General features: G+C 64.5%; 36 protein-coding genes and 1 tRNA gene. 18 read left to right on the top strand and 19 right to left on the bottom strand.

Annotation, left to right across the window (positions count from 1 at the left end):
* Positions 1 to 296: 296 nt before the first annotated feature.
* Both GXY33_06030 and GXY33_06025 read left to right on the top strand, forming a co-directional pair.
* Positions 297 to 1,937, top strand: a complete 1,641-nt coding sequence (locus GXY33_06030; GenBank protein ID NLX04682.1) for an exo-alpha-sialidase — start codon at positions 297 to 299, stop codon at positions 1,935 to 1,937.
* 67 nt (positions 1,938 to 2,004) lie between these two features.
* Positions 2,005 to 2,079 (top strand) — tRNA-Pro (locus GXY33_06025).
* Between the two features lie 45 nt (positions 2,080 to 2,124).
* Here the strand turns inward: GXY33_06025 and GXY33_06020 are convergent.
* The gene (locus GXY33_06020) at positions 2,125 to 2,967 is read right to left on the bottom strand and encodes a helix-turn-helix domain-containing protein (GenBank protein ID NLX04681.1); all 843 of its coding nucleotides are present in this window, start codon (positions 2,965 to 2,967) and stop codon (positions 2,125 to 2,127) included.
* A gap of 138 nt (positions 2,968 to 3,105) precedes the next feature.
* On the opposite strand from GXY33_06020, the gene GXY33_06015 reads away from it, so the two are divergent.
* The 3 genes from GXY33_06015 (at position 3,106) to GXY33_06005 (ending at position 9,175) form a co-directional block, all read left to right on the top strand.
* Entirely contained in the window at positions 3,106 to 5,286 is a 2,181-nt protein-coding gene (locus GXY33_06015; GenBank protein NLX04680.1) for a hypothetical protein, read from the top strand.
* Positions 5,287 to 5,292: 6 nt separating this feature from the next.
* Positions 5,293 to 6,198, top strand: coding sequence for a glycyl-radical enzyme activating protein (locus GXY33_06010; protein ID NLX04679.1), 906 nt, complete (start codon positions 5,293 to 5,295; stop codon positions 6,196 to 6,198).
* A gap of 148 nt (positions 6,199 to 6,346) precedes the next feature.
* Positions 6,347 to 9,175 carry an N-6 DNA methylase gene (locus tag GXY33_06005; GenBank protein NLX04678.1) on the top strand — a complete coding sequence of 943 codons (2,829 nt, stop codon included), beginning with the start codon at positions 6,347 to 6,349 and terminating at the stop codon, positions 9,173 to 9,175.
* 3 nt (positions 9,176 to 9,178) lie between these two features.
* Here the strand turns inward: GXY33_06005 and GXY33_06000 are convergent, their stop codons facing one another.
* From GXY33_06000 to GXY33_05970, 7 genes are read right to left on the bottom strand one after another with little or no spacing between them, the layout of a single operon-like run.
* The gene (locus GXY33_06000; protein NLX04677.1) at positions 9,179 to 9,469 is read right to left on the bottom strand and encodes a hypothetical protein; all 291 of its coding nucleotides are present in this window, start codon (positions 9,467 to 9,469) and stop codon (positions 9,179 to 9,181) included.
* Between the two features lie 37 nt (positions 9,470 to 9,506).
* Positions 9,507 to 9,833, bottom strand: a complete 327-nt coding sequence (locus GXY33_05995) for a hypothetical protein (protein NLX04676.1) — start codon at positions 9,831 to 9,833, stop codon at positions 9,507 to 9,509.
* Between the two features lie 26 nt (positions 9,834 to 9,859).
* Entirely contained in the window at positions 9,860 to 10,069 is a 210-nt protein-coding gene (locus GXY33_05990) for a hypothetical protein (GenBank protein ID NLX04675.1), read from the bottom strand.
* 56 nt (positions 10,070 to 10,125) lie between these two features.
* On the bottom strand, positions 10,126 to 10,650 hold the full coding sequence (locus GXY33_05985; GenBank protein ID NLX04674.1) for an HYExAFE family protein: 525 nt from the start codon (positions 10,648 to 10,650) through the stop codon (positions 10,126 to 10,128).
* Between the two features lie 3 nt (positions 10,651 to 10,653).
* The gene (locus GXY33_05980; GenBank protein NLX04673.1) at positions 10,654 to 11,979 is read right to left on the bottom strand and encodes a histidine--tRNA ligase; all 1,326 of its coding nucleotides are present in this window, start codon (positions 11,977 to 11,979) and stop codon (positions 10,654 to 10,656) included.
* A 13-nt stretch (positions 11,980 to 11,992) separates the two neighbouring features.
* Positions 11,993 to 12,739 carry a hypothetical protein gene (locus tag GXY33_05975; protein NLX04672.1) on the bottom strand — a complete coding sequence of 249 codons (747 nt, stop codon included), beginning with the start codon at positions 12,737 to 12,739 and terminating at the stop codon, positions 11,993 to 11,995.
* Positions 12,736 to 13,149, bottom strand: a complete 414-nt coding sequence (locus GXY33_05970; GenBank protein ID NLX04671.1) for a YkgJ family cysteine cluster protein — start codon at positions 13,147 to 13,149, stop codon at positions 12,736 to 12,738. Before GXY33_05970 ends, GXY33_05975 begins: the two co-directional genes overlap by 4 nt.
* Positions 13,150 to 13,307: 158 nt before the next feature.
* Between GXY33_05970 and nth the strand changes: the two genes are divergently transcribed.
* Positions 13,308 to 13,988 (top strand): endonuclease III, encoded by a 681-nt coding sequence (nth, locus tag GXY33_05965; protein ID NLX04670.1) that lies wholly within the window; start codon positions 13,308 to 13,310, stop codon positions 13,986 to 13,988.
* 73 nt (positions 13,989 to 14,061) lie between these two features.
* Here nth and GXY33_05960 read toward each other — a convergent pair whose 3' ends face one another.
* Positions 14,062 to 14,841, bottom strand: coding sequence for a PEP-CTERM sorting domain-containing protein (locus tag GXY33_05960; protein ID NLX04669.1), 780 nt, complete (start codon positions 14,839 to 14,841; stop codon positions 14,062 to 14,064).
* A 287-nt stretch (positions 14,842 to 15,128) separates the two neighbouring features.
* Here GXY33_05960 and GXY33_05955 point away from each other — a divergent pair, with 287 nt between their 5' ends.
* Together GXY33_05955 and GXY33_05950 are read left to right on the top strand one after the other, a co-directional pair.
* A complete protein-coding gene (locus GXY33_05955) occupies positions 15,129 to 15,815 on the top strand; it encodes a class I SAM-dependent methyltransferase (GenBank protein NLX04668.1) in 687 nt (228 codons plus the stop codon).
* Between the two features lie 24 nt (positions 15,816 to 15,839).
* A complete protein-coding gene (locus GXY33_05950) occupies positions 15,840 to 17,090 on the top strand; it encodes a SpoIIE family protein phosphatase (GenBank protein ID NLX04667.1) in 1,251 nt (416 codons plus the stop codon).
* Between the two features lie 7 nt (positions 17,091 to 17,097).
* On the opposite strand, the gene GXY33_05945 is transcribed toward GXY33_05950, so the two are convergent.
* Entirely contained in the window at positions 17,098 to 18,945 is a 1,848-nt protein-coding gene (locus GXY33_05945) for a glycosyltransferase family 39 protein (GenBank protein NLX04666.1), read from the bottom strand.
* 19 nt (positions 18,946 to 18,964) lie between these two features.
* Positions 18,965 to 19,798 (bottom strand): ABC transporter substrate-binding protein, encoded by an 834-nt coding sequence (locus GXY33_05940; GenBank protein ID NLX04665.1) that lies wholly within the window; start codon positions 19,796 to 19,798, stop codon positions 18,965 to 18,967.
* A gap of 77 nt (positions 19,799 to 19,875) precedes the next feature.
* Here GXY33_05940 and GXY33_05935 point away from each other — a divergent pair, with 77 nt between their 5' ends.
* Positions 19,876 to 20,958 (top strand): DUF4432 family protein, encoded by a 1,083-nt coding sequence (locus GXY33_05935; protein NLX04664.1) that lies wholly within the window; start codon positions 19,876 to 19,878, stop codon positions 20,956 to 20,958.
* An 81-nt stretch (positions 20,959 to 21,039) separates the two neighbouring features.
* Here the strand turns inward: GXY33_05935 and GXY33_05930 are convergent, their stop codons facing one another.
* Positions 21,040 to 21,828: a TerC family protein gene (locus GXY33_05930; GenBank protein ID NLX04663.1), complete on the bottom strand. Its 789-nt coding sequence runs from the start codon at positions 21,826 to 21,828 to the stop codon at positions 21,040 to 21,042.
* A gap of 130 nt (positions 21,829 to 21,958) precedes the next feature.
* On the opposite strand from GXY33_05930, the gene GXY33_05925 reads away from it, so the two are divergent.
* The gene (locus GXY33_05925) at positions 21,959 to 24,688 is read left to right on the top strand and encodes a hypothetical protein (protein NLX04662.1); all 2,730 of its coding nucleotides are present in this window, start codon (positions 21,959 to 21,961) and stop codon (positions 24,686 to 24,688) included.
* A gap of 15 nt (positions 24,689 to 24,703) precedes the next feature.
* Here GXY33_05925 and GXY33_05920 read toward each other — a convergent pair whose 3' ends face one another.
* From GXY33_05920 to GXY33_05910, 3 genes are all read right to left on the bottom strand, one after another.
* A complete protein-coding gene (locus GXY33_05920) occupies positions 24,704 to 26,362 on the bottom strand; it encodes an acyl--CoA ligase (GenBank protein ID NLX04661.1) in 1,659 nt (552 codons plus the stop codon).
* 227 nt (positions 26,363 to 26,589) lie between these two features.
* Positions 26,590 to 27,753 (bottom strand): type II/IV secretion system protein, encoded by a 1,164-nt coding sequence (locus tag GXY33_05915; protein ID NLX04660.1) that lies wholly within the window; start codon positions 27,751 to 27,753, stop codon positions 26,590 to 26,592.
* A gap of 49 nt (positions 27,754 to 27,802) precedes the next feature.
* Complete coding sequence (locus tag GXY33_05910; protein NLX04659.1) at positions 27,803 to 28,198, bottom strand: bifunctional nuclease family protein; 396 nt, start codon at positions 28,196 to 28,198, stop codon at positions 27,803 to 27,805.
* Positions 28,199 to 28,391: 193 nt separating this feature from the next.
* Between GXY33_05910 and GXY33_05905 the strand changes: the two genes are divergently transcribed.
* The 5 genes from GXY33_05905 (at position 28,392) to GXY33_05885 (ending at position 34,017) form a co-directional block, all read left to right on the top strand.
* Positions 28,392 to 29,048, top strand: a complete 657-nt coding sequence (locus GXY33_05905) for a hypothetical protein (protein ID NLX04658.1) — start codon at positions 28,392 to 28,394, stop codon at positions 29,046 to 29,048.
* A gap of 164 nt (positions 29,049 to 29,212) precedes the next feature.
* Complete coding sequence (locus tag GXY33_05900; GenBank protein ID NLX04657.1) at positions 29,213 to 30,367, top strand: 1-deoxy-D-xylulose-5-phosphate reductoisomerase; 1,155 nt, start codon at positions 29,213 to 29,215, stop codon at positions 30,365 to 30,367.
* A complete protein-coding gene (rseP, locus tag GXY33_05895; GenBank protein ID NLX04656.1) occupies positions 30,352 to 32,304 on the top strand; it encodes an RIP metalloprotease RseP in 1,953 nt (650 codons plus the stop codon). Before GXY33_05900 ends, rseP begins: the two co-directional genes overlap by 16 nt.
* A 28-nt stretch (positions 32,305 to 32,332) precedes the next feature.
* Entirely contained in the window at positions 32,333 to 32,977 is a 645-nt protein-coding gene (locus GXY33_05890) for a CDP-alcohol phosphatidyltransferase family protein (GenBank protein NLX04655.1), read from the top strand.
* Between the two features lie 107 nt (positions 32,978 to 33,084).
* Entirely contained in the window at positions 33,085 to 34,017 is a 933-nt protein-coding gene (locus GXY33_05885; GenBank protein ID NLX04654.1) for a hypothetical protein, read from the top strand.
* Here GXY33_05885 and GXY33_05880 read toward each other — a convergent pair.
* Complete coding sequence (locus GXY33_05880; protein NLX04653.1) at positions 34,014 to 34,694, bottom strand: hypothetical protein; 681 nt, start codon at positions 34,692 to 34,694, stop codon at positions 34,014 to 34,016. The two genes, GXY33_05885 and GXY33_05880, sit on opposite strands and share 4 nt — an antisense overlap.
* A gap of 214 nt (positions 34,695 to 34,908) precedes the next feature.
* Between GXY33_05880 and GXY33_05875 the strand changes: the two genes are divergently transcribed.
* Positions 34,909 to 35,835, top strand: coding sequence for an EamA family transporter (locus tag GXY33_05875; protein NLX04652.1), 927 nt, complete (start codon positions 34,909 to 34,911; stop codon positions 35,833 to 35,835).
* A gap of 2 nt (positions 35,836 to 35,837) precedes the next feature.
* Here the strand turns inward: GXY33_05875 and GXY33_05870 are convergent, their stop codons facing one another.
* Together GXY33_05870 and dacB are read right to left on the bottom strand one after the other, a co-directional pair.
* Positions 35,838 to 39,368 carry a hypothetical protein gene (locus tag GXY33_05870; GenBank protein ID NLX04651.1) on the bottom strand — a complete coding sequence of 1,177 codons (3,531 nt, stop codon included), beginning with the start codon at positions 39,366 to 39,368 and terminating at the stop codon, positions 35,838 to 35,840.
* 13 nt (positions 39,369 to 39,381) lie between these two features.
* Entirely contained in the window at positions 39,382 to 40,869 is a 1,488-nt protein-coding gene (gene dacB / locus GXY33_05865) for a D-alanyl-D-alanine carboxypeptidase/D-alanyl-D-alanine-endopeptidase (protein NLX04650.1), read from the bottom strand.
* 89 nt (positions 40,870 to 40,958) lie between these two features.
* On the opposite strand from dacB, the gene amrB reads away from it, so the two are divergent.
* Both amrB and GXY33_05855 read left to right on the top strand, forming a co-directional pair.
* A complete protein-coding gene (gene amrB, locus GXY33_05860) occupies positions 40,959 to 41,846 on the top strand; it encodes an AmmeMemoRadiSam system protein B (GenBank protein NLX04649.1) in 888 nt (295 codons plus the stop codon).
* A gap of 15 nt (positions 41,847 to 41,861) precedes the next feature.
* Complete coding sequence (locus GXY33_05855) at positions 41,862 to 42,614, top strand: ParA family protein (protein ID NLX04648.1); 753 nt, start codon at positions 41,862 to 41,864, stop codon at positions 42,612 to 42,614.
* Between the two features lie 86 nt (positions 42,615 to 42,700).
* Here the strand turns inward: GXY33_05855 and GXY33_05850 are convergent, their stop codons facing one another.
* Positions 42,701 to 43,276, bottom strand: coding sequence for a hypothetical protein (locus GXY33_05850; GenBank protein ID NLX04647.1), 576 nt, complete (start codon positions 43,274 to 43,276; stop codon positions 42,701 to 42,703).
* Positions 43,277 to 43,422: the final 146 nt, after the last annotated feature.

Here is a 43,422-nt window from a genome sequence, read left to right as displayed (position 1 = left end):
TTCGCAAGTCGCTCAGTGCGGCTGCTGCATCCATTATAAGCAAATCCGGGTGTATGGGGCAAGGGCTTATCCTGGGTCAATTCGGCCGGCTGGGGGCGATAACTGCGGCTTTGGCAAGGATTTGTGGCGTTATCGGTCCCCATGGGCGTTCCCGGAGGCCCTTATCCAGTGGGTATTGCCCCGGTCCTTGTCGTGTATTCGCCGTTGGGCTGGCGAAAATGCCCGCGTTTTCTGGACTGACCGGGCCTGCGTCCGGTATTATCCTTCGGACTATGAAAGTTGTTGGAGACAGTCTCGTGGCACAAACCCACATGTTAGGCACTGATCGCCGATACCGAACCACGCTTGCCGGACCGATTGCGGCCGCCGATGATGGGCGGCTATTGTGGTTGGTTTCCGGGCCGGTGTTTCCGCGGCCGGGGATTTTTCATCTTTGCCGGGCCGAGTTGAGAGAGTCCGCCGACGGCGGCCGCACGTGGGACGAGGGGCGCGTGCTGCTTGCCGGCACGCGAGAGTATGCGCAGATTCCTTCCGCCATGCTGAGGTTGCGCAGCGGGCGGATTCTGCTGACGTTTGTCCGCTTCGGCGGGTTCAGTCCCGATCTGGACCCGGCCAAGTCGCTGTGCGAAGGCTGGGCCATGTTTTCCGATGACGGCGGCGGGACGTGGTCGGCGCCTTCACGGCTGCCCGCGCGGGGGCGCTATCAATGTCCGCCGCTTTCGATGACGCAGCTTTCCTCCGGCCGCGTGGTCTATCCGTACGGCCTGATGACCGGGCAGGCTGGCAAGTCGGTGGTCTCGGCCCTGGTTTCCGATGACGAGGGGGCCACGTGGCAGGTCTCGCCATCGGTGCTCGACGTGGGCGGAGCGGGGATGGAAAGCGGAGCGCTGGAGCCAAGCGTCGTCGAACTGCCCGACGGGCGGGTGTGGATGCTGTTGCGGACGCAGCACGGCTGCCAGTGGGAGTCGTTTTCGCACGATGGAGGTCTGTCGTGGAGCGCGCCGCAGCCGTCGTCGGTTCCTTCCGGCAATGCGCCGGCGGTGCTGGTCAAACTCGCCGACGGGCGCATCCTGTTGGCGTGGAACCCGTGCGTCGATTCGGCCTACGCCCGCCATAGCCTGATGCTCGCGGTTTCCGACGACGGCCGAGCGTTCTACGGCGGAGACGAGATCGCCCACACCGACTATCCTCTGACCGCCACCGACGTCTATTGGGGAGTCATGTACCCTTACGTGGCTCAACTGCCAAACGGCGATCTGACGGTGGCATTCAACGAGGGCGATTGGAATTTTCAGCAGGCCCACCTGGTTCGAGTGGACCGGGCGTGGCTCGGCCGGCGCGAGATCGTCGAGGATTTTCGCGACGGACTGACCGCGTGGTGCAGCCTCGGCTCATCGTCTGGCTCGGCTCAGTTGGTCGATCCCGACGACGATCAGGCGGGCGCGGCGTTGCGGGTTGAGGATTCCGGCGCCGGACCGGCCGGTATCGTCCGGGCGTTTCCGCTGCTCACCGAGGGCAAGGTTACGCTGACGCTTTCGGTTCACAAGCCGTCGGGCTATCTGCTGTTTGGCGACGTCTTTCTCTATGCGGGACAGGTCCGATCGGCCCGGCTGCGCGTCCGGTTCGCCGACGGCGGCAGGATCCTGGTTGGTGCGGGCTCGGCGAGTCGGGTCGAGACTTCAGTCGCTGACCACGTTCCGTGGTATGCCCACACGGCTTTTCCCATCGGTTATGAGGTCGAATACCCTCAGCCGTGGCCTCAGGACCGGCGGTTTGACCTGGTCCTCCAGCTCTCCAAAGGTCAGGCCGGGATCACCGTCGATAGCGGGCCTGAAGTCGCCCTGGAACTTGGCTCAACGCTGGGCCTCTGGCACCTGGGATTGGCAGCGGATCAGCACGGTGCGGTGACGCTGCGCCGAGCCCGCTGGACGCCCTGATTTGACGGTGATAATCCGAACCGGGCTCTGGAAATCCAAGTTGCTGATCACTAAAATACAGATGATCCGGGGCGTAGCTCAGTTTGGCTAGAGCGCCTGCTTTGGGAGCAGGAGGCCGGAGGTTCAAATCCTCTCGCCCCGATTAAAGCGGCTCCGGAGACGGAGCCGTTTTCAATAAATGGGCGGCTCAGGGAAGGGTGCGGTCGGGGTCGGCGCGCCAGCGTCTCGGCGGTCTGCCGAAGACACGGCGGAACTCGCGGCTGAGGTGGAACTCGTTGCAGAAGCCGGTCGCCTCCGCGATGTCCGCAAGCGAGGCGTCGCTGCCGGTCAGGAGCCGGGCCGCCCGTTCCAGCCGCAGTTGCTTGAGGTGCTGCATCGGGGACCGTCCCAGGTATTTGCGGAAAAGGGCGTGAAAGTGCGGCACCGAGAGGTGCGCCAGGCGGGCCAGGCGGGTTACCGTCAGCCTCTCAGCCAGATGCTCGCGCATGTGGTTGAAGACCGGCTGCAGGCGATGCCTCCTGAGCCACAGGTCGTCGGCGTCGGTGCGCAAGGGGGCCAGTTCGCAGAGCATCGCCAGGGTTCTGAACGCCAGTTCCTGCTTCCTTGCCAGTTGTACGAACGGGGGACATTCCTGAACACGCGTCAAGGCGCTCATGATGTCCGCAAAGGGTTCGCACTGCTCCGCTGACACCCGTAGCGGCATGTCAAGCAATGACAACAGGTCGACGGCGTCAAAGAGCGTGACGTGGATGTGAAGCCAGCGGGCGCGCATTCGACCGCCTTCCCGCGGGTCGCCGTGATGGACGATCCGCAACGGCTGAAACGCCGGGACCAGGAACGCCTCGCCCTCCGCCAGGGACTCATGCCGGTTAGGGCCGCAGTGGATCTCGTATCGCCCCTGCACCGCTTGGGCCAGGATAGTGTAGGGGCACGTCTTGCAGTGCACGTGCCTGTCCACTCGCACGTCAAAGCTGCCCGTTTCGAAGAAACGCAACGAAATCGCGTCATAGGGGATCCGATCGATGTCCATGGCGTATCATAGGATTGTATATGTTTTCCCGCCTTCAGTCAATGCTTTAATGGATATGGGCAGAGTATGGTATATTCAGGAAGCTTTTCCGGGCCGGGCGCGGGTCTTGCCTGTTCCGGCCCTCAGGAGACGCAGGGAATGAGCGAGTTGGTATCAGGAGCCGAGCGAGCGGCTATGGGTCTGAAAGGTTCCGGCTTTGGCGTGGCAACGCCCTTTCGTGGCCAAGCGAGGCTCAGTCGGGCCACGCGGGAACTGGCGGCGCACTACCTGTCCGGTGCGGTGGGTCGGACGATGGGCGAGGCGACGTTCGGCCTGGGGCCGGAGTTTCTGGCTGGGAATCCGTCGCCGCATCGGCAGGCGGCGGAGGCGGTGCGGTTGATCGCCCTGCATGCCCCGCTGCGCCATTTTCCCGGGGAGAAGCTGGCGGGTGCGGCCACGCTCAGGGAGGCGACATGGCACCGCATACCGCTGACGGAATTCAGTTCGATCAGCCACACCACGCTGGGTTTTGAGAAAGCGCTGCGGATCGGCTATCGCGGCATTCGGGCTGAGATTGACGCGCGTCTGGCGCGAGGCGATCTGGAGGCGGAGGGTCGCGATCTTCTGGAGGCGATGGGTATCTGCCTCGACGCCGCGGGTATCTGGCACGGTCGGTATGTGAAGCTGCTGGAGGAGCGGATCGCGAGCGCGGGCGGCGCGGATCGGTCGAATGACATGGAGGTGCTGGCGGCGCTGCGCCGCGTGCCCGAGGAACCTCCTGCCTCGTTTCGGGAGGGTGTGCAGGCGCTGTGGCTGCTGTGGGACTTTCAGCGGTTGTGCGGCAACTGGAGCGGCATCGGGCGTTTCGACAAGATGCTGGGGCCGCTGCTTCGGGCGGACCTGGAGGCGGGGCGGATCTCGCTCGATGAGGCGCGGGAACTCGTGGCACACTTCTGGATCAAGGGGTGCGAGTGGATCACGGCCGAAGGACGGGGCAGCGGCGACGCGCAGTTCTACCAGAACATCGTGCTGGCCGGCGTGGACGAGGCGGGACGGCCCGTCGCCAACAAGGTGACCGATCTGGTTCTGGACGTGGTGGAGGAGCTTCACATCAGCGATTTTCCGATCGCGGTGCGGATCGATTCGCGGACTCCGTCGCGGTTGCTCAATCGGATCGCCGCGATTCAGCGGCTTGGCGGGGGCATCGTGGCGATCTACAACGACGAGCGGATCATCCCGACCCTGACCGGTTTCGGGTATCCTCTGGCCGAGGCCCGCGACTTCGCCAACGACGGCTGCTGGGAGGTCATCATTCCCGGCAAGACGGCCTTCGGTTATCAGCCGTTCGACGCGCTGCGGTTGCTGCAGGAGACGCTCGGGCTTTCGGTCTCCGCGTCCGAGGGCGAGACGCTGCCTCCGGCGTTTGCGGACTTCGAATCCCTGTACGCCGACTTTCGCGGGCGGCTGGAGGCGGTTTTGGATCGGCTGTTGGACGAGCGTTTCTTCAACGATCAGCCCGCGCCGCTGGCCTCCCTCCTGGTGGAAGGCTGCATCGAGAAGGGGCGCGGCTATCTTGCGGGAGGGCCGAAATACACCGTCTGCTCGCCGCATGCGGGCGGGCTGCCGGACGTGGCCAACAGCCTGCTGGTGATCCGGCGTCTGGTCTACGAGACCGGCGAGTTTACGCTGCCGGAGTTTGTCGCCGTACTGCGTGCAAACTGGGAGGGGCAGGAGGTGCTGCGTCGGCGGATCGGCAGCCGGTTCGACTTCTGGGGCAATGACAGCGTCGAAGCGGATGCCCTCCTGCGGCGGGTCTTTGACGACTACACCGGCTACGTATGGCGTCACCGGGAGCGGCACGGTGTGCTGCGTCCGGCGGGGATCAGCACCTTCGGTCGCGAGGGTTCGGACTACCTTTCGCACCGGACGGCCAGCGCCGCCGGCCACAAGGCGGGCGCGATCCTTTCCGCGAATTTCTCGCCGTCGCCGGGCACGGACCGGCGCGGCCCGACGGCGGTGATCCGTTCGCACTGTTCGGTGGATTTGGGCCGGCTGCCGGGCGGGACCGCGCTGGATCTGAAGATCGCTCCCGACAGCGTCCGCGGCGAAGTCGGCCTGGAGGCCCTGAGCGGCCTGATGCGCAGTTTCGTCACGTTGGGCGGCGTCTTCATGCAGACCGACGTGGTGGATACCGAACTGCTCCGTCGCGCCCAGGAGCATCCTGAGGCGTACCCGAATCTTTCGGTTCGCATTTCCGGCTGGTCGGCCCGCTTCGCCACGTTGACGCGCGAGTGGCAGGAGATGATCATCGCCCGGACGGAGCAGCAGGGCGGAGGCTGATGCTTCATGGCCATCACCGGCACGATCTTCGACATTCAGAGGTTTTCGCTACACGACGGGCCGGGCATCCGGACGACGGTGTTCCTCAAAGGCTGTCCGCTGCGTTGCCTGTGGTGCCACAATCCCGAGTCGCAGAAACGGGAGCGGGAGATTTCCTTCATTCCCGACCGATGCATCGGCTGCGGCTGGTGCTTTGAGGCGTGTCCGGGCGCGGCGCACGTTTTGCGGAACGGGCGGCACGTTCTGCTTCGAGAGTTCTGCGGCGGCTGCGGCGCCTGTGCCGAAGGATGCTACAGCGGCGCGATCGAGGTCATCGGGCGGGAGATGACCGTCGAGGACGTGCTCGCCGACGTGGTCAGGGACAGACCTTTTTACGACGGCGGCGGCGGGGTCACCATCTCCGGCGGCGAGCCCATGATGCAGTTCGAGTTCACCCGGGCCTTGTTGCGGGCCGCCCGTGAGGCCGGCGTGCACACCTGTCTCGACACGTGCGGCTTTGCGCCAACCGGCAGCTTCATGGAACTGCTCGATGGCGTGGACCTCTTCCTTTACGATCTGAAGGATACCGATCCGGAGCGTCATCTTCAGACGACGGGCGGGCCGCTGGAGCCCATCCTGGCCAACCTTGCGGCCATCGACGCGGCCGGTGGGAGGATCATCCTGCGCTGCCCGTTGATTCCCGACGTCAATGACGATGAGGGTCACCTGCGCGGCATCGCCGACGTGGCGAATTCTCTGAAGAACGTGATTGCGGTCGACCTCCACCCGTATCATCCCTTCGGCCGTTCCAAGGTTGCGCGACTTGGCGCCTGTGATCCGTCTGCGGGCATCAACTCCGCCGACGCGAAGGATGTCAGCCGCTGGCTCTCGGTCGTCGAGGCCGCCACGCGTGTACCGGTCCGCGCACTGTGACGCCACCGGGCAAGACCGACATGCATCCTCGATCGCGGCGAGTCTTGCGGGCGGTCGGATCGCATCATATACTGTCGCGGTGATCCCGTCGCGACGGACATTGCGGCAACTGGCCTTGCACGGGCGTGAAACGCTCGTTGAGGCGGTGTTGAGACGCGGCTGCGATTCTCGCGAGGTGGCGGTTGAGACCGCTCTTGATGTCTGGGTACTGTTGATCGCGGCCTCAATGCTGCGCGGGCGGCGATGCGGCGCGGCGGTTGAGGAACTGACCGAGCTGCTCTCGGTCCTACTGGGCCAGCCGTTTTCGGTCGCGGATCAGCTTCTGGCCGCGGACCAGACGGCGGAGTTGTTCGCCCGGATGCAGTCGGAGGCGTATTGGGATGCGTGGTCCGATCCAACGTCCGCCGCTGCGGCGTACCAGTATTTTTCGGAGCCGGATCTGGAGGTGTTTCGGACGGCAGGGGGGGCGAAGGTGCCGCCGGAGCTGATCGGGCGGCGGACGCAGCAGTTCACCGACCGGTGGATCGCCGAGTTCCTGGTCCACAACACGGTCGGCCGATGGTGGCTGGCCATGCATCCGGACAGCCGGCTCGCATCGGCCATGGCGTATCTGGTGGACCAGCCGGCAGGGCGTCAGACGCCTTTGACGTCCGTCGGCGAATTGAAGATCCTCGATCCGGCGTGCGGGACGATGAACTTCGGCCTGGCGGCGTTCGAGCTTCTGGAGGCGATGTACCGCGAGGAACTCGATCGCGCCGGCGCGGATGGCTGGCCTCAGTCTCCATCGGTCCGATCGGAGCGAGAGATTCCCCAAGCCATTCTGCGAAACAACCTGTTCGGCGTGGACGTTGACCGCCGGCCGCTGGTTTTGGCCGCCGTCGGCTTGTACGTGCGAAGCGGCGTGTCCGAGCCGTTTGCCCTCAATCTCACTTTGGCCGACGCCCTTGCCGAACGGCACCCAGCCGGTGACGGCCAATACGACGTGGTGCTGCTGAACCCGCCGTACCTCGATCGCCGCGATTATCCGCCGCCCCTCAAGACGGCTATGAAACGCCGCTTTCCCCGCAGCGGGAGAAATCTCTACACCGCGTTCCTCGAACGCTCGCTGGAACTGGTGCGTCCTGGCGGCCGGCTCGGGGCGATCACGCCGCAGACGTTCATGTTCATCAGCTCGCTCGAGCCGGTCCGCCGGTGGCTGACACAGCACGCCGCCATCGAGACGCTCGTGCACACCGGGCTGAACACCTTCGACGAGGCGGTCGTCGATTGCGCTTTCTACGTGCTTCGACGCAACGACCCAGCCGATCCGCCCGCGGACGGGGCGTGGTTCGTCCGCCTCACGGAATCGGACCAGAACGCCCAGGCCAAGGCGCACTGTCTCGGGCGCATCATCGACGAGCAGCGAAGCGGACGTTCGCATCCGCGGCTTTTCCACGCCCACCAGGCGGCATTCGATCGGATTCCCGGATCGCCGTGGGTCTACTGGGCCGAGGCCGAGTTGCACGACGCCTTCACAAAGTTTCCCGCGCTCGGCGATCATGCCGAGATCCGCCAGGGTCTGGCCACGACCGACAACTTCCGGTTCGTTCGCTACTGGTGGGAGATTCCCGACGATCAGATCGCCTGGAACTGCCGCAACGCCGAGGAGGCGGCACGGTCCGGCAAACGCTGGTTCCCGTACGCCAAAGGGGGCGGTTTCAAGCGGTGGTACTCGCGTCCGGAGTATCTGGTCGATTGGGAAGACGACGGCCGCGCGATCAAGCGGGAGATCCTTCGCCGATATCCGTACCTGCGGGGCAAATGGCAGTGGGTGGCCAAAAATGTCGAGTGGTACTTCCAGCCGGGCCTGAGCTACTCGTACCTGACGTCCAAGACGTTCAGCGCCCGCATCCTGCCCGGCGGCTGTATCTTCGACGTTGCCGGCTCGGCGGTGTTTCCCAAGGATCCCGCCCTCGTCCTGGCCGTGCTGAACTCGACGGCGTGCCGGCGGCTGCTCGAACTGATCAACTCGACCGTCAATTTCCAGATCGGCGACCTGGCCCGGCTGCCGATCCCGCGGCGGGGCACGGACGAACTGGCCGGTCTGGTCGCCCGCGTGGCCGCCATCCAGAAGCTGCGTGAAACGTTCGATGAGACCTCGCTCGATTTCGTCGCGCCGCCGCCGTGGGGCGGCGAGTTGCGAGGGCTGACGGCGATGGCCCGCGAACAGGCTGCACTCGAACACGAGATCGACCGCCAGGTGTGCGGATGTTACGGTCTGGAGGTTACCGAGCCGGATGAAATCGGCGATGGCGTCTTGCCCGGGATGGACCTGCGGCAACTGGCCCATCGGTGGGTTTCCTACGCCTTGGGTGTCGTCTTCGGCCGTTTCGCGCCGGGCCTTGCTGATCGACCGGGCAGCGGCCTCTACCGTCTGGAGGGTTTCGACGTTCCGCCGGTTCTGCGTCTCGATCGAGTCGCACTGGCTGGCCTTGTCGATCGCCACGCAAGACCTCTTGAGCCGTCATGCGATGGTCTGGCATCCGCCATATGCCGCGAAGGCCGCCTCTCGGCTGCCAACGCCATCGAGCGAATCCTGCACGTCCTGACGGCGATCCTGGGCGCATCCGCCGCCGGTGAGGTGGTCAGCGCTCTGACGCCGAAACAGCATCTCAGCGACTATCTTCGCAGCGGGTTCTTCCCAGACCACGTGAAGCTCTACCGAAATCGACCGATCTACTGGGTCGTGAAAGGGGAGGGCACCTCGCCTGACCTGCTGTACTATCATCGCCTGAGCGTGGAACACGGTTCAGAGACCCCTTGGAGATACTTCAACCCGCATGACGGGATTCTGCTGAACATCCTTCCGTTCCAATCGCGGCTGGCGGATGCGTCCTACAGGGCGTTCCTGACCAAGCACGCCAAGGCCTTCGCCGCCGGACGGTACGGTTGGGCGGGTTCGGCTGGGCGTTCCCGCAGTATCGGATCGGACACCTGAGGCCTATTGGCTTTCCGCCAGCACCAGCGTCTTGAGCAATTCCAGACGTTTCGAGGTCACATCGTACATGTAGACCCCGATCGTCCGGCTGCGGGCGTCCATCACCCACACCGCCTCTTGGGAATCCGTCTGCCGGGCCATCGTGATCGCGTAATCGCCGCCCCGATCCTGCATGCTGCCCGCCAGCGCCTCGGAAGTCAGCATGCCGCGATCCAGCACCAGCAGCGCCATCGTCATGAGCAGGGCCGAGCAAAGCAGTGCGATTATCAGTTTGGTTTGTTTGTCAGTAGTCATTATGGTCCTCCTTGGCGGTTATGTCGCCTCGCCGCCGCTACCTTCTTCGCCTTCGCCGATCCGGCTCTTCTTCCGTCGTCGCGCCGTAGGCCAGGTCGCGGACCAGGTCGCGACGGCCTAAGATCCTGACCTCGTCAATCTTCGACTTATCGTATATCAGGGCCAACAGCTCGCGGTTGGTCAGATCGACCACATAGACCGCGTCGGACGTGGTGCCCAGAATCGCGCCCGCGGTCATCAGGACGTTGCCCGACATGCCCATCGGCTGGGCGTGAGCCGTTTCCGGTTTGAGGAAATTCCCCACCAGCATGACGGCCAGGATCGCGTTGGTCGCGATCAGGCCAATGATCGCCAATTTTCTCATATCACACCTCCCAGAGTGTACGAATTTCAGTCCAGATGGGTCCGGCCGGGGTGTTTGAACCCGGCGATCAGCACCATGACCAGAATGCCCGTGCCAACCAGCCAGGGCAGGACCATTCGGTCGTCCCGCAGCAGCACATCCTGGGTTGCGCCGTTCGGGTCGGCCCCAAACGCCGCCTGGCTCAGCAGGGCCGCCGCCAGCGTCCCTCGCCACATCATCTTCCTGCACAGCGTCAACAAAGCTTCTCCTCCTTGTAAGGCCTTGCACCATCATAACATGCTTGTCGCCCGCGTCACAGCTTTTTGTTCGCCGGCGGGCATCGCAGCAGCTCGTCGAATTCGAAGGCCAGCCGGCCGAACACCTCGCGCGGGATCGTGACGGTGTCCCACCGGTCCGACCGCTGACGCAGATACGGGCGGTAGTCGTCCAGGTAGACCACGTAGAACCGGTAGTAGCGTTCGCGGAAGGTGAAGGTTTCAAACAGGCCGACCTGGTCGAGGTCGCTGAGCCAGAAGGCGAACGCGAACGCAGCCCGGAAGCCGTCACCGAAGACTTCCTGCCAGGTCGCCAGGGCCTCCAGGTCGCTGCGGTTGACCCACGGGTCGAACGACCAGCGGCGCTTGCCGCCGGCGGCTTTGCGGCCTTTGACGTCGATCAGCAGGTTGCGCCGTTCCGGCAGGTACAGCACGAAATCAAAGCTTTTGAGTTGGGTGTTGGCCAGGAGAGCCCGCTTGGCCTCGTCCACCGCCACGTAAGGCAGCGCCCGCTCGCGCAGCAGGTGCTCGAACGCCGCCTCGTAGTGGTTGGATCGTTTCATGCCTCAGCCGCCGACAAAGGCCGCCGGGTCCTCGAGGAACTTCTCGAGATCCACCTGCGACTGCGTGCCGTCGTCCAGGTTCTTGATCGTCAGAAGCTTCTGCTCCCTGGTCTCGCGGCCCAAAACCACCGCGGTCCGGGCGCAGCGGGACGCCGCCTGCTTGAACTGCTTGCCCACCGCCTGACGCTTGTAGGACATCTCGGCGGCGATCCCGCGCATGCGCAGCCGGCCGACCATTTCCAGGGCCGTCTGAAACATCTCGGCGTCCGCGTCGATGACGAAGACCTGTGGCCCCTGCGCGCCGTCCGTCTCCGGCAGCAGCTTCAGATCGGCCAGCAATTCCATCAGCACCGGATCGCCCATGCCGAACCCCACCGCCGGCATGTCCGGCCCGTTGAACAGGCGGATCAGGTTGTCGTAGCGTCCGCCGCCGGCGATCGCGCGGAGCTTGGAGCCGCGGTCGAACACCTCGAAGACAATTCCCGTGTAGTAGGCCAACCCGCGCACCACGTCCGCCCGATAGCGGAAGTAGTCGCCGACGCCGAAGTGGTCGAGGTAGCCCTTCAGTTCGTTCAGGCGGTCGAATTCGCATTTGGCCGGATCGCTTTTGACCAGATCCTTCATCGCCTCGAGATCGGGAATCCGGATGATCCGGGTGATCAGGTCGAAGTCCACGTCGGTAAAACCCTGGCTGAGCACGAACTCGCGGAAGGCGTCCGGTTCGAGCTTCTGGTAGCGGTCCATCACGGTGAAGACCCGTTCGTGGCGGTCGGGGCTCACGCCCTCCTGTTCGAGCAGCGCGCCGACGATGGTGCGGCTGTTGACCTGGACCTCGACCAGGTCCGGGCCGAGGCCGACTGTCCGCAGGAAATCCAGCATCACGAAAATGCACTCGGCGTCGGCCAGGACGCTCTCGGAGCCCAGCACGTCGACGTTCCACTGGAAGAACTCGCGCAGCCGTCCGCGCTGGGGCCGTTCGGCGCGGCACGCCCGCGGCATGGAGAACCACTTGATCGGCCGGGGCAGGGCGGCCGCCTTCGCGGCGATCATCCGGGCCAACGTCGGCGTGATCTCCGGCCGGATCGCCAGGTCCCGTTCGCCGCGGTCCTGGAAGCTGAACAGCTCCGAGACGATCCCTTCGCCCGATTTTACCGTGTAGAGCTCCAGGTGTTCGTAGAGGGGGCCTTCGTATTCCTCGAATCCGTGCCGGCGGCTCACCTGGCGCCAGTGGTCGAACAGCCAATTCAGCCGGGCCATGTGTTCCGGGTAGAAGTCCCGCGTTCCGCGAGGGGCTTGGAAGTCCGCTTTGCGTGGTTTGGTATCGCTCATCGTTCGCTCATCTCTACCGCGTCTCGACCTCGGTCTCGACCTGGATGGTCTGGCCTGGGGCTCCGGGCACCGTGAAGACCGCCCGCGTCTTGCCGCTGCGGCGGACCTCGTCGAATTCCGGTTCATAGTACACGACGTATTCGCCGCCGAAGGCCTCCGGACCCAGCACGACGAATCCGTGCCGGCCCGGCTGGCCGTAGGCCACCCTCACCGCCTTGCCCGTTTCGTCGAACAGCTCGAGCGTTCCCTGCCTCCAGTCCGGCGCCGACCGGCCATCCGGCGTGAACTTGATGACCACTTTGCTCTGGTAGCACTTGATCATCATCGATCCGGCGCCGAGCAACTCGTCCGACGGGTCGGACGCGGTCGAACGCTTGACGATCCGCCCGCGCGTCTCGACGTAGTCGCGCCGGCCCTGCTGGCGATACGCCTTGGCCTGGGCCCGCAGCGTCTTGTTGAGCAGGGCCTGATCGAAGTGCTTGCTGAACGCGTACTGGCCGGTCGTGACGCGGTTGAGCAGGTGCGCCTCGCCGTTGATCTCCAGCACGACGTAGTCGGCAATGTCCGGCTCCACCGTCACCCGGAACTGGGCCGTCTCGCCCACGTGCACGTAGTGCGGGCTGGTCTGCGTGTAGTCCTTGGGATTGAGGCTGTCCGAGTTGCCCCAGACGCTGACCTGTGCGGCGCAGCCGCCGGCGACGGGCAGACCCGCCGCGGCGAACCACAACGCCAGTGCGGTTGAACGGGGGAATCGCTTCATGACCTGGTGTTCCGTTTCTTTTTCGATCGCGCCCTGCTCTTGGCGCGTTTCTTCCGCAGAAACTCCTGGGCGAACTCCTCGACCTGCTCGGGGGTTTCGAACAGATGCTCGTGGGCGTCGCCGTCGCCGTGGAATTCGCAGTTGTCGGTGTCGTAGTTGCGGCAGATCCGCGGGCGACGCTCGTAGGTAGCGCAGCGGTTGTCGGACCCCAGGCTGTTGCACTTGGTCTTGAACGCGACGTACCAGTCGCCGTCCTCGACGAAGACGTAGACATTCCGGTGCAGCACGTACCACCGGATGTCGTCGAAATCCCCCGCGGTTTCCGGTTCGTCAATCTCCAGTGCCACGTGACGGCAGCAGATCGCGTTGCAGCCGTCGCACGTTTTCTTGCTGGCCTTCCTGCTCGCCATGCTCGAGTCGTTCTCCTTTCGCACCACAATGATAGCCGGTCAAAGACCCGGATTATAGTGCTTCGGCGGAACGCAGGCAACCATTCGGCAACCGGCGCTTTCGGATTTGCCCTGATGGGCTTAGAATGGTCTCGGCTGTTAAAACGAGGGCAGCGACCATGACCGGACAGATCGACCACACGAGCGACGCGCCAACGCGGGCAAAAGCCATCTTCAAACGCCTCAGGAAACACTACCCGCGCGTCACCACCGCGCTGAACTGGTCCAATCCGCTCGAACTGCTGGTGGCCACGATCCTTTCAGCCCAGTGCACCGACCAGCGGGTTAACCAGGTCACAGCGAACCTGTTCCCAAAGTACCGGACCACGCGGGATTACGCCCAGGCCGATCCGGCCCGTTTCGAACAGGAAATCCGCACAGCGGGTTTCTTCCGGCAGAAGACCAAGTCGATCATCAAGGCCGCACAGGAGATTCTCGATCGGTTTGACGGCTGCGTTCCGGACACCATGGAGGAACTGACCAGCCTGCCGGGCGTGGCCCGCAAGACCGCCAACGTCGTTCTCGGCACCGCCTTCGGCAAGAACGAGGGCATCGCCGTGGACACCCACGTCGGTCGGGTCTCGCTGCGTCTGGCCCTCTCGCCCGGCGCCAAGGACTCCAAGGACGCGGTTTGCATCGAGCAGGACCTGATGAAGCTGATCCCGCGGAAGGACTGGACTTTCTTCAGCCACGCGATGATTCTTCACGGCCGACAGGTCTGCCACGCCGCCAAGCCCCAATGTCCGATCTGCCCGCTTCTGGACCTCTGTCCGGCCGGCCAAGAGCGCGTGTCGGGTTGAGTCTCGTCGCCGCCGCGCAAGGAAAACCGACCGGAGAGCGTCCGGTCGGTCAGGCGACAAACGTAAAGACTTGCTATCGCGTCCGGCGTCGGCGGAACATCGCGGTAGTCAGTCCCATCACCAGCAGCGAGATCACGCTCGGCTCCGGCACGTCCTGCGTTATCGCAAAACCGGCGCCGAACGAGAGCTCCCACAGCGCGATGCCCATGTTGTCCGGCACGTACATATCCGGCAGCACGAACGAGATTCCCGGCTGGGTGTAGTCCTGGTAGGGCGTGCCATAGGCCGCGCCGTACGTCGCGAACTCCGGGTCCACTCCGTCGATCAGCGGGGCCACCGGCGATCGCTGCCACTGGGCCGAGCCCGGATTCACCGGAATATCGCCCGGCAGGTGCATCGGGATGTACTCGCCGTTCTGGAAGCCCACGTAGTAGATGTGCGTCACCAGCGGGACGAAGTCGAGGTCGTCGTTGGTCGTATAGACCTTGCTCGGGTTCTCGCTGTCGTAGAACCGCATGCCGGAAACCCGTATCGTCAGCGGACCGCTGCCGCCGAGCAGCATCAGGTTGTCCGGATCGTCCCTGACCGCCGGGGCGTTGACGTACCAGGTGTATTCGCTGACGATTCCCGGCCGCGCCACGTTGATTTTCTCCATGTAAACATCGACGTCCTGGCCGCCGACCTGGTAGAACGGCTGCGACATCGGGAAGGGCGCCGCCGTGATCAGCCGCGACTCGGACCACCCCTGACGCTCAAACGTGAGCGTGTAGTCGTGGTAGGCGATCAGACTGGCCGTTGCGGGCGCACAGACAAACAGCAGAGACACGATAAGCGTGCAGATTCTCTCTCTCATCTCTCTCACTCTCCCTCCAAGTTTAAACCACTACCCTCTCTGTGCGGTCGCAGACAGGCTCTCTCTCAGCAATCATACTAACAGAAGTCGTGTCACTATGCAATAGCCAACTGCTTGTCTTTCATAGGAATCTGTCCCGCCCGGCCTTGTTGCCCAAATTGCCTAGTTTACCAGCTTTTCTCTGATTGCCCATCTCCGGCAAAAGGCCGTTGTCCGGAGACCGCTTGGCGGGTATAGTTCTGGAGCGGAAAAAGTGGCATTCCCGCAGCCGTTTTGGAGGATACTCATTGTCGAAGCGCGACGGCAAGCTATGGAAGGCTCATGCCCAGGCGGAGTTTGAGCGGTGGGCCGAAACCTATGACCAATCCGTTCTTCAGCGCCTTTTGTTCCAGCGATGCTACTTGAAGTTCATTGAGCTTATCCTCGACGGCGGGTCGGCTAACGGCAACGGCGAGCTTCGCCTGCTCGATATCGGTTGCGGGACCGGCACGTTCATCTCGATGCTGGCCGAGACCAGCCTTCCGGTGCGGGCCTATGGCCTGGATATGGCGGTCCGGATGTGCCAGATCGGGGCTGAGAAGACCCGGCGGCTTGGCATTGACGATCGCATCGGGTTCATCGTGGCCGACTCGGAGCACCTTCCGCTCGAGGAGGGCGCGTTCGACGTGGTCACCTGTTCCAACTCCTTTCACCACTATCCTCACCAGTCGGTGGTGGTCGCCCAGATGTACCGGGCCCTGCGGCCGGGCGGTCGGCTGATCATCCTCGACGGTTTTCGCGACAACGTGATCGGCTGGTTCATCTTCGACGTCTGTGTCGCGATGGTCGAGAAATCCGTTCATCACTGCACCGCGTCGGAGATGTGCGATCTGCTGGAGACGGCCGGTTTCGAGCGGATCGTGCAGCAGAAGTTCGGCTTTTGGGCGCCGGTCCTGGCGACGGTGGGAATCAAGCCGGGCGGCGATTCGACGTAATATCCGAACCTTGAGGAGAACCGGGTGGCGGAGCCAATCGAACTGACCGGGGCTGTGGCGATCCTGGAGGTTGCCCGTCGGCTTGGGGCGACGATCGACCTGGACGAGTTGCTCGATCTGATCGTCAACGAGACGATCAAGGTCTTGGCCTGCGATCGGGCCTCGATTTTTCTCCACGAGGCCGACGCGCACGAATTCGTGACCAAGGTGGCCCACGGCCTCGGGCTGGTGCGGCTTTCCGCCGATCGCGGGATTCTGGGCGCCTGCGCCCGACAGCGGTGCCTGGTCAACGTTCCCGACGCCTACGCCGACGACCGTTTCAACCCCGATGTGGACCGCCAGACCGGTTACCGGACCCGCAACATCCTGAGTTGCCCGCTGATCGGCTACGACGGACAGCTTGTGGGCGTCGTCCAAGCCGTCAACAAGCACGACGGTGCGTTCGGAGCCGGCGACGAGCGGCTTCTGGAGGCCCTTGGCGCGCAGGCCGCGGTCGCCCTTCAGCGGGCGAGGCTGCTGCAGGAATACGCCAAGAAGCAGCGGATGGAGCAGGAACTGCAGTTGGCCCGCGAGATCCAGCAGGGCCTGCTGCCGCGGGACAATCCGCGGATCGACGGTTACCAGATCGTCGGCTGGAACCGGCCCGCCGATGAGACCGGCGGCGACGGCTACGACTTCATCAGCCTTTCGGACGATCGGTTGGGCGTGGTGCTGGCCGACGCCTCCGGCCACGGGATCGCCCCGGCGCTGGTGGTCGCCCAGCTTCAGGCGATGTTCCGCGTGCTGCTGTCGAGCATGGACCTGGGTCACTGCCGGGTCCTGCAATGCGTCAACAAGCGTCTGGCCGCCGACCTGCCGCCGGACCGATTCGTGACCGCCTTCTGCGGCGTTCTGGATACGCGACGCCACATCCTGCACTACTGCAGCGCGGGCCAGGGCCCGATCCTCCACGTCCGGCGCGGCGGACGTCTTGCCCGCTTCGACGCGACCGCCTGTCCGCTGGGCATCCTGCCCGAGATGGAATTCCACACGGACGCCCCGATCCACCTCCAGGTGGGCGAGAGCGTCGTCCTGGTCACCGACGGCTTTTACGAGTGGAGCAATTCGCGCGAAGAGCAGTTCGGCCTCGAACGCCTGGAACGCCTGGTGGTCGATCTGGCCGAGCATTCGGCGCAGGCCATTCTGGAGGGCATTCGCCGCGACGTGAACCGGTTCGCCGAAGGCACGCTTCAGCGGGATGATCTGACCGCCATCGTCATCAAGCGCACGGCCTGATCCGCGGCTACGGCGTTGGCGGCGTTTGCGGTTCGAGCCCGACGTTCGTGTCCACCGGCGGGATCGCGGGCAGGGCTCCGGGTTGCGGGACCACCGGCGCCGCCGCCTTCGGCTGGATCAGCATCAAGCGCACGTCCTGGAACTGGTTGAGCACGGCGATCCGGTGTTCCGTATCGATCGGGATCTGCTTGAAGGCGTCGCTGTCGTTGGCCAGGTACATCATGCGGCCGGGAAACTCCGACCAGGTGCCGGTGAACTCGCCCAGGTGGTCCAACTGCCGCACGTCTTTCTCCCGCACCGGCGACAGGTAGAACGGCAGCGACCATCGCTGTTCCGGGCTGATGAGGATCGGGTCGTCCGGCTGGCTGTACTTGTAGACGCTCGAGGTCAGCCGGCGGGTCGAGTGAACGTCGGCGATCTTGGGAATCTCGTTGTACGAGAGGTCCACCGCCACCAGCAGCGTCACCGCCGCCGCCACCCACGCCACCCGCTCCAACTGGCGGCCCCGCAGCAGCGACAGCAGCACCAACCCCAGCGCCGCCGCCCCGATCAGCCGGTAGAACGCCCGGATGATCCACCCGTATATCCCCCAGAACCCCTCGAACAGCGGCGGCAGCTCGCCCCAGTTGGCCCAGAAGTGCACGTAGATCGAAAGACCCGCAAACGCGATCAGCAGGGCCACCATCAGCCCGGACGCCGCCGCGGCCAGCGGGTAAGCCCACTGCAGGCTCGTCTCGCGGCGCCGCGCCGGAAAGTCGCTCTGCCAGTAGTCGTACATGTACCGGGCGCCGATGATCGCCAGCGGAACGATCGCCGGAAACCCGTAGTGCCACAGCTTGGTCTGGCTGAAGGCGAAAAACGCCACCACGAAGATCGCCCAGATCAGCAGGAACTGCGAACGCCAGTCGTTCTCGTCCCTTCGCCACGCGCTCCGGAACCGCCGTGCCGCCGCCACCGCGATCAGCCCCGTCCACGGCAGCAGGCCGACCGCCAGACCGCTGAAATACTCGATCAGCGAACCGTCGGCGTGGCCGTGCTTGTCGCTGTTGAACCGCTCCACGTGTTGGCTGTAGAAGAATTCACGCAGGAAATTCGGTTGGCCGGGCTCGCCGGGAAACTCCCGGGCCATGTAGAGGAACCACGGCCCGGCGATCGCGATGACCACGGCCAGGCCCAGGATGATCTTGAGACGCCAGATCAGGCCAAGCCGCCGCTGGAGCAGCAGGAACAGGAGAATCACCGCCGCCGGGATCAGCAGGGCGATCGGTCCCTTGGTCAGCACTCCCAACGCGATCGGCGGATACATCAGGATGAACCACCGGCGGCGCTGCGGATCGGAATAGCCCTTGATAAACGCCCACATCGCCAGTGTCACGAACGCGATCAGGTAGACGTCCATGCGGACGAACTTGCCCAGCCCGATCATGGCCGCGGTCGAAAGCAGCGTTCCCGCCGAGATCATGGCCACCAGGTGGTTAAACAGCGCCGCGGCCAGCAGGTAGGTCGCCAACACCGCCAAAACCGCTCCAGCCGCCGGCACCAGGCGGGCGGCGAAATCGACCCCGAAGTCCGTCGCGCCGAACAGCTTGAACGAGGCGGCGGTCAGCCAGAAGTACAGCGGCGGTTTGTCGAAGTAGGGGCCGTCGGTCTGCGGGACCAGCCACTCGCCGGTCAGGAGCATCCGTTTGGCGACCAATGCGTAGCGCCCTTCGTCCGGATCGGTCAACGCGGTGCGCCCGGCCCCGGAGAGGAAGACCACCATCGCCACAATCGTCAGCAGCGCCACCTGAAGCGCACGCTGGGCCAGTGGCTCCTCGAACGGAGAGGGATACTTGACGCCGCCATTGTCATTCATGCCGCTGCGATCCTTCGCGTCACACGAAATCGACCGGGAGAGTCGGCGGGATCAGCCGCTCGGTCTCCGCCCGGTAGAGCAACTCGTTGATGGCCTTCGTTCCTTCCGGCCCGCACCGGAGCGTCCACTGGTTTACGTACATGCGCACGAACGTCTCGAGCTGCTGCCGGTCCAGCCCGCGCGCGTAGTCCTGGGCGAAGTCCAGGGCCTCCTCCGGGTTCTCCATGCCGTACTCGATGCTCCGCAACACCAGACGCGAGAGGTCCTTCATCACCGCCGGACCCAGATCGCGCTTGACCGCGTTGACCCCAAGCGGAAGCGGCAGCCCCGTCTGGTCGGACCACCACTTGCCCAGGTCCAGCACGTTAAGCAACTCCATCTGCCCGTAGTTCACCTGGCCCTCGTGAATGATCAGTCCGGCGTCGACCGACCCTCCAGCCACCTGGAACAGGATCTTGTCGAATGGGATCACCTGGTAGTCGAAATGCCCCAGCACCATCCGCAGCACGAGAAACGCGGTGGTCATCGTGCCCGGCACGGCAATGGTCGCCCGTTCGAGTTCCTCAATCGTCATCGGCTTGGTCGCCACGATGATCGGACCGTATCCCATCCCCATACTCGCCCCGCACGCCATCAGGGCGTAATGCGACTTGACGTAGGCGTAGGCGTGCAACGAGATGGCGGTCAGGTCCAGCTTGCCGTTGGTGGCGTACTGGTTCAGCGTCTCGATGTCGGACAGCAGGTGCTTGATGACGTAGCCCTCGCTCGGCACCTTGCCGCTGGTCAACCCGTAGAACATGAAGGCGTCGTCCGAATCCGGGCTGTGCCCCAACAGAATTTCCTTGTCCGGCATAAGACTGCTCCGTAAAATCCAAACGCTTTAATTATAAACCGCCCTGAGCCCGGTGGCAAAAAGTTAGGAGCATAATCATGGCGAAAAAGTCTCCCGCGGCATTATCGTCGGATCACGCCTATGTCGTCAACCCCGCTCAACTGGGAGGGATCGATTTACTCAGCCAGATTGATGGTCCCGCCGCCGGCACCCGCTGCGCCTGGGTCAACACCGGGTCCGGTCTGCACTACAAGGTCTTGGTGGACCGTGGGTTGGATATCGCCGAGGCGTTCTACAAGGGCATGTCGCTCTCGTGGCTTTCGCTCAGCGGCGCGCCGCGCCCGGAGATGGCCATGCACCGCGGGCTCGATTGGCTCTGGGGGTTCTTCGGCGGTCTGGTGGCCAGTTGCGGCCCCTCGTCGGCCGGCGCTCCGTGTAAGGACGGGACGGAAGAACTGGGCCTGCACGGGCGGCATACGAACCTCTCAGCCTCGCTGGAGTCCGTGGTCGGGCCCGATCCGCTCCGCGGACTGACCGAGATGAGCATCACCGGCGTGGTTCGCCAGGCCAAGCTCTTTGAGCCCAATCTGGAGCTTCGCCGCACGATCACCTCGCCGCTGGGGCGCAGCCGGATCATCATCGAGGACACCTTCATCAACCGCGGCAACCTGGACGCGCCTCACGCCTGGCTGCTGCACATGAATTTCGGCTATCCGCTCCTGGAGCCGGGTTCCCAGTTCCTTTTCGCCGGAAAGACCACGCCGATCGGCGAACACGCGGCGGCGCACTTCAAGAAACGCAATCTCCGCGTCGTTCCCGAGCCGCTGGACGAGCATCGCGGGACCGGCGAGGCGTGCGTCTACATCGACCCGGACACCGACCGGGCGGGCAACGTCTGCTGCGGCGTGCTCAATCCGAAACGCAAGTTCGGCGTCAAGCTGACCTTCCTCAAGAAGCATTTCCCGCGCGTGGTCAACTGGCAGCACTTCGGGCCCAACGGCCAGTACGTGATGGGCATCGAGCCGGCCAACTGCGGCGTCGAAGGGCGAAACGTCGACCGCCAACGCGGATGGCTCGACGTGTTGCGGCCCGGCCAGGTCCGGGAGTACAAGATCGCCATCGACGTGGTGGAAGGCCCAGCCGAGATCGCCGAGTTCAAGAAGGCCGCCGGCGGGAAGTAGCCGGATCAGCGTACCGCAGCGCGTCCGATGAAGCCCCGACCGCCGCGGTCGGAAGGGTGCCCGGGACCACCCCCGTATTGGTCAATAGTTTTTCCGCACGGCTGGCTCGGCAGGAACCACCGCAGGCATCCGCGAGCCCTTCTCATCCCTGGTCAATCCGCCGCTTTCATCCAGGTGCAGCGTCGCGGTCGGCGGGGCCGGCCATAGGAGTCCTCCCACGAAGATCGCGACCATCACGGTCCAGAACAGCACCGGGGGCATGTGGTAGGGTCCATGCTCGACGTGCCCGGTGATCAACTGGTCGAGGCACGAAAGCCCGAGCTTGATTCCGATCCACGCGACCAGCATGTAGGCTGCGGTTTCCAGCCGCGGGAACCGTTCGAGGATCCGCAGAAAGACCCCCGCGACGAAGCGCATCGTGATGATGCCCAGGACCCCACCGGTGTAGATTACCCACTTACGGTCCGACATGGCCACCGCGGCCACAATGGAGTCCACGCTGAACGCGATGTCGGTCAACTCCACGACCGCCACCGTCTTCCAGAATCCCATGGTCGCAGAGCCGGCCCGCCCGCCGCCGTGGTCGGACGACCGGCGCAGGAAATGCTTGAATGCCAGGTAGAGGAGATAGCCGGCTCCGACCGCCTTGAACTGCCAATAGGCCACCAACCACGCCGCGAAGATCACTCCCCAAAATCGGAAGAAAAACGCCCCGAAGATCCCGTACTTCAGCGCTTTGGATTGCTGCGATTTGGGGAGGTGCCTGACCAGGATGGCCAGGACCAGCGCGTTGTCGGCCGAGAGCAGCCCCTCCAGGACAACCAGGGAGACGATAATGGCTACGTTGTGTACAAAACTCGCCTGTTCCATCGCTTTGTTCCAGAATTCCGAATGGGCGGAATCATAGCATCGAAGGCCGGTTGCCGCAAGAATTCCCTGTTTCCGGGGCCCGCGATCGCTATAATCGTCGGGTTGCTTTTTCCCGGAAAGGTGAGAACTGATGAGCAAGCCGACCAAACACACGATGATCGTCGCCTCGCATGCCCACTGGGACCGCGAATGGTACGCCGTGTTCCAGGAGTTCCGCATGCGGCTGGTCGATCTGATCGATGAGGTAGCCGGACTCCTAGAAGACAAGGATGCCCGTTTCGCCGCGTATAACCTCGACGGGCAGGCGGTGGTGGCTGAGGATTACCTGGAGATCAAGCCCGACGCCCTCGAGCGGCTCCGCCAACACGTGGCCAGCCGCCGGCTTCTGGTCGGACCGTGGTACATCCTCCCCGATGAGTTCCTGGTCAGCGGCGAAGCCCTGGTGCGCAACCTGCTTCGCGGCAAGCGGATCGCCGAGAGGCTCGGGCATTTCCCCAACGTCGGCTACCTGCCCGACTGCTTCGGCCACGTCGCCCAGATTCCGCAGATTCTGCTTGGTTTTGGCGTCGATAACATCGTCTTCTGGCGAGGTCTGGGCCTGGAACGGCCGGCGCCGGAGATGTTCTGGCGGAGTCCCGACGGGACGAAGGTATTCGGCTGTCACATGGTCGAAGGCTACGGGAACGTCTGCACCAGCGACAAGAAGACGTATCGGGAGAAGCTGGACCTGTTTCGCGAGCGGATCGAGTTTCACCGCGCCTATTCCCGCAGCGGGCTGGGTCTGCTGATGCACGGGGTCGACCACGCGCCGGTCGACCCGGACGTGGTGAAGATCATCGACGATCTGAACCGCGAGTACGACGACATGGAGTTCCGGCACGGCAGTTTCGAGGACTACATCGACCTGCTGCGCGAGCGTCAGTGCTCCGAGTGGCCCACGTTCGATGGCATGCTCCGCGACACCAAACGCCACGAGAAGACCGGCGCCGTCGTGCTCAACGGTATTCTATCCGCCCGTATCTATCTCAAACAGGCCAACGCCGACTGCGAGATCGAGATGGCGCGATGGGCCGAGCCGATGGCGGCGATCGACCGGCTGATGTTCGGCGGCGACCGCCGCGGCTTCCTGGACAACGCGTGGATGTGGCTCCTGCGCAATCAGCCGCACGACTCGATCGGCGGCTGCAGCATCGACCGCGTCCACCAGCAGATGATGACGCGGTTCCAGTGGTGCCGCGACATCAGCGACAGCGTCTGCCGGCGTGTGTTCCACAAGCTGACCTGCGGCGAGGCGTCCGAGCGGAAGGACTATCGCATCGCCGTGTTCAATCCGATGCCGTTCGCGGTTTCCGATCTGGTTGAGGCCGATATCCCGCTGGTCAAGACCGAGTGGGAGCCGATCGAATACGCCGACGGCGCGCGTTTCGATCCGCAAAAGACGATCCGCAGCGTGCGCCTGGCCGCCCAGGACGGCACGTCGATCGCCGCCGAACTGGTCGGCGTCACCGACGGCCTCGAGTATTATCCCAACGTCCGCGAGTGCGCGCCCTTCCGCAACGCGGTCAAGGCCCGCGTGCGATTCTGGGCCGACGACCTGCCGGCGATGGGCTATCGCCAGTTCCGAGTCATGCCGCTCAACGCCCATCCGGCCCGGACGGTCTCGTTGCTGACCGATCAGCGGACGATGGAAAACGAGCACCTGACGGTGCGGGTCGAGCCGAACGGGACGCTGACCGTCACCGACAAGGCCTCGGGCAAGACGTTCCAGAATCTGCTGTACTTCGAGGACGGCGGCGACGTGGGCGACGAGTACAACTACAGCCCGCCGATGAAGGACCAGGTGGTCACCACCCTCGGCGGACCGGCCCAGATCAGCGTCCTGCATGACGGGCCCGGCGCGGCCACGCTGGGGATCGAGTATGTCCTGAGCATCCCCGCCGAGGCGGCGATCGACCGTGAGGGGCTCGAGCTGCGCGACCGCAACGGCGAGTTCTTCGCCGATCGCGCCGCGCGGCGGGTCGAACTGCCCATCCGCGCCGAGGTCACACTGGGCAAGGCGGCCAGATTCATCCGCGTGAAGGTGACCGTGGACAACCAGGCCCGCGACCATCGTCTCCGCGCGATGTTCCCGACGGGCTTGGCCGCTGAGCGGGTCAGCGCCCTGCAGCAGTTCGACGTCGACTCGCTGCCTGTGATGGTCGAGCCGGTCGATCCGAAGGTCTGGACGGAGGATCAGCCGGAGCAGTATCCGCATCACGGCTTTGTGGACATGGCCGATGAGCGAAACGGCCTGGCCGTGTTCGCCCGCGGCCTGCCCGAGTTCGAAGTCACCCGCGACGCCGCGCGGGCGATCGCGATCACGCTGCTGCGGTGCGTCGGACGCCTCAGCCGCGGTCACTTCCTGACCCGTGGCGAGCACGCCGGTCCGGTCCTGGCGACTCCCGAAGCCCAGTGTTTCGGCCGTTACGAGTTCGATCTGGCCGTCTATCCGCACGCCGCGTCGTGGCCGGCGGCCCGCGTCCTGGAGTTTTCGCAGCAGTTCCTGGCCGGCCTCAAGACGTTCACGCCGCTGCCCTCGCTGGCCGCCGGCGATGGATCGATGTCGTTGCTGTCGCTCGACGCCCAGGGCGTGATGATCGACGCCCTCAAACCCGCCGAAGACGGTCAATCCACCGTTCTGCGGCTGACAAACTACACCGGCGAAACGCAGAAGGTGGTCCTGACCCTCAACTTCCCGTTCGAGCAGGTCCGGTTCGCAAGGCTCGATGAGACGGTTCTGGATGAGGGCCCGGCGCGGAATGGGAAGGCCATCACGCTTGAGATCGAGTCGCGGAAGATCGTGACGCTGGCGATCGCCTGAGCCGCCGGCGGGTCTTTACGAGGCGGCCAGGCCTCGCCCCGCGGCAAAGCCGTTGATGACGTCCAGCAATTGCTGGCGGTTGGGCCGGCCGTCCGGATCACGCGGCAGCATCGGTCCCGAGAGGGCGATCAGTTGGTGCGGCCGGGCGTGTTCGCTCAGGCCTTCGACGCCTCCGGCCCGGACCCGCGCCTCCATCTGGGCCAGAAGCTCCGACTGGCGGTGGCGGTCCAGTTCCTCCGGCAGCACCACGGCGGCGCAGAGCTGATTTCGTCCCCGCCCGTCCGGCCGCGCCAGCACGACGCAATCCTCCAGAAAGGCAAAGGTCTCGGTCAGCGAGTGCTCGATCTGCGCCGGCCAGATCCGGTAGCCTTGTACCACCAGCGCCTCGGACGCTCGCCCCTGGACGCTGAAGCACTCCCGTTCCTGCCCGCCGCAGACCGCGCCGAGATGCGAGGTGCGAAGCCACGGCGTCTGCCAGGTCGACAGCGTCTGGCCGTCCCAGTACCCCGTCGAGAGGCCGTTGCCCCGCACCGCCAGGTAGCCCTCGCGGCGGTCGTTGGCGCTCGCGGTGATCTGCGGATCCTCCTCGACCTTCACGTTGCAGTGTTCCAGTTCCACACCCGCCGCGCTATCCCGCAGCGCCAGTTCATACTCGCGCCGGCACAGGTTCAGCGGCACGCCCAACGCGTAGCCGCCGGTGGCCGACGTGCCGAAACAGTTGATCAGCGGCAGGTCATACGTCTCGATGAACGCCAGCGACACCCGCGTCGGCAGGCCGCCCGCGTCGGTGATGATGTACTTGAGCCCGCTCGAGCTGATGTCGCTTGCCCGTCCGGGATTCTCGAGCAGGTCTTCGATCACCTCCGGCGCCACCCTCGCCACGTGCGCGCCGCTCTGGCTGGCGACCTGCCAGAACTCGTGCCCCTTGAGGCGATGCGGCAGGACGCATCCGGCGCCCGACATCACCGCCGCCAGCGCCGGCACAAAGCCCGCGCAGCGGGTGAGCTCCACGCCGCATAGCACCCGCACGCCCTCTTTAATCTGCAGCCACTGCGCCACCGACAGGGCGCTGGCCGCCAGGGCCAGCGGGGTGTACACGTAGGCGTGGCAGTGCTCGTCTTCATCCCGGCCGTTGAGGTAGACCAGTGGTTCATTCCACAGCGAATCGTCCACAGCATCCTGAGGTTGCCGCGACCCCTGGTCTTCCGCGAGCAGATCCTTGGCCGCCAGGGGATTCGGGCCGGCCGACCAGACGTTCGCCCTTCCCAACTCGCGCGTGATTTCACCCAACCGGTCCACCAGCAGGTCCGGCATTTCGTCCAGCGAGGGGATCAGCACGCCCAACGGGTGCAGGGATTGGAGGCACTGGACCTCGTGCTCGAAGGCCTGGCTCAGCGGGTTGATCAACGCAAATGGGCGACGCGCCTGCATCGCCGCCAGCGCCGCCTCCACGCTCAGGCCGTGCTGCCCTCCCAGTATCCCGATCAGCCCTTCCGGCAGCGACGCCAGCGATTCGGCGAGGGTGAACGCCCGTGAAAACAGCTCGCTATAGGTCCGGACGAAGGGTTCGTGCCTTTCCGGAAGTGAAAATATCAGCGCGGCGTCCCGCGGACGGCGACGCGCCCAGAGCATCAGGGCGTGGATCGGACTGGTCGCCGGGGGAGTAAACTTCACCGCTCGATTCGATTTGATGCAACGGAATAACCGTGCCTCACCCGACATCAATGCGTATGCCTCGCACGCTTGTGAGCCGAAATGATGCTTCAACGCCTCCAGTACACACAGTCTATAAATTTCCCCGGTTTTCGTCAACGCTTTACTTTCTGCTCTCCAAAAACAAACCGCGACCCCAAAGGGGCGCGCCGCAGTGCTTCACGTGGGGGAATCCGACCGGTGGGCGCCTACTCCAGGCTGTGGAGAAGCTCGGTGACTTGGTTGCTGGAGGTGATGCCGCTTCGCACCAGGCGGTGGGCGTCCTCTCGCAACGTGGGCAGGCCGTCGGCTTTGAGGGCGGCTTGGATACCGCTGACGTCCTGGCCCTGGATGATCGCCTGGCGAAAGCTCTTGGTCATGTGGGCTGCTTCCGCCACGGGTATCCGGCCGCGGTAGCCGGTCTTGAAACACTTGGTGCATCCGCCCGAGACGTAGGGTTCGTTCGGATCGTTGGTGGCGACCCGGCAGTTCGTGCAGAGGCGTCGCACCAGGCGCTGGGCGACAATGCCGGTCAGGGCGCCGGTCAGTTGGTAGGGGGCCAGGCCCATGTCCACCAGGCGCAGCACCGCGCCGGCCACGGTCGGCGAGTGGATCGTGCTGATCAGCAGGTGTCCGGTCAGGGCGGCTTCGAGGACGATGGCGGCGGTGTCCGGATCGCGGACCTCGCCGATCGCCACGACCTGCGGATCCTGCCGCAACAGCGACTTGAGGGCGTCCTTGTAGGTCAGTCCGCCGGCGTACTGGCCGATCTGCACCTGCGTAATGCCCTCGACGCTGTACTCGACCGGATCCTCGATGCTGATGACGCTGCACCCCGGCCGCGCGCCCAGGATGTGATGCAGAAACGAATAGATGGTGGTGGTTTTGCCGCTGCCCGCCGGGCCGGCGATCAGGATCATTCCCTGTGTCTGATACGCCATTTTCTTGAGCAGTTCGAGCGTCTTGTCGTTATAGCCCAGTTGATCGAGCTGCGGGATTCGCTCCAAGCCGTGAAAGAAGCGGACCACCGCGCGGGTGCCCCAGACGGTGGGAAACGTCGAGACCCGCATGTTGATGGGCTTGCCGCCGGTTCGGCTCGACGAGTAGTCGGCCCGGCCTTCCTGGGGTTTTTTCTGCAGGTGCGTGTGCAGGCTGGCCATGACCATCAGACGCGAGATGATCTGCTTGCCCAATTCCTGGTTGACCCGCTTGACCAGATGAAGGATGCCGTCGATCCGGATCTTGACGGCCAGACCCTCGGCGTCCGGCTCGAAGTGCAGATCGCTGGCCTTCACCTGGATGGATCGGTCCAGCCACAAGTCCACGATCTGGCCCGCGTTTTCCTGGTCCGTCGCCTCGCTGTCTCTGGCCACCGGCGTCTCCTGGGGGTTCTCAATTGGGCCGCTGCGTGTCGCGTTCTTCCTATTGACAGACTTCCCGCAGCACGTGCTCTTCCACGTACACGGGCACCTCCGTCGCCACGCCGAGGGCGATCGCGTCGCTCGGACGTGAGTCGATTTCCCTCAACCGGCCGTCCTGGCGGACCATCAGCCGGGCGTAGAACGTCCCGTCGCGAAGGTCGTTGATGACGATCTTCTCCAACTGGCCGCCCAACTGCTCGATCACGCTGGCCAGCAACTCGTGGGTCAGCGGACGGAGGGTCTGGATGCCCTTGAGCCGCCGGTCGATGGCACAGGCCTCAGCGATCCCGATCACGATCGGAAACGTCCGGGTGCCGTCACGCTCCTTGAGCACGATGATCTGACGGTCCTCGGTCTCCGTGATGATGATCTTGGCCAGGTCCATTCGTACCTGCATGAGGCACCCCTTTCTCATCTAAAAGCTAACGCTATACAAGAAGCGTGGCAAAGTCAAGCCCAGGCATATTCCGAGTCAATCACTCATATTGATTTTGCTGGCCCTCTGTCGCTCGCCGCTCTATAATTCCAACTGATAAGAGGAAAGAGCCATCAGGCTCCTGGTTCGAGCGGCTTATGACGAGGGCAGGCGTATGAAAACAGCCGGATGCATCGTGGCCTTGGCCGGCATGGTCCTATTCCTTATCAGCATCGTCTTCCTCGGCACCTCCGTATTCGGACTCTTCCGGCAGGAAATCGTCTATCGCGCGCCGCTCGTCCTCGGCGAGCCCATGACCACGCCGCATCTCCGCATCGATCCGGGCAGTCCGGCCCGCCTGGGCGTGGTGTTCGAGTTGACCAGTTCCTCCATTCAGGAGGAGGAGCATTTCGGCCAGACCCGCTATGTGCCGCGGTACGAGTTTCCGGTCGACTATACGATAAGGAACGACCAGGGCGACCTGATCGCCTCCGAAAGCACCGTCGCCTCGTGGCAGGGGGAGGGAACCCGCGTCGTGCGCGAGGCGCATTCCGAGCGGTCGTCCAGCCGGACCCTCGTCGAGCACCTGTTTCCGCCGTTCGATGCGCCGGCAGGGGGGGTGATCCTGGTTCAGGTCATGATCGGCCGCGACGCCACCTACACGGCTGAGGTCCACAAGGCGGAACTGAAGGTCTACGATGACGTCTCGAGTCTTCAGCCGGTTTTGACCAGCGGCGTGGCCATCGTCTGTATCGCGCCCGTTCTCGTTGTCGTCGGAATCATCCTGTTTATCGTCGGGCTTTTTCCGCGGGTTCGCCCGGTGTCCGTTTAGACGGACTTGCCGGTCGGCCCGATTTCATTGGGCTGGACGGCGAATCTGCTTGAAGCGTCCATATCCGCGGCTTATACTTCCTGAGTTTCCGATCCGCCTCGGCGGGCGTGGCGCAATCCACAACCATCGTCGTTGCAGTAAGGCCAAGCGCAGATAGCAGGAACGTGAGCAAATCAGTAGCCATCCTGGGATCGACCGGTTCGATCGGCCGCCGCGCACTCGACGTGCTGCGGGCGCTGGGCCCGGAGTGGTCGGTGGCTGGGCTGTCCGCCGGTGAGAACTGGCAGGAACTGGCCCGTCAGGCCCGTGCGTTTCGTCCGCCGGTGGTGGCCGTTGTCGCACCGGAGGCCTATCCGCCGCTGAAGGAGGCCCTTGCCGACCTGCCGATCCGCGTCGTGGCTGGGCAGGAGGGGGTTCTGGAGGTTGCGGGCGCGACGGGCGCCCAGATCGTTTTGTGCGCCATCGTCGGCGCGGCCAGCATCGAACCGGCGTTTGCCGTCGTGCGGGCCGGCAAGGACCTGGCCCTGGCCAGCAAGGAGGCCCTGGTGGTCGGCGGGCAACTGCTGCTGGCTGAGGCGAAACGGACGGGTGCCCGCATTCTACCGGTGGACAGCGAACACAGCGCGGTCTTTCAGGCGATGCAGGCCGGGCGGGAATCCGACGTGGCCAGCATCATGCTGACCGCCAGCGGCGGCCCGTTTCGGCGGTGGTCGGCTGATGACATTCGCAACGCCACCGTCGAGCAGGCCCTGAACCATCCGACCTGGTCGATGGGCAGGAAGATCACCATCGACTCGGCGTCCATGATGAACAAGGGTCTGGAGATTATCGAGGCACACTACCTGTTCGGATTGTCCGCCGACCGGATCGGCGTGGTGATCCATCCGGAGGCGATCGTCCACTCGCTGGTCGAGTTCCGCGACGGTTCGATGATCGCCCAACTCTCGAATCCGGACATGGCCCTGCCCATCCAGTACGCGTTGACGTGGCCGCAGCGAACCGCGTGCATCGCGCCGCGTCTGCGCCTCTGCGAGGTCGCCATGCTGACGTTTCACGAACCCGATCGGGCCAAGTTCCCAGCCCTCGACCTGGCCTACCAAGCCGCGCGACTGGGCGGATCGGCGCCCGCGGTGCTCAACGCCGCCAACGAACAGGCGGTTGGATATTTCATCGAGGGACGAATATCATTTGGTCAGATTGTGGAGTTGACCGGCACGGTGCTCTCCGGGCACCGGCACCAACCCGAACCCACTCTGCCCGAGCTCTTCGAGATCGATGCCTGGGCGAGAAATGAGGTGACTCGATGCTTGAATCGTTGATCGTGGGCCAGGAGCAGATGGCCCTGTGGGCCCTAAAGTCGGCGTGGCACATCTTCCTGGTGCTGGTCGGGTTCTGCCTGGTGATTTTCGTCCACGAACTGGGTCACTTCATCATGGCCCGTCTGGTCGGCATTCGCGTCGAGGCGTTCGCCATCGGGTTCGGGCCCAAGGTGGCGGGTTTCAAGCGGGGGGCCACCGAGTATTCCATCCGCGCCATTCCCTTCGGCGGGTTCGTCAAGATGCTCGGCCAGGAGGACACCGCCCTCGACCAGGAGCGTCTCTACGAGACCAAAGCCGATCCCGAGTCCTTTCTGGCCAAGAGCGTGGGCCAACGGGCCCTGGTGGTCAGCGGCGGCGTCATCATGAACGTCATCTTCGCCGCGGTCGCCTTCATGGTCGTCTTCATGCACGGCCTGGAGCGCGACGCGCCGGTGGCCGGCGAAGTCATCTCCGGCACGCCCGCCGCCAAGGCGGGAATCCAGCCGGGCGACAAGTTCGTTCGGATCGGCGGCGACCGGGTCATGCACTTCGGCGAGGTCAAGGTCGCCATCATGTTCCACCGGCCCGGCCAGCCCATCGACGTTGAACTGCGGCGGGACGGGCAGACCATCCAGACCCAGGTCGTTCCCGAGCAGATGAACCCCGATCTGAAGGAACCGATGATCGGCATCGCCCAGGCCCGCTCCACCAGAATCCTCTACGCCGGCCTCTCGCAGCAGGGCGAGCATCAGTTGAAGGCCGACGACGTGATCGTCCGCGTGGACTCCGTCGAGCCCGAGCTCTTCTGGCAGGTCGAGCAGGCCCTGGTCGAGGCCAGAGGCAAGCCGGTCGAACTGACCGTCGAACGGCACGTGAACGGCGAGACCAAGACCCTGACCGTCCGCAAGCGGGCGCACCTGGTGATCGGTCCCGCCCGGATGCCCGTGACTCAGGAGGAATTCGCCGAGGCGGCCCGCGAGGAGGCCATTGTGGGCCTTCAACCGCGGACCAAGTTCCTGGCCCTGTTCGATCACGACCCCAACAATCCCGATCCCGACCGTGTTCAGCCGCTCGACGTGGTGGTCCAGGTGGCCAATATCGCCAACCCGACCAAGGCCGAACTGCTCGACTACTTCGCTGAGAATCGCGGCGAGACCGTTCAGGTGCAGGTGCTTCGCGGCGAAGAGCGCAAGACGGCCGCCTTCGACGTCCCTCGCAAGAAGCCCCAGTTCGAGGTTCTGGAACAGCAGTTGGGCGTCGATGACGAGCACCCGATTGTGGCTGACACCCTCGCTGGCACTCCGGCGGCGGGCCTGAACCTGCCGCGCGGAGCCCGCATCGTCTCGTGCAACGGCAACGCGGTGAGCGACTGGTTCGACGTGATCGGCTGCCTGCGGGAGAACGCCGGCCAGACCGTACCGCTTGTTTTCCAGCTCGGCGACCGGGAGCTGAGCGGCGAACTGGCGGTGCCGGCCCAGGAGCAGTGGATTCACCGGATCGGCTACACCACCGACATGATCGGCTATCCGATGGAGACGCTGATCAAGGCGTCGAATCCCTTCGAGGGCGTCGTTCTCGGCGTCCGCTACACCTGGTACTTCATCAAGCTGGTCTACGTCACCATTCAGCGGATCGCCATCGACCAGACGGTCGACGCCCGCAACGTCGGCGGACCGGTGTTCATCATTCACGCGGGCAAGACCGTGGCGGAGGCGGGGCTCTACAAGCTGCTCTACTTTTTCGCCCTGATCTCGGCCAACCTGGCGGTGGTCAACTTCCTGCCCATTCCCATCACCGACGGCGGGATCATGCTGCTGCTGGCGTACGAGAAGATCCGCGGCAAGCCGCTGCCGCCGAAGTACGCGGCGATCTGGCAGGCCGCCGGGTTGATCTTCTTTATCCTGTTGTTCATCCTGTTGACCTACAACGACATCCGCCGGATCATCACCGGCGAATGATCGCGGGCCGACGGTTGGGGAGGTTCCGATGGAGCGAAAGGACATACTGAACTGGCCCAACCGCCTGAGCATGCTCAGGATCGTCCTGATCGCTCCGTTCGTCTGGTGCCTGATCAACCTTCAGGATCCGGAGTGGGGCCTGTGGGCCCGCCGCGGCGCCCTGATCGTTTTCGCCCTGATGTCGCTGACCGACGGCATCGACGGCTTTCTGGCCCGGCGTTTCAACCAGCAGACAGAGCTTGGCCGGTTCATGGACCCGGTGGCCGACAAGTTGCTGGTCACCTGCGCGATGATCCTGCTCGGCATCGACTACACGGCGGTGCCGCACTTCAAGATACCCAACTGGGTGGTCATCTGCGCGATCGGCAAGGACCTGTTCGTCGTCCTCGGTTTCGTCATCCTGTTCCTGGTCACCCGCCACATCTTCATCCGTCCCGGCTGGGCGGGCAAGATCTGCACGCTATCGCAGATGATCCTGGTGGTGGTGACCCTGCTTGGTCCAGACCTGCTCCATCTGACCCCGATGGGACCGACGTCCGTTGCGGCCCTGTTGTGGTTCCTGTGGGTCGCCAGTGCGATTCTGGCCATGTTGACCTGCTGGCAGTACTTCCGTCGCGGCGTCGTCTTCGCGCACAGTTCCGAAGAGGAGCAGGCGCGGCTGGCCAGCTACTGATCCGACTCTCTTGCCCGTATCCGAATTCTGTTGCCAGTGTGGCTCGACCCGGTGTAGAATCCCATTAAGCTGGGGGGTGGTCCCCGAATTCATGACGGGAGGACATCATGGAATCAAGGCCGGGCGATCGTGGGAACGTACTGATTCTGATCGGATTTCTGATCTGTCTTGTCGGCCTCGGTGGCTGCGCGTCCAATCGGTTGCTGACCGTTGATGATCGCCTTTGCCGGCCGGGCGACCGCGTCACCCTCACCGGCAAGCTCGAATGGCCCGCGTTTCTCGTCTGGAACAAAGGGCTGGAGGACCGCGATCTGGACTTCTTCTTTGACGGCACGGCGATCGGCCGCGACGACACCGACGAGGAAGGCTACGCCAGCGTCAAGCACCGGGTCGAAGAGTCCGGCGTCTATCCTTTTCGTGTGGTCTACACGGAGGACGGCCGGCACTTTGCGACTTGTGCCGAGGTCTACGTCTGGCCGAAGGACGCCCCGATCATGATCGTGGACATCGACGACACCCTCGCCAGAACGCAACAACTTCAGCTTTTCGGCTCGCACCCCGACCGCTCCGATCCGATTCCCGGCGCCCAGCCGGTTGTGGAAGAACTGGCCAAGCATTTCCGGATCGTCTATCTGACCGCCCGTCCGCGGGAGATTGTGGTCAAGACGCGAGCGTGGCTCGACCGGCACGGCTTTCCCCGCGGCCCGGTGCTCACCTGGGACGTCGATCAGCATGAATGGTCGCTCTCGGGATACAAACGCCGGGAGATCGACCGTCTTCAGGAGGATTTCAGCAACATCCGGATCGGGATCGGCAACAGCGAGGAGGACCACGAGGCTTATCGCAAGCGCAAGCTCTTCACCATCCTGATCGACAAGGAGATGACGCCGGGCTTGATCTGGCGCGGCGTCGTGCTGCCTGACTGGTCCGCCATCCAGAGCTTCCTCAACTCCAACCCGCAGCTCTACGGCGAGGATTTCGACTACGACGACCCGGTGACCTTTCCTCAAGACCTGCTCGAAAAGCCCGGCCGCCGCTAGTCCTCGCTGTCGTCGAACAGGAGCGCCTCCTCCCGGTCCTGCGGCCTGAGCTGCTCCAATAACCGCTCGGCCCGGGCCAGCGCCTCCTGGTTCTCATACACGCCCGCCTCCACCGACATTTCCAGGTAGCGGACCGCCGTCTTGCAGTGAACCGCCGCCCGGCGCTGGCTGTCCGGCTTGTCCTGCACAGCCAGTTTTTCCGCCATGTCGAGGTACGCCGGGCCCAGCATGGCCTTGCAGCTCTCGCGGGCCTTGGGGTGGATTCTCATGATGTACTCGTAAATCCGCAGCCCCTGCCGCCAGAGCGAGATGGCCTCCTCCAGCCGCCCACGGGCTTCGAGTTCCTTCGACCGCCGCCACAGGCACGCGGCGTGCCGGTCCAGGGCCTTGGCCTTTCCGCGGAGCTTGCGGGCCACGTCCAGGTCCACCACCGTCGCGGCCCGGCTGTCCGTCAGGTTGACCACCTGGTCGATCTGGGGATCAGAGTCACTGGATGCATTCTTCCTGGCGGCGGCCTTCGAGGTTGTCGAGGCGCCATCGCCGGTCGAACCGGTGGAGGCGAAGGCGGTTTCGACGAATCCGCCCCGGATGCGGTTCTTCCGTCTGGCTCTTATCAGGTAGCCCAGCAGAAAGCCCAGCGTCAATCCGATTCCTGCTCCCAAAGCGGCCAACATCATTGACGGACCCTCCGCTCCCATGACACCGCCCGCGCGGAACCACGGGCATCTATCTCTTCTTCGGCGAAAAACGGGGACGGGTTCGCTAACTTCCGCCGCTGGTTCGCGGCCGCCGATTGAATATCGGACCTTCGCGCGCGTCGACCATCGACAGCGGACGGACCCGACGGTACAATGCCCGCTTCGTCTGATGACCCTGGTGCAGGTGCGGCGGATGGCTGAGCTTAACGTGACGACCCGAAGCAACTCCCTTGCCGGGCTCCTCTTTGGCGCCGGAGCGATCGTGCTGTGGTCGCTCTCGGCCTCGGTGGTGCGGGTCGGCAGCGAGGCCCTCGGGCCGTGGCAGTTTCTGGCCGGCTCGTGCCTGCTCGGCGGGTGCTACCAGATGGTATTCCGGCGGACCTGCGACGGCCACTTCCGCAACGCGGTCGGCCTGCCCGCCCGCCTCTGGCTGTTGACCATCTTCGGCTTTGTGCTGTACGGAATCGCCTACCCGCTGGCTGTGGCCCTGGCCGCCAGCCGCGAGCAGGCGTGCGGCGTGAACCTTGTCAATTACCTCTGGCCCACCCTCACCGTCGTTCTCGGCGTTCTCCTGGTGCCGGGAACCAACTTCAGCGGATTGTTGGCGGTTGCCTTGGCCTGCGTTCTGGCTGGAACCGTTTTGGCCAATCGCGAAGGGGCCGGCGCTCTTTTCACCACGGAGCGGATGAGCTTCGCCGCTTTGCTGCCGTATCTGCTGGCCCTCCTTGCCGCCATTCTGTGGTCTGGATATTCGGCGCTGCTGGCCCGGTGGCGCGACTGGGCGGGCCGATACAATACCAGCGGCATGGGGTTGCTGGGCGTTGGGTTGATTGCCGGCGTCGTCTGTCTGTTCCATGACGCCGACGCCGGTCCGATCGGTTTTCGCGGCATCGGCGTGCTGGTTCTGGCTGGATTGGGGCCGTGGGGCAACGGCTATCTGCTGTGGGAGCTGGCCCTTTCGCGGGCCAACGTCAAGACCCTCGGCCTCATGGCCGCCGTCACGCCGATCCTCTCGACCCTCTGGCTGTGCCTGTTCCTCTGGTTCGTGCCGGGATGGGACCTGATCGCCGGCGCTGTGCTGGTGACCGCCGCCGTCTTCCTGAGCCTCCGATCGCAGTGACGTCACGGCATCTCGTCGTGGGCCCGCTTGCCCTGCAGGAATTCCTTGAACGTGTCCGAGAGGTGCCGCAACGGCGTCGCCCGGATCGTCGGATCGTCCAGCGTCCCGGTCACCTGCACCTCGGTCAGATCGCGCCTTGCCCGTCGCACCAGGTCGGCCAGCACGGGAATCCTGGTCAGATCGGACTCGTTCGAGGCGATCAGGCTGAGCCGCAGGCGATCGTTCGAAAGGTTCATCGTCCCGTAGCCGAACATCGAGAGCGTCTGTCCCGTCAGTTCCACCCGCCGAACGATCATGCGGTGCTGCTCCACCGCGAACTCCACCGCCAGATCATGGAAGCTCGCCAGGTTCGGCGGTTCCTGGCGGATGCTCTTGTAGACCTCGCCCAGCAGTGGAACCTTCAGCGCCTCAGCCGCCGCCACCTGCACGTTGCCTCCGGCTTCGCGAACGTATCTGGCCCCCAGCGTGCCCAGCATGTACACCTCGCCCCGCATCCGCCCCTTGATCGGGCCCGACGAACCGTTGTCGATGGTCAGCACCTTTTCGACCGGCAGATTGTCCAGCGTCAATTGCACGCCGTAGCGCGTCTCGTCGGGCAACAGCGTCAGCCGCGCCAGCCCGGAGACCTCGCCCAGGCCCACCCATCCGTGCAGGTCCTCGATCTGCAACTCCGGCTTGTCCTGCGGTTTGATCATCCGGCACGAGATGTCGCTGACGGCGCGGTCCTTCCAGTTAAAGCGGCTTAGCTCAGCCTCCCCGTCCATGCTGAAAAGCCCTCGCGACCTGTCCCAGCCGATCCGGCCGCGATAGCTCAGGTTCACCGGATCGACGGCCAGCGACTCCAACGCCGCACCGACGAAATCCAACCGTCCCTTCAACTCCCATTTCTGCCGCGAGAGGTCCTCCAGCGACGCGGCCACCGCCACCTCATCCAACTGGCCGCTTGCCTTGCCTCCCGGCTGCCACTCCAGCATGGAGGCCATCTTGCCAACTCCCGCCGACCGCAGCAGCTCTCTGCTGATGGGCAGGTCCGCCAGGCCAAGCTGCAGATTGCACCGCAGTTCCTTTTCCTCGGCGGCGACCCGGCCCGTGCAGCGGACTTCGCCGCCGTCGTCCGTCCGGCCGACCACCTCCGATAGCTCCACCTGTCCCGGTGCAAAGACTGCCCGTCCGCCCTGTCCGCTGATCCGCGGCAACTCACCATACTGAATGGACGTTCCGGCCAGATCGACTCCCAGCCGCCACGTCCAGGGATCCTGGCCCTGGCGCGACAGTTCCGCCTTGACGCGAATTCTTCCCTCCGGCCTCAAATCTCGCCAGATCGTCTGAAGCCGCTCGTCCATCGCCGCGTACAGATCCGAATCCACCGGCACGTTGTCCGCGTCTATCGTCAGTTCGATTCCCTGATCCTGCCCGCCCAAGGCCAGCCGGCCCTGCGCCTCGACCGTCTGTTCGCCCTCACGGGCGAAGACCCCGTCGATCCGCACCTGCTCCGGCTCGATCGTCAGCCGCCCGCGCAGGTTCTTCACCGGGTACGGAAAGTCCTTGTAGCAGACTCCGCCTTCCTTCAGTTCGCAGGTGAATTGATATTCAAGCGGCTGGCCCGGCATCGCCTCAATCGACCCGTTCAGGTCGCCTCGTCCGGTCAGTCGGCAGTCGTCGATGATCCGGCCCGCCGATTCGGGAAGGGCGGCGATCAGGTCCCGATCCACGGTCACGTCCCTGGCCCGCACCTCCAGCCGGACCTCCGGGCGCGGCGAGTTCAGCCCGTCAACTTGGCCGTCCAGCGTCACTGTCGCCGGCCCGTGCCGGCCACGGACTTTCTGGAGCTTCAGCACGTCCGTCTCGACCGCCAGGACTCCGGCCAACTCCGTCAGCGGGTACTTGAACGCCTCGTAGCACGCCGAACCGTCGATAAAGTCCGCTTCGATCGTCCGCGACCATTTCTGATCCGGGCCGGCCGGCCGGACCAGGTGCACCTTCATCCGCACGCCGCCGCTCGGTTGGAACATGTCCCAGATCTTCCGGTGTCGCGGCGAGAGGGCGCGGTAGAGTCTTTCGTCCACCTCGACCCGTGGGCTGGAGATCTGCAGATCGACCTGCGCGTGCTTCGACGGTTCGGAGATCGTCCCCTTCATGGTGAACGGACCGCCGCTGGCCAGTCCCGTCAGGCCGTTGATGACGAAGCCGCCGTCCACCAGCAGCACCTGCCCGTGAAGGTCGTCCGCCCGATAGGGAAACTTGCGGTACTCGGCGCTGAGCCCGCGCGGCGCGATCTTGCCCACCAGCCCGATCGCTCCGTCCGCGCCGGCCGCCTTGGTGATCGTCAGTTCCAGGTCCACTTTGCCGCGCGGGCGGAAATCGTTGAAGAAGTTCCTCAGCTTGCGCGGGAAGTACTCCTCGATCATCGCGTGATCGTTGGGATCGGTATAGTCCGGACACTCGAGCCCCTCGGCCTTGATGTGCAGCTCGAATTCACCCTCCTGGAGGTTCACGTAGTTTCCGCGATACCTGCCCGAGACCTCGCACGGCGCACCGTTGAGCCGGCCCACCAGCTTGCCGATCCGGACCCCGTCCTCGTCGAAGGTGATCTTGCCGCTGATCCCGGTAAGGTCCGCGAACCACTTGTGGTCCGGCTGCTCCAGTTCCTTGGCCGAAAGGGGGATCCGGCTCCGCGCATCTTCCAGGATCATCACCACCTTGCCGGATTGGCGGTTGGCGTAGCTGATCTGCGAGATCCCGATCCGGCCCGCCAGGGCGAAGCGCCGGCACCATTCCTGGTACGGCTGAGGGATCGCCAACTCCACGTTCTGCCAGTCCACCAGGGCCATCGCCCCCGAGATCACCTGTCCGGATCGCGGATCAAAGTCCAGGCTCACCCGCGGGCCGCGGGCCTCCGCCGTCCACGTCTCGACCGCCACGTGGTACAGGTCATCGCCGGGAATCGCGTCCGCCGTGAAATTCACCCGCCCGTGCAACAGCCGCTTGCCCTTGACGATCTCGGTGAGGGTCACCTGCCCGTCCGCCAGCGACATCTGCGGACCGACTTTGAACCGGAAGGGGCGTTTGCCTTCCCGCTCGCGGCCGACGAACAGCAGTTGCCAGTTCCACAGGTCCCGGTCCACGTCCCGCGTCAGGTGAAATCGCGGCTCCTGGACCGCCACGTCATCGATCCTGAACTTGAGCTTCAGCAGGCGGCTTCGGTCGAACCGGATGACCAGGCGTTTGGCGGTCAACAGGACCGCGTCTTCCGACGAAAACGCCTCCCCGCGTTCCAGCTTCTCCGGCGGCACGCGGACTTCCACGTCGTGAAACACCAGCGACTGCGGGAAATCCACTTCGGCCCGCCTGGTCTGAAGCTCCGCCCCCAGCAGGCGTTCCAGAGCGCCGGCCGCCGCCGCGGCGATCCGCGCTTCGGAGAAATGGTAGCGAACCGAGACGATAATCCCCGCCCCACCGATCACCGCCACCAGCAGCGCAGCCGCCAGCACCAGTGGCCGGTTCTTCCGCTTTTTTGCTGGCCGCTGCGTCACCTACTATGGCTCGCTACTGCAAATCCATCCGATCACTGTACTTCACAAGCTCAACACATATTGTATCTTGAATCTGCATAATCCGCCAAAGCTGGCTTCTGGGAAAGTCGTTGAAGAGCATCGAGAAGGCGATCGAGGGCCGGCCCTCCCGATCCAGGATGTAACCGCTCAGCCCGCTCACTCCGGAAATGTAGCCGGTCTTGGCCACCACCCGTCCCGCCGCCGAACCGCCCCGCATCCGACGTCGAAGCGTGCCGTCCTTGCCCGCTACGGGGAGACTGTCAATGTACTTTTGTGACCACGGCTGATCGGCCGCATACTTCAACACGTCGACCAAGACGTTGGCGGTGACGCGATTCTCCTTGCTGAGCCCCGATCCGTCACAAAGCAGAATTCCTGAAATATCAGTGTCTGCCTGTCCTCGCAGGAACTCCTCGATGGCCAGGCGCCCGGTGTTCCACGAACCGACCGGAAACGGGGCCAGTTTCCGCGAGAACTCGTAGCCCAGCCGTTTGAAGAGGCACTCGGCGAACATATTCTGGCTGCGCTTGTTGGTTCGTTCGACTAGTTCCGAGAGCCTGCGGCTGCGATGCTCGATCAGGTTCGAGAAGCCTTCGGGCGGATCGCCGCTGCCCTGGCGGACTGAAGTGAGCTCGATCGGTCCGTCGATGCCCACGCCGTTGGCGGCCAGCCGCTCCCGCAGCAGTTCGCCCACGAACCGCACGGGCTGTTCGATCGGCACGTACGCCGGGCCGCCCGGGCGGCTGCCCAGCGTCACCTTCACCATCAGTTCCCACCCTTGGCCCGGCCAGTAGGCGTCGATGATCGTGTTCGTCTGGCCTTTGGCAACAAACGCCGGCTTGGCCGCGACGAACCGGTTTTCCGGAACGATCTCCAGCCATCCCCGGCCGCCCTCGCCCGGTCCGGCCCGGACGTCCAGGCAGTTGTCGTTGATGTTCAGCCCCGCCACCGGGGCGGCGTACCACTTGCGGTACTGATCCTTCGGCCAGTGCGGATGGCGAAGCTCGTCGTCGAAGATCGAGGCGTCGACGATCAGCTTGCCGGGTATCTTGCCCACCCCGTGCTTGACCAGATGCCGGCCCAGCAGGTCGAACTCGTCGGCCAGCGACAGATCGCCCTCCAGGTCCGCGTCACCGGTGCTCGGATCGCCCGATCCGATGACGACCAGATCCTGGCCGCGCAGGCCGATCGGGGTGGTGAACTGGAAGTCCGGCCCCAGCACGCCCATTGCCGCCGCCGTCGTGATGACCTTCATGTTGCTCGCCGGGGCCAGCGGCGTCGCCGCTCCGGACTCGTAGATCACCCGGCCGCTGCCGGCGGCCACGATCTTGATTCCCACCGCCGCCTTCTGGCTTCGCGCCTTCGCCAGTTCCGCCTCGATCGCTCCGACCGGCGACTGTCCTCGCACCGGCACCCACAGCAATACCGCGGCCAGAAGAAAGAACCCGCGACTTCCCTGTCTATATCGCCGTCTGGTCATCCCTAACTCTCGGTTGAATGTGCATGCCTCTATGAGTATTATTAACCGCTACGCCAACCAGGGCACAAGGTTTTTTGGGGAGAACCGCCATGATGGTGCGAACTCCGGTTGTCGCCGGTCAATTCTATCCCGGTTCCCGGACCATGGCCTCCAGCGAACTTGATGAGTGCCTCGCCGTCGAAATCGGGCCCGGACAGCTCGAGGGCCGCGTGGTCGGCGGGGTCGTTCCTCACGCTGGATGGGTCTGTTCCGGCAAGGTCGCCGCCCGCACCTTCAAGGCCATCCACGCCACGCGTCCCGAAGTCGCCACCTTCGTCCTCTTCGGCGCCGTCCACCGCCACGGCGTCCACCAGGGCGCTTTGTTCGCCCGTGGGGCCTGGGAGAGCCCGCTCGGGCAGATCAAGATCGACGAGCGCCTCGCCGAACGGATTCTGGCCAACACCAACCTGGTCCAGGATGAGCCCTACGCCCATGAGGAGGAGCACAGCATCGAGGTCCAGGTTCCCTTCATCCAGCGGCTCTTTCCTGAGGCCAGAATCGTGCCGCTGATGGTTCCCCCCAACGGCCACGCCCCCTCGATCGGGGCCATTGTCGCCCAGGTCATCCGCAACTACGGCGTCGACGCCGTCTGCGTCGGCTCCAGCGACCTGACCCACTACGGGCCGAGCTACGGCTTCGTTCCCAAGGGCCGCGGCGCCGAAGGTATTCGCTGGGCCAAAGAGGTCAACGACCGCCGGCTTCTGGACGCGATTGAAAAGCTCGATCCGGAGGGCGTGATTGAGGCTGCGGTGACCTGCCAGTCCGCCTGCGGAGCCGGCGCCATTGCCGCTGCGATCGCTGCCGCCCGCGAATCCGGGGCCGTCGCCGCCAGAGTTCTTGAACACACCAACAGCGCCGAGACCCTCGCCGGCCGTTACGGCGGCGGCATGTCCGACGCCGTCGGCTACGCGTCGGTTGTTTTTCTCGCCAACGAATGATCCGAACGGAGCGTCATGCAGACCATCGCAGTCCTGAACCCCAAAGGCGGAACCGGCAAGACCACCTGCGCCGTCAATCTGGCGGCCGCTCTTTTGACGCTGAGCAAGAAGGTTCTTCTGATCGATCTGGACCCGCAGGCCCAACTCACCCGTTCGCTGGGGCTGGCGGCCGACCGCAACGTCCGTACGGTCGGCGATCTGCTCAACACCGCCGCCAGTCCCGTTGAGTGCATCATCCACCGCGACGGTCTGTGCGTGATCCCCGCCCGCCCCGATCTTGCCGCCGTTGAGATCGCTCTTGCCGGCCAGAAGCGAAATGCCGCAAATGCCCTGGCCTCGGCCCTGGGAAACGGGCGGTTGAGTTACGATTTCACCCTGATCGATACGCCGCCGAGTCTCGGCCTGCTCACCGTCAACGCCCTCGCCGCCGCCGATCGGGTGCTGGTGCCGGTCAACATGGAACCGATGGCCCTGCCCGGAGTCGAGCGAGCCCTTGCCGCGGTCGAGGAATACGGTCAATCCGCCAACGCCGCCCTGGCCGTTGCGGGCATCATCGGCAATCGCCTGAGCCGCAAGCGGCGTCTCAACGGGGTTGTCGCCCAGCGACTCAAGGACGCTTACGGCGAACTCGTCCTCGAGCCGATCATCCACGACAACGTCGCGGTCGCCGAGGCGCCGGAGCACGGCAGGACCGTCTTCGAGCATGCCCCCGATTCTCCGGGCGCCGCGGACTTCCTCGCCCTGGCCGCGCTGATCGCTTCATCGTGAGCGCAAGGCGGACGCGGCTCCGCGGGGAGTCGCGTCCGGAGGAGTACGGGCTAACCCGTCGTTCGCAGTCGCACCGAGAATTCAGTCTATCCGAGTCGGCGTCGAATGGCGCTGACCGCGCCGAAGCCGCCCATGCCCAGCACCACCGCGCCGGGCGCCGGCACCTGGGCCGTCTCGATCGTCAGTCTCACGCCGTCGTTGTAGAAGTGGCAGTCCGGGTCGATTCCGATGGCGAAGTTCCCGTCCTGGCTGTAGCTGCTCAGGGCCGAGAGCTGATCGGTCGTCAGGTAGTGCACCAGGTCCTGCGGCGGCCAGCTTGGAATGTTGTAGTACGTCACCAGCGACACGCCCTGGCCCGCGAACGCGTCCGCGGGATACTCCCAGTCCGCGTATTGCCGCACGCCGCCCGGGCCGGACGACAGCAGACGCGAGTACAGCACGTTCGCCTCGTACGTCCAGTTGCGGATGTTGTCGAACAGCAGTGACGCGCCGGAGATGTACTCGCCATCCGGGACCGTCCAGTTGATCGTCCACTTGTAGTAGTACTCATGCGGCAGATCCGCGAGGTCCGGATCGCTCGGCGAGAAGTGGTATACGCCCGCCTGGGCGGAAGATGCCACGATCGCCGCCCCCAACAGAACCAACACGCTTCGCTTTTTCATATCCCGCTCCTTTCCCATCCTAGTGCCGTTTCCATAAACTCACTATCGTTTTTCCCGAGCGTGTTGATTTCGATACGTGACGTAGCGTTGCAGGGCTCGGCGAAGTTCGTCGTGGCCGTGGTAGTCGGTGTTTTCGAGCACAAAGC

Source organism: Phycisphaerae bacterium (genome assembly GCA_012729815.1).
GTDB lineage: Bacteria > Planctomycetota > Phycisphaerae > JAAYCJ01 > JAAYCJ01 > JAAYCJ01.
The sequence above is the reverse complement of the archived record's forward strand: the minus strand, read 5'-3'. Positions and strand labels throughout refer to the sequence as shown.

What these genes read in the sequence shown, in the direction of transcription:
- dacB (NLX04650.1), bottom strand. Translation starts at nt 40,869, where the DNA reads ATGACCAGACGGCGATATAGACAGGGAAGTCGCGGGTTCTTTCTTCTG.
- GXY33_05970 (NLX04671.1), bottom strand. Translation starts at nt 13,149, where the DNA reads ATGGCGAGCAGGAAGGCCAGCAAGAAAACGTGCGACGGCTGCAACGCG.
- GXY33_05890 (NLX04655.1), top strand. Translation starts at nt 32,333, where the DNA reads ATGGAGCGAAAGGACATACTGAACTGGCCCAACCGCCTGAGCATGCTC.
- GXY33_05925 (NLX04662.1), top strand. Translation starts at nt 21,959, where the DNA reads ATGAGCAAGCCGACCAAACACACGATGATCGTCGCCTCGCATGCCCAC.
- GXY33_05945 (NLX04666.1), bottom strand. Translation starts at nt 18,945, where the DNA reads ATGAATGACAATGGCGGCGTCAAGTATCCCTCTCCGTTCGAGGAGCCA.
- GXY33_05995 (NLX04676.1), bottom strand. Translation starts at nt 9,833, where the DNA reads ATGAGAAAATTGGCGATCATTGGCCTGATCGCGACCAACGCGATCCTG.
- GXY33_05905 (NLX04658.1), top strand. Translation starts at nt 28,392, where the DNA reads ATGAAAACAGCCGGATGCATCGTGGCCTTGGCCGGCATGGTCCTATTC.
- GXY33_05885 (NLX04654.1), top strand. Translation starts at nt 33,085, where the DNA reads ATGGAATCAAGGCCGGGCGATCGTGGGAACGTACTGATTCTGATCGGA.
- GXY33_05880 (NLX04653.1), bottom strand. Translation starts at nt 34,694, where the DNA reads ATGATGTTGGCCGCTTTGGGAGCAGGAATCGGATTGACGCTGGGCTTT.
- GXY33_06015 (NLX04680.1), top strand. Translation starts at nt 3,106, where the DNA reads ATGAGCGAGTTGGTATCAGGAGCCGAGCGAGCGGCTATGGGTCTGAAA.
- amrB (NLX04649.1), top strand. Translation starts at nt 40,959, where the DNA reads ATGATGGTGCGAACTCCGGTTGTCGCCGGTCAATTCTATCCCGGTTCC.
- GXY33_05930 (NLX04663.1), bottom strand. Translation starts at nt 21,828, where the DNA reads ATGGAACAGGCGAGTTTTGTACACAACGTAGCCATTATCGTCTCCCTG.
- GXY33_06010 (NLX04679.1), top strand. Translation starts at nt 5,293, where the DNA reads ATGGCCATCACCGGCACGATCTTCGACATTCAGAGGTTTTCGCTACAC.
- GXY33_05960 (NLX04669.1), bottom strand. Translation starts at nt 14,841, where the DNA reads ATGAGAGAGAGAATCTGCACGCTTATCGTGTCTCTGCTGTTTGTCTGT.
- GXY33_06020 (NLX04681.1), bottom strand. Translation starts at nt 2,967, where the DNA reads ATGGACATCGATCGGATCCCCTATGACGCGATTTCGTTGCGTTTCTTC.
- GXY33_05910 (NLX04659.1), bottom strand. Translation starts at nt 28,198, where the DNA reads ATGCAGGTACGAATGGACCTGGCCAAGATCATCATCACGGAGACCGAG.
- GXY33_05940 (NLX04665.1), bottom strand. Translation starts at nt 19,798, where the DNA reads ATGCCGGACAAGGAAATTCTGTTGGGGCACAGCCCGGATTCGGACGAC.
- GXY33_05985 (NLX04674.1), bottom strand. Translation starts at nt 10,650, where the DNA reads ATGAAACGATCCAACCACTACGAGGCGGCGTTCGAGCACCTGCTGCGC.
- GXY33_05850 (NLX04647.1), bottom strand. Translation starts at nt 43,276, where the DNA reads ATGAAAAAGCGAAGCGTGTTGGTTCTGTTGGGGGCGGCGATCGTGGCA.
- GXY33_05855 (NLX04648.1), top strand. Translation starts at nt 41,862, where the DNA reads ATGCAGACCATCGCAGTCCTGAACCCCAAAGGCGGAACCGGCAAGACC.
- nth (NLX04670.1), top strand. Translation starts at nt 13,308, where the DNA reads ATGACCGGACAGATCGACCACACGAGCGACGCGCCAACGCGGGCAAAA.
- GXY33_05975 (NLX04672.1), bottom strand. Translation starts at nt 12,739, where the DNA reads ATGAAGCGATTCCCCCGTTCAACCGCACTGGCGTTGTGGTTCGCCGCG.
- GXY33_06000 (NLX04677.1), bottom strand. Translation starts at nt 9,469, where the DNA reads ATGACTACTGACAAACAAACCAAACTGATAATCGCACTGCTTTGCTCG.
- GXY33_05875 (NLX04652.1), top strand. Translation starts at nt 34,909, where the DNA reads ATGGCTGAGCTTAACGTGACGACCCGAAGCAACTCCCTTGCCGGGCTC.
- rseP (NLX04656.1), top strand. Translation starts at nt 30,352, where the DNA reads ATGCTTGAATCGTTGATCGTGGGCCAGGAGCAGATGGCCCTGTGGGCC.
- GXY33_05935 (NLX04664.1), top strand. Translation starts at nt 19,876, where the DNA reads ATGGCGAAAAAGTCTCCCGCGGCATTATCGTCGGATCACGCCTATGTC.
- GXY33_05980 (NLX04673.1), bottom strand. Translation starts at nt 11,979, where the DNA reads ATGAGCGATACCAAACCACGCAAAGCGGACTTCCAAGCCCCTCGCGGA.